This is a genomic window from Nostoc sp. CMAA1605, assembly GCF_021596505.1.
Taxonomy (GTDB): Bacteria; Cyanobacteriota; Cyanobacteriia; order Cyanobacteriales; family Nostocaceae; genus Trichormus.
Genome location: NZ_PJIZ01000034.1, coordinates 1 through 57,671, shown reverse-complemented (window position 1 = coordinate 57,671; position 57,671 = coordinate 1). Strand labels below are relative to the sequence as shown.

49 protein-coding genes, 2 pseudogenes and 1 CRISPR repeat array (1 of these 52 running past the window's edge) are annotated in these 57,671 nt (G+C 40.5%); of the genes and pseudogenes, 13 read left to right on the top strand and 38 right to left on the bottom strand.

Annotated features, from left to right (window positions below):
- Window positions 1-240, bottom strand: partial view of a hypothetical protein gene (locus CV014_RS13920; protein WP_236142578.1) — the 5' portion only. The gene continues 363 nt to the left of window position 1, outside the view; only the first 240 of its 603 coding nucleotides appear in the window; the start codon lies at window positions 238-240; the stop codon falls past the left edge of the window.
- A 482-nt stretch (window positions 241-722) separates the two neighbouring features.
- On the opposite strand from CV014_RS13920, the gene CV014_RS13915 reads away from it, so the two are divergent.
- Window positions 723-1,622, top strand: coding sequence for an alpha/beta fold hydrolase (locus tag CV014_RS13915; protein ID WP_236142577.1), 900 nt, complete (start codon window positions 723-725; stop codon window positions 1,620-1,622).
- A gap of 133 nt (window positions 1,623-1,755) precedes the next feature.
- Here the strand turns inward: CV014_RS13915 and CV014_RS13910 are convergent, their stop codons facing one another.
- Both CV014_RS13910 and CV014_RS13905 read right to left on the bottom strand, forming a co-directional pair.
- Window positions 1,756-2,793 carry an anthranilate phosphoribosyltransferase family protein gene (locus CV014_RS13910; protein ID WP_236142576.1) on the bottom strand — a complete coding sequence of 346 codons (1,038 nt, stop codon included), beginning with the start codon at window positions 2,791-2,793 and terminating at the stop codon, window positions 1,756-1,758.
- Between the two features lie 151 nt (window positions 2,794-2,944).
- A pseudogene (locus CV014_RS13905) lies at window positions 2,945-4,821 on the bottom strand (iron uptake porin).
- A 434-nt stretch (window positions 4,822-5,255) separates the two neighbouring features.
- Between CV014_RS13905 and CV014_RS13900 the strand changes: the two are divergent.
- A protein-coding gene (locus CV014_RS13900) for an IS630 family transposase (protein WP_236140973.1) occupies window positions 5,256-6,210 on the top strand; the annotation gives its coding sequence in 2 pieces (ribosomal slippage) (window positions 5,256-5,599 and window positions 5,598-6,210; 957 coding nt in all).
- A gap of 287 nt (window positions 6,211-6,497) precedes the next feature.
- Here the strand turns inward: CV014_RS13900 and CV014_RS13895 are convergent.
- Together CV014_RS13895 and CV014_RS13890 are read right to left on the bottom strand one after the other, a co-directional pair.
- A complete protein-coding gene (locus CV014_RS13895; RefSeq protein WP_236142575.1) occupies window positions 6,498-7,439 on the bottom strand; it encodes a LysR family transcriptional regulator in 942 nt (313 codons plus the stop codon).
- Between the two features lie 96 nt (window positions 7,440-7,535).
- On the bottom strand, window positions 7,536-7,745 hold the full coding sequence (locus tag CV014_RS13890) for a hypothetical protein (protein ID WP_236142574.1): 210 nt from the start codon (window positions 7,743-7,745) through the stop codon (window positions 7,536-7,538).
- Between the two features lie 279 nt (window positions 7,746-8,024).
- Between CV014_RS13890 and CV014_RS13885 the strand changes: the two genes are divergently transcribed.
- Complete coding sequence (locus CV014_RS13885; protein ID WP_236142573.1) at window positions 8,025-9,113, top strand: serine/threonine-protein kinase; 1,089 nt, start codon at window positions 8,025-8,027, stop codon at window positions 9,111-9,113.
- A gap of 370 nt (window positions 9,114-9,483) precedes the next feature.
- Complete coding sequence (locus CV014_RS13880) at window positions 9,484-11,535, top strand: serine/threonine-protein kinase (protein ID WP_236142572.1); 2,052 nt, start codon at window positions 9,484-9,486, stop codon at window positions 11,533-11,535.
- A 422-nt stretch (window positions 11,536-11,957) separates the two neighbouring features.
- Window positions 11,958-12,785: direct repeats of the CRISPR family, unit length 35 nt; unit sequence GTTTTCCATTTATTCCCCTTCACGGGGACGGAAAC.
- A gap of 160 nt (window positions 12,786-12,945) precedes the next feature.
- On the opposite strand, the gene CV014_RS13875 is transcribed toward CV014_RS13880, so the two are convergent.
- The 18 genes and pseudogenes from CV014_RS13875 to CV014_RS13790 all read right to left on the bottom strand — a co-directional run bounded on the left by CV014_RS13875 (window position 12,946) and on the right by CV014_RS13790 (window position 32,985).
- Window positions 12,946-14,829, bottom strand: coding sequence for a CHASE2 domain-containing protein (locus tag CV014_RS13875; protein ID WP_236142571.1), 1,884 nt, complete (start codon window positions 14,827-14,829; stop codon window positions 12,946-12,948).
- A gap of 130 nt (window positions 14,830-14,959) precedes the next feature.
- On the bottom strand, window positions 14,960-15,637 hold the full coding sequence (locus tag CV014_RS13870; protein ID WP_236142570.1) for a response regulator: 678 nt from the start codon (window positions 15,635-15,637) through the stop codon (window positions 14,960-14,962).
- Window positions 15,638-15,817: 180 nt separating this feature from the next.
- Window positions 15,818-16,477, bottom strand: a complete 660-nt coding sequence (locus tag CV014_RS13865) for a hypothetical protein (RefSeq protein WP_236142569.1) — start codon at window positions 16,475-16,477, stop codon at window positions 15,818-15,820.
- Window positions 16,478-16,559: 82 nt separating this feature from the next.
- Window positions 16,560-17,957 carry an HlyD family efflux transporter periplasmic adaptor subunit gene (locus CV014_RS13860; protein WP_236142568.1) on the bottom strand — a complete coding sequence of 466 codons (1,398 nt, stop codon included), beginning with the start codon at window positions 17,955-17,957 and terminating at the stop codon, window positions 16,560-16,562.
- A 104-nt stretch (window positions 17,958-18,061) separates the two neighbouring features.
- On the bottom strand, window positions 18,062-20,233 hold the full coding sequence (locus CV014_RS13855; RefSeq protein WP_236142567.1) for a peptidase domain-containing ABC transporter: 2,172 nt from the start codon (window positions 20,231-20,233) through the stop codon (window positions 18,062-18,064).
- Between the two features lie 11 nt (window positions 20,234-20,244).
- Complete coding sequence (locus tag CV014_RS13850) at window positions 20,245-20,523, bottom strand: hypothetical protein (RefSeq protein WP_236142566.1); 279 nt, start codon at window positions 20,521-20,523, stop codon at window positions 20,245-20,247.
- 127 nt (window positions 20,524-20,650) lie between these two features.
- The gene (locus tag CV014_RS13845) at window positions 20,651-20,926 is read right to left on the bottom strand and encodes a hypothetical protein (RefSeq protein WP_236142565.1); all 276 of its coding nucleotides are present in this window, start codon (window positions 20,924-20,926) and stop codon (window positions 20,651-20,653) included.
- Between the two features lie 181 nt (window positions 20,927-21,107).
- Window positions 21,108-21,323, bottom strand: coding sequence for a hypothetical protein (locus CV014_RS13840; protein ID WP_236142564.1), 216 nt, complete (start codon window positions 21,321-21,323; stop codon window positions 21,108-21,110).
- Window positions 21,324-21,445: 122 nt separating this feature from the next.
- A complete protein-coding gene (locus CV014_RS13835) occupies window positions 21,446-21,676 on the bottom strand; it encodes a hypothetical protein (protein ID WP_236142563.1) in 231 nt (76 codons plus the stop codon).
- Between the two features lie 248 nt (window positions 21,677-21,924).
- Window positions 21,925-22,347 carry a hypothetical protein gene (locus tag CV014_RS13830; RefSeq protein ID WP_236142562.1) on the bottom strand — a complete coding sequence of 141 codons (423 nt, stop codon included), beginning with the start codon at window positions 22,345-22,347 and terminating at the stop codon, window positions 21,925-21,927.
- Window positions 22,348-22,467: 120 nt separating this feature from the next.
- Window positions 22,468-23,025 (bottom strand): bifunctional adenosylcobinamide kinase/adenosylcobinamide-phosphate guanylyltransferase, encoded by a 558-nt coding sequence (gene cobU, locus CV014_RS13825; RefSeq protein WP_236142586.1) that lies wholly within the window; start codon window positions 23,023-23,025, stop codon window positions 22,468-22,470.
- A 127-nt stretch (window positions 23,026-23,152) separates the two neighbouring features.
- Window positions 23,153-24,592 carry a S8 family peptidase gene (locus CV014_RS13820; RefSeq protein ID WP_236142561.1) on the bottom strand — a complete coding sequence of 480 codons (1,440 nt, stop codon included), beginning with the start codon at window positions 24,590-24,592 and terminating at the stop codon, window positions 23,153-23,155.
- A 781-nt stretch (window positions 24,593-25,373) separates the two neighbouring features.
- Window positions 25,374-27,002, bottom strand: a complete 1,629-nt coding sequence (locus CV014_RS13815) for a tetratricopeptide repeat protein (protein WP_236142560.1) — start codon at window positions 27,000-27,002, stop codon at window positions 25,374-25,376.
- Window positions 26,992-27,171: pseudogene (locus tag CV014_RS13810) on the bottom strand (ATP-binding protein); the annotation flags it as partial. The pseudogene CV014_RS13810 and the gene CV014_RS13815, both read right to left, overlap by 11 nt.
- A 3-nt stretch (window positions 27,172-27,174) precedes the next feature.
- Window positions 27,175-28,253 (bottom strand): IS630 family transposase gene (locus tag CV014_RS13805; protein ID WP_236140190.1). Its coding sequence is split into 2 segments (ribosomal slippage): window positions 27,175-27,785 and window positions 27,785-28,253, totalling 1,080 coding nucleotides; the frame shifts between segments, so codons are not numbered across the junction.
- Window positions 28,254-28,302: 49 nt separating this feature from the next.
- Window positions 28,303-29,442, bottom strand: a complete 1,140-nt coding sequence (locus CV014_RS13800; protein WP_236142559.1) for an ATP-binding protein — start codon at window positions 29,440-29,442, stop codon at window positions 28,303-28,305.
- Between the two features lie 199 nt (window positions 29,443-29,641).
- A complete protein-coding gene (locus CV014_RS13795; protein WP_236142558.1) occupies window positions 29,642-32,278 on the bottom strand; it encodes a peptidase domain-containing ABC transporter in 2,637 nt (878 codons plus the stop codon).
- The gene (locus tag CV014_RS13790) at window positions 32,227-32,985 is read right to left on the bottom strand and encodes a peptidylprolyl isomerase (protein WP_236142557.1); all 759 of its coding nucleotides are present in this window, start codon (window positions 32,983-32,985) and stop codon (window positions 32,227-32,229) included. Before CV014_RS13790 ends, CV014_RS13795 begins: the two co-directional genes overlap by 52 nt.
- Window positions 32,986-33,042: 57 nt before the next feature.
- Between CV014_RS13790 and CV014_RS13785 the strand changes: the two genes are divergently transcribed.
- Window positions 33,043-33,219, top strand: coding sequence for a hypothetical protein (locus tag CV014_RS13785; protein WP_236142556.1), 177 nt, complete (start codon window positions 33,043-33,045; stop codon window positions 33,217-33,219).
- 250 nt (window positions 33,220-33,469) lie between these two features.
- On the opposite strand, the gene CV014_RS13780 is transcribed toward CV014_RS13785, so the two are convergent.
- A complete protein-coding gene (locus tag CV014_RS13780) occupies window positions 33,470-34,261 on the bottom strand; it encodes a TIGR00297 family protein (protein WP_236142585.1) in 792 nt (263 codons plus the stop codon).
- Window positions 34,262-34,536: 275 nt separating this feature from the next.
- Between CV014_RS13780 and CV014_RS13775 the strand changes: the two genes are divergently transcribed.
- Complete coding sequence (locus CV014_RS13775; protein WP_236142555.1) at window positions 34,537-34,968, top strand: VOC family protein; 432 nt, start codon at window positions 34,537-34,539, stop codon at window positions 34,966-34,968.
- Between the two features lie 114 nt (window positions 34,969-35,082).
- Here CV014_RS13775 and CV014_RS13770 read toward each other — a convergent pair whose 3' ends face one another.
- Entirely contained in the window at window positions 35,083-35,760 is a 678-nt protein-coding gene (locus CV014_RS13770; protein ID WP_236142554.1) for an esterase/lipase family protein, read from the bottom strand.
- 508 nt (window positions 35,761-36,268) lie between these two features.
- On the opposite strand from CV014_RS13770, the gene CV014_RS13765 reads away from it, so the two are divergent.
- Window positions 36,269-36,712: a hypothetical protein gene (locus CV014_RS13765; RefSeq protein ID WP_236142553.1), complete on the top strand. Its 444-nt coding sequence runs from the start codon at window positions 36,269-36,271 to the stop codon at window positions 36,710-36,712.
- A gap of 113 nt (window positions 36,713-36,825) precedes the next feature.
- Here the strand turns inward: CV014_RS13765 and CV014_RS13760 are convergent, their stop codons facing one another.
- From CV014_RS13760 to CV014_RS13740, 5 genes are all read right to left on the bottom strand, one after another.
- Window positions 36,826-37,947 carry a tetratricopeptide repeat protein gene (locus tag CV014_RS13760; protein WP_236142584.1) on the bottom strand — a complete coding sequence of 374 codons (1,122 nt, stop codon included), beginning with the start codon at window positions 37,945-37,947 and terminating at the stop codon, window positions 36,826-36,828.
- A 100-nt stretch (window positions 37,948-38,047) separates the two neighbouring features.
- Window positions 38,048-38,755, bottom strand: coding sequence for a 16S rRNA (uracil(1498)-N(3))-methyltransferase (locus tag CV014_RS13755; RefSeq protein WP_236142552.1), 708 nt, complete (start codon window positions 38,753-38,755; stop codon window positions 38,048-38,050).
- A gap of 84 nt (window positions 38,756-38,839) precedes the next feature.
- Window positions 38,840-40,789: a sulfite reductase, ferredoxin dependent gene (sir, locus tag CV014_RS13750; protein ID WP_236142551.1), complete on the bottom strand. Its 1,950-nt coding sequence runs from the start codon at window positions 40,787-40,789 to the stop codon at window positions 38,840-38,842.
- Between the two features lie 765 nt (window positions 40,790-41,554).
- The gene (locus tag CV014_RS13745) at window positions 41,555-41,812 is read right to left on the bottom strand and encodes a hypothetical protein (RefSeq protein WP_236142550.1); all 258 of its coding nucleotides are present in this window, start codon (window positions 41,810-41,812) and stop codon (window positions 41,555-41,557) included.
- A gap of 531 nt (window positions 41,813-42,343) precedes the next feature.
- The gene (locus CV014_RS13740; RefSeq protein ID WP_103140223.1) at window positions 42,344-42,880 is read right to left on the bottom strand and encodes a hypothetical protein; all 537 of its coding nucleotides are present in this window, start codon (window positions 42,878-42,880) and stop codon (window positions 42,344-42,346) included.
- A gap of 440 nt (window positions 42,881-43,320) precedes the next feature.
- On the opposite strand from CV014_RS13740, the gene CV014_RS13735 reads away from it, so the two are divergent.
- The 3 genes from CV014_RS13735 to CV014_RS13725 all read left to right on the top strand — a co-directional run bounded on the left by CV014_RS13735 (window position 43,321) and on the right by CV014_RS13725 (window position 45,852).
- Window positions 43,321-44,262 (top strand): ADP-ribosylglycohydrolase family protein, encoded by a 942-nt coding sequence (locus CV014_RS13735; protein ID WP_236142549.1) that lies wholly within the window; start codon window positions 43,321-43,323, stop codon window positions 44,260-44,262.
- A gap of 225 nt (window positions 44,263-44,487) precedes the next feature.
- The gene (locus CV014_RS13730; protein WP_236142548.1) at window positions 44,488-44,676 is read left to right on the top strand and encodes a hypothetical protein; all 189 of its coding nucleotides are present in this window, start codon (window positions 44,488-44,490) and stop codon (window positions 44,674-44,676) included.
- Between the two features lie 97 nt (window positions 44,677-44,773).
- Window positions 44,774-45,852 (top strand): IS630 family transposase gene (locus tag CV014_RS13725; protein ID WP_236140190.1). Its coding sequence is split into 2 segments (ribosomal slippage): window positions 44,774-45,242 and window positions 45,242-45,852, totalling 1,080 coding nucleotides; the frame shifts between segments, so codons are not numbered across the junction.
- A 93-nt stretch (window positions 45,853-45,945) separates the two neighbouring features.
- On the opposite strand, the gene CV014_RS13720 is transcribed toward CV014_RS13725, so the two are convergent.
- Window positions 45,946-46,098, bottom strand: a complete 153-nt coding sequence (locus CV014_RS13720; RefSeq protein WP_236142547.1) for a hypothetical protein — start codon at window positions 46,096-46,098, stop codon at window positions 45,946-45,948.
- Window positions 46,099-46,267: 169 nt separating this feature from the next.
- On the opposite strand from CV014_RS13720, the gene CV014_RS13715 reads away from it, so the two are divergent.
- Window positions 46,268-49,309 (top strand): tetratricopeptide repeat protein, encoded by a 3,042-nt coding sequence (locus tag CV014_RS13715; protein WP_236142546.1) that lies wholly within the window; start codon window positions 46,268-46,270, stop codon window positions 49,307-49,309.
- A gap of 368 nt (window positions 49,310-49,677) precedes the next feature.
- Here the strand turns inward: CV014_RS13715 and CV014_RS13710 are convergent, their stop codons facing one another.
- The 4 genes from CV014_RS13710 to CV014_RS13695 all read right to left on the bottom strand — a co-directional run bounded on the left by CV014_RS13710 (window position 49,678) and on the right by CV014_RS13695 (window position 51,061).
- A complete protein-coding gene (locus tag CV014_RS13710; protein WP_236142545.1) occupies window positions 49,678-50,040 on the bottom strand; it encodes a DUF5615 family PIN-like protein in 363 nt (120 codons plus the stop codon).
- A gap of 9 nt (window positions 50,041-50,049) precedes the next feature.
- Complete coding sequence (locus CV014_RS13705) at window positions 50,050-50,280, bottom strand: DUF433 domain-containing protein (RefSeq protein WP_236142544.1); 231 nt, start codon at window positions 50,278-50,280, stop codon at window positions 50,050-50,052.
- 159 nt (window positions 50,281-50,439) lie between these two features.
- Complete coding sequence (locus CV014_RS13700; protein ID WP_236142543.1) at window positions 50,440-50,829, bottom strand: PIN domain-containing protein; 390 nt, start codon at window positions 50,827-50,829, stop codon at window positions 50,440-50,442.
- Window positions 50,816-51,061, bottom strand: coding sequence for an AbrB/MazE/SpoVT family DNA-binding domain-containing protein (locus tag CV014_RS13695; RefSeq protein ID WP_236142542.1), 246 nt, complete (start codon window positions 51,059-51,061; stop codon window positions 50,816-50,818). The genes CV014_RS13700 and CV014_RS13695 overlap by 14 nt, the downstream gene beginning before the upstream one ends.
- Window positions 51,062-51,292: 231 nt before the next feature.
- On the opposite strand from CV014_RS13695, the gene CV014_RS13690 reads away from it, so the two are divergent.
- A complete protein-coding gene (locus CV014_RS13690) occupies window positions 51,293-51,544 on the top strand; it encodes a hypothetical protein (RefSeq protein WP_236142541.1) in 252 nt (83 codons plus the stop codon).
- An 88-nt stretch (window positions 51,545-51,632) separates the two neighbouring features.
- Here CV014_RS13690 and CV014_RS13685 read toward each other — a convergent pair whose 3' ends face one another.
- The 3 genes from CV014_RS13685 to CV014_RS13675 form a co-directional block, all read right to left on the bottom strand.
- The gene (locus tag CV014_RS13685) at window positions 51,633-52,301 is read right to left on the bottom strand and encodes a phosphoribosyltransferase (protein ID WP_236142540.1); all 669 of its coding nucleotides are present in this window, start codon (window positions 52,299-52,301) and stop codon (window positions 51,633-51,635) included.
- 259 nt (window positions 52,302-52,560) lie between these two features.
- A complete protein-coding gene (locus CV014_RS13680; protein ID WP_236142583.1) occupies window positions 52,561-54,744 on the bottom strand; it encodes a pentapeptide repeat-containing protein in 2,184 nt (727 codons plus the stop codon).
- Window positions 54,745-54,882: 138 nt separating this feature from the next.
- The gene (locus tag CV014_RS13675) at window positions 54,883-55,887 is read right to left on the bottom strand and encodes a zinc-dependent alcohol dehydrogenase family protein (protein ID WP_236142539.1); all 1,005 of its coding nucleotides are present in this window, start codon (window positions 55,885-55,887) and stop codon (window positions 54,883-54,885) included.
- 413 nt (window positions 55,888-56,300) lie between these two features.
- Here CV014_RS13675 and nadC point away from each other — a divergent pair, with 413 nt between their 5' ends.
- The gene (gene nadC, locus CV014_RS13670) at window positions 56,301-57,167 is read left to right on the top strand and encodes a carboxylating nicotinate-nucleotide diphosphorylase (protein ID WP_236142538.1); all 867 of its coding nucleotides are present in this window, start codon (window positions 56,301-56,303) and stop codon (window positions 57,165-57,167) included.
- Window positions 57,168-57,671: the final 504 nt, after the last annotated feature.

The following is a 57,671-nucleotide window of genomic DNA, read 5'->3' as shown; positions in this document are numbered from 1 at the left end:
TTGCTCGTATTGATGCTCAACCACTTCAAAGCATTTTAAATCTTCTAGGTTCAAACAGATACAAGTCGGTACGTCTACAGTAAAGTGTGCAGTCGCTTCTTCTAATTGACTGCGCTTGGCTGAAGCTATGATTTGATTCTGTACATCAGACTGTTCGATTCTACATATGTCGGGTTCAAGTTGTGACACTTGCGCTGATTGGAGAGTTACCTGCTTACCCACAATTTCCCACCTTACCATTAACCAGAGAAACACTATTCTGAGCTAGATACACCACAGCGATCGCCTTAACCCTTGGTGCTGATGATGTACAGCCGTCCTTAACGAACGCTTTCACTCTTTTAAGAATAACAAAACTATCCGTAAGTTTTCTGTAGACTATCACAAAAAACCCACTGCCAAGTATTGTCTAAGTAATACTATTTACCAAAATTAAAACTAAGGAAACCTTGCCATATGGTGTTTTTAGGCAAAATAAACTTTTAGACCGAAAAAATAAATACTGAATCTTTACAAGTAAACTGGTGATTTTACATCTACTTAATCTGACGCTAGCCAGAGGTTAGAAAATGATTGTTTAAAGATAATGGATGGGGATTGGGGACTGGGGACTGGGGACACTTCGACAAGCTCAGTGCATCGCTGGGGACTGGGAATTGGTGATTGGGAAAGTCAAAACCCATCCCTATTGACTGTTGACTATTGACTATTGACTAAAAACTATGATTCAACCACAGGGATTTGAACAACGTTCAATCATGACATCGCTGGGGAAAATGGCGTACTACACCGCCACTGGCGCACTTTGGCAAGAAAACACCTCTAAAAAGACTGGAAAAGAAACTTTAGTGTTTTTACATGGCTTTGGTGGCGGTTCTTCTGCTTATGAGTGGTCAAAGGTTTATCCAGCTTTTGCGGCGGAATATCGCATTCTCGCACCTGATTTAATTGGGTGGGGTCAATCTGAACATCCAGCGAGAAACTATACGATTGATGATTATTTGACGACGATTCGGGAATTTTTTGAGCAGACTTGTACAGAACCGGTGAGTGCGATCGCCTCTTCCCTGACAGCCGCATTTACAATCAGAGTGGCGATTACCCACCCCAATTTATTCAAATCGCTAATTCTGGTGACACCTGCGGGACTTTCGGATTTTGGTGAAGACTATTCCCGCAGCTTGTTTGCTCAAATTGTCAGTGTGCCGATTGTTGACCGCTTACTATACAGCACAGGGATTGCTACTAGCGGCGGTATTCGGAGTTTTCTAGAACAGCGACAATTTGCCCAATCTAGCAGGGTTTACGAAGAGATTGTGCAAGCCTATCTCACATCAGCCCAACAACATAATGCTGAGTATGCAGCCTTATCTTTTGTGAGGGGTGATTTGTGCTTTGATTTATCACTCTACATTCAACAATTGCTTACTCCCACCGCCATTATTTGGGGTCAAAAGTCCCAATTTACGGGGCCAGATATAGGCCGCCGCCTAGCAGAGAAAAATCCCCAAGCCATCCGCGCGTTTCAACCTCTAGAAGACGTAGGTTTAACACCACAATTAGAACTACCATCTGTCACCATCGGTCTAATTCGCCGATTTTTAGGATTGCTGAATGAATAGGGCATGGGGCATGGGGCATGGGGCATTGGGCATTGAAGTAATGTTTACCTTCTCTACCTTATCCACCTTGTCTATCCCTATTCCCTAGTCCCCAGTCCCCAGTCCCCAGTCCCCAGTCCCCAGTCCCCAGTCCCTAATGACTATTGACTAATTCCCGCAATTTCTCCGCAACTGCACCAGTAGTCAGTAATTCTTTGGCTTTAACTATACCAGCTTGCATATTGCTACAAATTCCACTGCGCCAGAGGTAAAATCCGCCATTCCATAGGGCTGTTTGCATGAGTTCGTTGGGTTTTCCCGCCAATACTTCCTGCATCTGGTCTAGTAGTTCTGTGGTGGTGTTTAGGGGTACATTTTTGGTGGTGAAGCCGTAATCATGGGGTGAAAGTAGTAATCTTTCTATGTCTTGGGGTGGTTGAGATAAGGCGATAATAGCGGTGCGATCGCGTGGTAAATCACAACTGCCTTCTAGTCCTTTAACTAAGGTAAACTTTGTTACTCCTCGTAGTCCCAAGGCTGTCTGAAACATCCCTTCTGTGGGTGGATGGACAAACCCTGTTACAAGATGAGTTTCACCAGCGTAGGGACACCAAATTAATTCCATTGTGGCAAAGGGTGGACGTTTACCTAACTGGTCACGGTATTCCCAAATACTGTTAGTTAAGGGAAAATGCTTTGGTGTATATACAAAACCAATGCCTGTTTTCTCTAGGATGGCTTGGGTGTTTGCTAGTGAGAGGCTAGTCCAATCGACTCCTAAACCTTGCCAAATTTCTACTAATGGTAAACCGTATTTGGTGGGGAGGCGATCGCCGCCGTGCATAATGACTGGTTGACCTGCTGTGGCTAGTATCAGGGCTATGATGGGGCTGATGGGTGCTGTTCTGGTTCTGCCATCATAGGGTTGACCAAGTACCATAACTGGGTGTGTAGAGGTAATTGCCGACAGTTTTGGCCCTAGTTCCTCATAAGCATCTAACATTCCCGCTAATTCTTCACCTGTGGGACGTTTGATGCGATGGGCAATCAAAAACGCACCAATTTGGGCTGGTGTAGCTTCACCCAATAACATCATTTTAGTGGCGGTGGCAGTTTCTGCACGAGTTAAACTCTCGCTGGTATGATTGCCACTGCCTACTTTTTTCAGCAGATCCCTGAATACAATGCTCATAAAACGTAGATGGTCAACAGTCAATGGTCAACAGTCAATAGTCAAGCTTGATACTGGGTACTATTGACAGTAGACATTTGACTAATCATAGCTTTAAGCAGGCGATCGCTGTTGCTGAAACTATAGATGAAATAGAATCTCATCTATGTTGTTAAAAGGTGAAAGTTGTACGTAATACGCCTACAGTTGTGGTGTCATTATTGCTATTACCTTCTGGGTTGAATAAAACAAACGCCCCTGGGGTAATACTGACATTATCGCTAACTTTCAGGCGATAATAGGCTTCTAGGTGGTAAGGAGTCGCCCGATTTTCACCTTCTGGGGTGAGTGAAGCTTCTCCACTAGCGTCAACACGGTGGAGTGGTTGACCAAAAAGAATCCCCGCCGCATTTCCCTGTTTAAATAAATCTCTAAAGTGAACCCCTACCATCCAGCTAGTAAAATTAGTGGAAGCGTCTACACTATTTGAGGAATCATCCACAAATAACGCTGCGCCATAACCAGATAAGGCTATTTGGGGAGAGAATCGCCAAGTTACCGTCCCCCAACAGAATTAAGTTGGACTGGTGTTCCCAAAGGTACGCCAGCTAAAGCACCGATATCATTTCTGATTAATCCTGTGCCTAAAATATTGATTTCGTGATAGCTATGGGAGTAATTTAAACCAATATCTAAATCACGACTAGGTTTGAAGGTTAATTGAGCAGCAATTACACTACTACCACTAAATAAGCCGCCACCTAATGGTGTATTAGAAACGTCTGGGGCGACTTCATTGGGAGATTTTTCTGGGAGATTGGCATTGACACTGCCATATAAAGCTCTAAAATCCAGACTTGGAGAAATGCTGTAAATAAATCCAGCCGCCGATGCTAAACCAGAACCAGAAGTTCCCCCAGAGACGCGTAATACAGGGTTTAATCCGCCAAAACGGGAAATGGATTCTTGTCCTTCACCATAAAAGGGTGTAATTGCTGGAAAAGCATCGGATGTTTCAGCCGCAGTCCCCGCAAACAAGGTTAATTTATTGCTAACGGGGAAGATATAGAGCAATTTATAAAGTTCAAGATTATTTGCCCCAACATTAGACAAATCTTTGACATTAAGTCCTGGAAATTGTGGCTCGAAACTAGTCCGCGCACTACTAGCACTGAGTAAATCAGAAGATAATCCTAAACTATTTTGTAAGCTACCTTGACCACTTACTCCGCCTAAAAAATTGTGAGCTTGTAAACCGGTAATTAATAAATCTTTCCCTGTGAAGCTAGTGGTCAGATTTAACCGCACTCGATTCACTAAGATGGGGTTGGGGTCACTTCTCCCAGACGCACCACCGGTAGCAGCAAGAGCAGCAATAATTACTTCTCCACTGAGTTTAGTAGTAGTAGAAAACTGATTGGCTTCTAGTTGTGCAGTTCGACCTTCTAAGGCATCTACTCGACCTCTCAATGTTGCCAATTCTGCCGCAAATTGTTCTTGCAGTTTTTGCAAGGTGGCTAAATCTTCTTTTTTAACTAAATCCGCAGTTGCAGTGGCTATCAATTCATTGATGCGCTCTAAACAAGCATTTAAACCGGCGGCGAATTCATAACGAGTCATGGCGCGATCGCCACGATAGGTCAAATTTGGATATCCTGCAATACAACCGTAACGCTCAACTAGAGATTGTAAGGCTTGAAACGCCCAGTCAGTGGGTTGTACATCAGATAATTGAGATACAGATGTGACTTGTGCAAATGCGTCTGATGTTTGCTGAGTTTGTGCAGAATTAGTCGGAGAGTCTAATTTTGTATCTGCATTGTTTTGTTGTGCTTTTGCTGAAGATAAGTCTTGCTGATTAGTATTATCTGTTAGTAGTAATTCATCAGCAAGAATTGTTTCTGAATTAGTTTTATTTATACCATCTTTAGTGTTAGCTAATTTTTGGTCGTTAAGCTCTGCGTTAGTGATGGCTTTAACGGGCAAAACGCCAGAAATTAGGCATAATAAAATTACTCCCCCAGAAGAAGCTAGTAGATGTTTGTTCATGATTGATTCCAAGATGTATGCAGTCAAAAAGCCTGATTTAATGTTACTGATAAGTAAATCTAAAGTCCGTTGATCAAGTTAATCTAGTTAAGTTTTTCCTTGATTATTTATACAGGATTTTTGCTAAATTCACTTATCAAAGCATTGGTTAATAATGCAAGTATTAACTAATAGTAAATACTATTTTGAGAGATAATTAACAAGCGAAACTATTGATAGTTTCTATAGTTTCCATTATTTAAATCATGGTTAAATGAATACATTTTTATGATATGTGCGGAAAATGTTGCTGTGGCTGGTTCAATTTCTGATTTCAAGTACAACGACTGGAAAAAAACAACTTATGTTAAGTAATGAAAAACTATTATAGCCTTTCCCAGTCTGCTGAAGTACAATTGAGCAAATAAAGCTGTACATACTAGTCTAGGGTAAAAATGAAAGCATATTCCCTCGATTTGCGTCAAAAGATACTGGATACATATTTAAAAGATGGAATATCACAACGAAAGTTAGCAGAAAGATTTGGTGTAACTTTAGGATTTATAGAGAAATTACTGAAACAGTATAGAGAAACAGGAAATATCGCACCGAAAGTCAGAACACAACAAACGCCACCAAAGCTAAACTCTCAGCAATTGAATGTGCTTCAGGAAATAGTAGAAGCCAAAAATGATGCCACTTTATCAGAAATTCGGGAGCTACTCAAACAAAAAACAGGAATAACCATTGGAATTTCGACAGTAGACAGAATGTTAAAGAGGATGGAAATTAGCTTAAAAAAAAACATTGCACGCCGCAGAAAAAGATACTCCAAGAGTTCAATCGTTAAGATTACAGTTTTGGCTACAAATACGAGGAATACCAGCCCAAAAGCTGATATTTCTAGATGAAGCCGGAGCGAATCTATCTTTGGACAGACAGTCTGCTCGTGCCAAAAAAGGTGAAAGAGCGCATGGTCAAAGACCGCAAAAACGTAGTAAAAATGTTTCGATAATTGGTGCAATTGGTTTGAGAGGAGTCGTTAGCCAATACAGTATTTTAGGAGCGACTGATGGTCTAACATTTGAGGCTTATATTTCGCAAAAACTAGTTCCGAAACTGAAGAAAGGTGATTATGTAATCATGGACAATTGCTCAATTCATAAAGGTGGGGATATTGAAAAACTCATCGAATCTGCTGGAGCTAAGTTGATTTATTTACCACCGTATTCTCCTGATTTTTCACCCATTGAAAATTGTTGGTCAAAGATTAAGAATGCACTCCGTTCTATCGGTGCTAGGAGTTATCCAGATTTAGTAATAGCAATTGAAACTGCTTTTAGCCAAGTCTCTTTAGATGATATTTTTAATTGGTTTACTCATTGTTGTTATTGTACTTCACTAGACTGAGAAAGGCTATAGGATTCAGTTCGTAGTAAGGACTTTAGTCCTTTCTTGTGAACTAGGCGTTGCTGATTAATGGGATGATTTATGTTTCGCGCATACCGCTAAAGCGGAACCCGTTCGCGTTAGCGTCTCCGTTCGCGTAGCGTCCCGCAGGGAAGGAGAAGGGTAGGCGCAAAGGCGCAAAAAATCAGTAATTTACTTTGCTAGAAAAGCTTAATTCATCCCGCATTTATGCAACGCCGTGAACTAAAGTTCACACTACAAACCTTGAATTACTTACCCTGTGACTCTTAAGATGCTTCTTGCTGTTGTTCAAACTGTTGGCGGATATTGTCGCGCACAAGTTGCCAAAAATGTTGTATTGGGGGAATTTGCAAGCGGTCTTGTGTTGTAACCATGACGACACGCCGAGAGAGGGTAGAATTATCAGACAATGCGCCACCGGTAGCTAAAGGACGAACCGCTAAGGTGGAGTCAAGGCGGGCTTCGACTAATGCAGATGTGGGAAGTAAGGCGATCAATTCACCTTGACGGACGACACCGCGAAATGCGTCTAGGGTGTTGACTTCTAAAGCGGCTTGCAGATTAGCTTCTAGGCGTTCAAATTTTTCTTGGATAAGACGCTGCATCCCGTAGCCATCTTTAAATACTACTTGGGGATAACGTACTACTTCTGACCAAGGGACAAATTCATATTGAGCGAGGGGATGATTAGCGGCGGTTAACAGTTCTATGGGTTCATCATAAAGGACTTCTACTACCATTTCTCGCCCGGTAGTGAGAAAGCGATTATTCATAACGATCGCTAAATCTACTAAACCATCTTTGAGGACTTTTAAGGCGCGATCGCTCCCCAAAGATGTCACCCGCAACTGTACATCGGGATAATCACGACAAAATTTCTGTAATATCGGCGGTAAATAAGAACCACACAGCGAATGAATCGCCGCAATACACAATTCCGGCTGCTTTCCGGCGATTAAATCTGTCAACTCTTGAGTCGCCGTTTCCCACTCTTGGCAAATTTTCCGGGCGCGAGGTAACAAGCGTTCACCACCTAAAGTTAACTTGGCTTGATTTGTCCGGTGAAACAACTCCAAACCCAAATCAGCCTCCAAAGACTGAATTTGGCGGCTAATAGTAGATTGAGTTACACCACATTTTTGGGCTGCTTTTTGAAAGCTACCAGTTTGGGCGATCGCTAAAAACGCTTGCAACTGCTCTAGTCGCATGGGATATGTAGCCTGAATTACATTTATGGCTCTATTTAAGTTAACGGATTTTGACTTTGAATTTGGTAGAGCTTGTTACAGCTTTTGGTTTCTTTATTAGGATTGGGGCATTGGGCATGGGGCATTGGGCATTGTGAAGGAGAGTAAAAATCTACCTTGTTCAGCTTTTCCACCTTCCAGCCCCCAGCATTTCAATATTTGGATTTTGACTTGACGATAGCGTAGCGTTAGCGACGCAGAAGCATCTTTATGGATTGGATTCAATCTAAAATCCAAAATCCAAAATCTAAAATTCCCAGTCCCCAATCCCTAATCCCCAATCCCCAGTCCCCAGTTACCCGTAATAATACTGAAACATTTACAACTCAAATTTTTTGCGTAATTTATCCAATAAATTCACGATTTTTCAAGGGATTCGGTATGGCTTCAGAAGAAATTCATAAACATCACATCAAGCTTTACTTAAAAAGTTGGTGTTTATTGTGTCCCTAAAATCAGGATTTTGCAAAGAAGCCGTAATGATACTACCATTATCGAAAAAATATAGTTATATTGGTAACACCAAAAGACACCCACATTCGAGCAATGAACCGTTTTCCTGATAACAACACAAACATACGTGATTACGGACTAGAGAGAAATAAACTAGCTCAAATGTGTGGTTCTGATAAATTATTTCGCGATCGCTACCAAATATTACGGATTTTAGGTAGGGGTGGTTTTGGTATAACTTTTGTTGCCCAAGATGCAGTATTACCAGGAAACCCCCAGTGTGTAATTAAACAACTCTGCCCGAAGGTTACTAGTAAAAAAGCCTGGCAGAATGCTTGTAAGCGGTTTGCCAAGGAAGCAAAAACTTTGGCCCAACTGGGTAGTCATTCTCAAATTCCCATGTTGCTAGATTACTTTGAAGGTAACGGGGAATTATATTTAGTCCAGGAATACGTCCAGGGTTGGAATTTAGCGCAAGAAATCAGAAAAAATGGTGTCAAGACGGAAACTGAAGTCAAACAGTTTTTACAGGACGTATTGCCAGTTTTACAATATTTAGAACAACATCAAGTCATTCACCGCGATATTAAACCCTTAAATATCCTGCGCTGTGCAGATGATCAGCGCATAGTATTGATAGATTTTGGTGCAGTCAAGGAAAACTTGCTGGATGTAGTTAATGATTCGCATAATCCCAGCTTAAACACTAATTTTGTTGGGACAATGGGCTTTGCACCCCCAGAACAATTATCTCTACATCCGGTATACGCCAGCGATATTTATGCTGTGGGTATGACTTGCGTTTATTTATTAACAGGCAAAAATCCCTTAGATATGGAACATGAAACCCAGACTGGGGAAGTGTGCTGGTATAAATATGTGCAGGTGAGTGATAGCTTTACTCGCATCTTAAATAAGATGTTGAAGTTTTCCCTCAGAGAGAGATTTCAGAAAGCCAGTGATGTAACTAGGGCGTTGAGGGCGGAAAAAGATATCCCACACCTAGCTAACTGCTTGACTACCCAACCAATCAGAAATCAACGTCCACAGCCAAAACCCACTACTCAAGAATATATACCGCCCATAGCCAGAACTGCGATCGCGATTCGGGAATGGAAAGCTAGACAGGAAGCTAAACAACAAGCCAAACAACAAGCTAGACAGTCTCAAAGAATATATTAGGGCATGGGGCATAGGGCATAGGGCATTGAGTTCAAATCTACCTTGTCCCCTTGTCCTCCTTGTACCCAATTCCCAGCCTTTCAATTTTGGATTGGATTCAATCTAAAATCCAAAATCTAAAATCTAAAATTCCTAATCCCCAGTCCCCAATCCCTTTTATTACGGAATCTTCTATAATTGGGGGAATAACTAATCAGGTAGAGATAAATTTAGTCAGGAAAGTGCTTTTATCTCCTGTCTCTTACCTGTTTGTCACAGCATTTACCAGATTTACCATATCAATCGCGCAAATTAGATCCCTGAATTCTTGAGGAAATCGGGGGGATATTTTAGTCAAGTCCATTTTTCACGCAGCCGCACTTATCAGAACATGATCTGCTGCTTAAATCCAGACTGTCCAAACCCTCAGAACTCTGATGGTAAAAAGTCATGCCAAAGTTGTGGTACTCCCTTAGTACCATTGTTAAGAAATCGCTTTCGTGTGATCCGAATGTTGTCGGATGAAGGCGGTTTTGGTAGAACTTATCTATCAGAAGATACTGATAAATTGAATGAACATTGTGTCATCAAACAATTAGCACCAAAGTTTCAAGGAACTTGGTCACAAAAAAAAGCGGTAGAATTATTTGCCCAAGAAGCCAAACGTTTACAAGAATTAGGGGAACATCCCCAAATTCCGACGCTGTTGGCTTATTTTGAACAAGATAACTGTTTGTATTTAGTGCAGCAGTTTATCAATGGACAGAATTTGTTAAAGGAATTAAAGCAACGCAAAAGCTATAGACCAGGTGAAATTCAAGCGATTTTACTTGATATCATACCTGTGCTGAAATTCATTCACGATCGCGGTGTAATTCACCGTGATATTAAACCAGAAAATATTATCCGTTGTCGCAGTGACGGACGATTAAATCTGATTGATTTTGGTTCTTCCAAACAGTTAACGGCGAAGGTGCAGAATTTCGGTACATCAATCGGTTCACATGGTTACTCACCCCTCGAACAAATTCGGGATGGGAAGGCTTATGCTGCTAGTGATTTGTTTGCTTTAGGGGCGACTTGTTTTCATTTATTAACAGGAGTTTCGCCGTTTCAATTGTGGATGGAACATGGCTATGGTTGGGTAACACATTGGCGGCAATATTTGCACCGTCCCCTCAGTCCAGATTTAGATTTTGTGTTGGACAAGCTGTTGCAAAAAGACCTCAAAGACCGTTACCAAACAGCCGATGAAGTCCTCAAAGATATTACACCGAAAGAACCACTTGCCCTGCCAGCCGCCGGACAGTCTTCAGGCAAAGTTCCCAGCACTCAAGTACATAAAACACCAACACCGCGTTTATCAATTTTGTCTGGGTTAGTTCGCATTGGGGTTTTAGTATCGGCTTTTATTTTGCTATTTGGGTTTAGTGAGTCTTGGTATTACCAATATCGCCGCATTTATAGCAGTTTATCTGCAAAACTCATGCCCCACCAGCAAAATTCTCCATCGGGGGAAGCGTTTTTAGTGCAGCCACAAAAGCCGATTTTGCAACAAGTGGTGTTAGCTAATACCCTCCCAGCACATGAAAATTCGGTGTCTTCAGTCGCGGTGAGTCCCGATGGTAAAATCATTGCTAGTAGTGGAGGCGATCGCACGATTAAGCTGTGGAATCTGACAACAGGTGCAGAAATCGCCACTCTGAAAGGACATTCAGCTACAGTGAATGCAGTTGTGATCAGTCCTGATGGTAAAACTTTAGTCAGTGGTAGTGACGACAACACTATCAGAGTTTGGAATCTGAAAACCCATCAGATGAGCAAAGCCATAGCAGCCCATAGCGATGCTATTCACGCCTTAGCTATCAGTCCCGATGGTAGAACTTTGGTAAGCGGGAGTGACGACAAAACGATCAAAGTTTGGAATTTAAACAGTGGTAGATTAATCACTACACTCAGAGGTCATAGATTTTGGGTGAGATCAGTAGCGATTAGTGCCGATGGTGAGACTATTGCTAGTGGTAGTTTTGATAAAACCATTAAAATTTGGAATTTAGCTGAGGAATCACTGATTCGCACCTTTGGCGGCAAAGGCGAAACAGTCACAGCGATCGCTTTTAGTCCTGATGGTAAAATTCTTGCTAGTGCTAGCCGCGATCGCACAATTAAATTGTGGAATTTACAAGCTGGGACAAGACTCCGCACCCTCAAAGGCAGTACAGAAACAGTCACAGCAGTTGCCTTTAGTCCTGATGGTAAAATTCTCGCTAGTGCTGGCCGTGATCAAACTATCAAACTCTGGAATTTAGAAACCGGCGATGAAGTTAGTACGCTGGAAGGACATGAAAACACGGTGACATCGGTAGCTTTTACGCCAGATGGTCAAAGTTTAGTCAGTGGTAGTGAAGATAATACTATTAGGATTTGGCGTGTTAATCAGTAGGGATTGGGGACTGGGGCATTGGGCATGGGGCATTGGGCATGGGGTAAGATTTTTTGGCTAATTTGGGTTGGTTAGTAAAGATTTATCTCAGGTTGATGGTTGGTGTGATTAACTGCTTTAGGTCATCTGTTATACTCTCTTGCAAGAGTGCAGAACCATGACAATTTCATAAAAATGTTTCCAAATAGCAGCGATGAGTGTTTGTTTTAACAATTCATACGCAAATTTTTAGCGGGGGTAGGGCGATCGTCAAAACCCTGATTCTTGCGTTGACCCCCGCGAATCGCTTGCTAGGCAAAGGTTTGAGTAGGGTATATAGATGCTTTATTGTCAATAATTTACACTTATTGACAGGTAAATTAGACCCCCCGCTAAAATGACTATCTCAAACCCTTTCACAGTCACGGTTCTAAAAGGGTAGGGTTTTCCATTTATTCCCCTTCACGGGGACGGACACGTACTGCTGAACTTCTTCAAGGGTTTTTCCCAAAAATGTTTTCCATTTATTCCCCTTCACGGGGACGGACACTGTAACACTGGACAATGCCAGTGGTTGCTGTGAAACTAGTTTTCCATTTATTCCCCTTCACGGGGACGGAAACTATTTCCTAATAGGTTTTCCATTTCTGCAATCAGGTTTTCCATTTATTCCCCTTCACGGGGACGGAAACGATTGAAAATTCCAGCCTCTTCTAAAGCTTTTTTTCATGTTTTCCATTTATTCCCCTTCACGGGGACGGAAACACGATGAAAAATCTTTTTAAGCAACGCTAATGTTTGGTTTTCCATTTATTCCCCTTCACGGGGACGGAAACTGATTGTTGCATGCGGAGCGAAATTGCTGTTCCAAGTTTTCCATTTATTCCCCTTCACGGGGACGGAAACAGCAATTGTTTTGCATAAGCTGTAGCTGCCGCTTCAGAAGTTTTCCATTTATTCCCCTTCACGGGGACGGAAACATATGGCCGTATTTCCGCAATCAACAACTGTAACTGGTTTTCCATTTATTCCCCTTCACGGGGACGGAAACACCAATAACTTCGTCCGCTTTTTCGTTGCCTTTGATTGCGGTTTTCCATTTATTCCCCTTCACGGGGACGGAAACAATCATCCGCCAAGCGACTTCTTCGCCGCGCAAAGGTTTTCCATTTATTCCCCTTCACGGGGACGGAAACTTGACAATAAATCAATCACGATGCGAGCCAGTCACTTGAAGTTTTCCATTTATTCCCCTTCACGGGGACGAAAACTCATTTAATGACTTGGTAAGCTGTTAAAGATTGAAATTGTATAAATAGGGCGGGCAAGATGCCCACCCCACAAGACTTACAAGCAATTTTAAGTTAGTAAACTAAATTTTTTTCAGCAAGCCCCCATTCCCAATGCCCCATTCCCTATTCCCAATGCCCATCATCTATTCATCGGCCAAGATAATTGACAAATAGTACCATGCGGACAAAGGGGCGATCGCTCGAATTTTCCTTGTAGTTGTTTGGCTAGATTTATAAACTGTTGCGTTCCTCTTCCGGTTTTACTAGCGGTACATCCTAAACCATTATCAATGACGCTCAAGGTGTAGTAACCTTCAGATATCATGCAAGTAACTTGTAGACGGGTTGCACCTGTGGCGTGTTTACCAACGTTACATAAGGCTTCTTCTAAAAATCTGCAAATTCCTCGCTTTTGTTCAATAGTTAAAAATCTTTCGTCTATCGGTTCAAAAGTCCGAATTTTGATTCTAATATTCTTAAAACCAGGAAAATCCCTTTCTAAAGTATAGGCATACACTTGATAGAGTAGGTCATGCAGGGGTTCTTGTAAGTTTAATACTAGGTCGTTGCCTAAATAAAGACTCGTATCTTGGTCTAAAGATTCTTGCTGTAAATATTCATAGATTCCCCTTAATTCATAATTTAATTTCTCTAGTTCTTCTGCTATGACTGGAATAATTTCTTGGTTAGATTCATTTTGACCACGTAGCAGTTGTAGAACTTTTGCTAAACTTTGCAAGGGGCCATTATGAATCGTTTCAAAAGTGCTTTCTATAATCGCTTGACGGATTTTAATCCCAGAACGTAAAGCTTGGTCATATTGGTATAAAGCGGTGAGTTCCATACCATTCACAATCAAGACTAAAATGGCGGGAATGAACGGAATCCACCAACCAAAAATCAAACTGAAATAACAAATTAATCCTAAACTAATACTGGCTAAAACAACAATAATTAAGTTGTTTAAGGGTGATTTAGTTAGCCTAGCAATGGCAATTCCACACACACCCCAAGCGAAAATCCAGAAATATTCACCTTGGTCATTCCAGGTATTTAATAAAGGTCTTTCATTGAGGACAGCACTAATAATTTGACTAGTAGCGTGGGCTTGAATTTCTACACCATAAATTCGCCCTTTACCGGTTTGAGTGGATGGAATAGCAGTAGTAGTAAAAAAATCTTTGCGGCTAGGTGCAGTGATACCAATGATAATGATGCGATCGCGTAACCATGTTGGGTTTACTTTACCACGTTTGATATCACTGCTAGAAACAGTCCGAAATCGGGCGTGGCCACTGCGAAAATTGAGTAAAACCTGGACTCCGCCTGCATCGGTGTGGATATATCCCCCAGAGTCGGGAAGAAAGCGGGGTAGTTCAGTTTTGCCAAATCGCATAGCAGCGCGATCGCGTCTACCATTTTCTAAGACAATATGGTTACGGGCTAGATAAGCGGCTGATAATCTAATTGATAAAGATAACTTGTAACCTTGGGGTGTAGGTGTCCCTAATAAAATTCTTCTTAATTTACCATCAATATCTGTAATTTGGTCGGCAAATCCCACTTGTTGAGGCGGAATTTTTGGTGGTGGTGGAATTGGTTCGGGTAAGACTTTTTCTATAGCGATAATGTTGGGTGATTTTTGTAAAATTGCGGCTAGTTTATCGTGATTTGCGTTAACTGGTAAATTTTGATAAATATCTAAACCAATAACTCTAGGTTTATATGTCTGTAATTTTAATAACAGAGTAGCTAAATCATGATTGGAAATTATGGAATCTGATTGATAGTAATTATGATGACGAACATCTTCTTCATCAATACCCACAATCACAATTCTCTCATCAATAGATTCTTCTGGACGCAACCGCAAAAAATTATCAAACGCTAGCCACTCGACAGATTGCATTAAACCCATGTAGCGCGCTAATATTACTAGTCCAATGACTGCACATCCTGGTAATATACCCACACGCCACATAGCAATTTCTGCTTTAATCACATTCCAAAATCCAGGCGGCATAAATTAATTCTCCAACCTTTAATAAAATAGGGAATTGGGGATTGGGAATTGGGAATTGGGAATAGGAGACAAGGTAGACAAGGGAGATTTTAATTTAATATCCCATGCCCTATGCCCCATTCCCCATTCCCTAATCAATTAACCCTTCATCCCTCGCCCTCATTTCTGTCTGAATGCGGATGTTTTTACCCTGATCTGGATACAGTTCTAAAGCGTCTTGTAATTTACTCCAGTAATGTCTAACCATCCTTTCGGATATAGACATTTTTTGAGCGATCGCTTTATCTTGTAAGCCTTCATCAAATGCTAAACTAAGTACCTGTAACCACTCTGGTTTAATCTCTAATCCTGTATGAATTCCTTTGATGTCTTTTGTATGAGTTAATCCTTGTAATGCCCAGTCAACTCTAGTTAACATTTCTTGAGTAGTTAGGCTTTTATCAGCAACTGTAAAACCTCCTTTATGACTATCAATTTCAGGCTTAATTCTCACTAATGTTCTGATATGCGCGCTTTGTACAACAATATTTAATTCAGGGTAATTTTTCATCAAAGTTCTGAGTAGTTGTACACCGATTTCAGGTTTTGCTGTCGTTCCTACATTTTTAGGAAGTGACAAGTCCATAATCACAACATCTGGTTGTAAAATACTGATTTGCTCTAGAGCTAAAAAAGCATTGACAACAGTGATAATTTCCGCATCAACATAATGTTTTTGTAAGACTGCTACTGTTCCACTTAAAACTGATTCGTGGTCATCAATGACTAAAATTTTGAGGAGTGTTTTCTGAGTTAATAGTTGTTGCATAATTAACACTCTCTTGAAGAATATTGATATTTACTTTGGGGATAAACTTCCTTGAAAGCAAAGCTGGTACTCACTTATGTTTGACTGCTTTTATCTACAATCTAGTGAAATTATTCTATCGATAAAACCTTTAATTCAATAACCTAAAGATGGACAACACAAAAGTTTTTAGGACAATAATTACCAAGATAAATGCCAAATTACTTGACAATTACTAGCACGATAAAAACATCTACCGGAGGTTAAAACTTGAAATGTATCACAAAGATATTTTAATTCTGTTGAGTTAGTGTGACACATAAAACTAGTAATATCATGATAGTTAATCTGTATTTTTAATTGACCCTGATTTTTTTGCTGTTTCAAGCTAATATAAATTGTAATACCTGTAATAATATTTGACAGATTTATTGTCAATAGTTCATCTAAGATTGATAAAACTGTCAAACTATGAAATGCTTGTTCTTGTCGCCAGTAAACAGGCAAGTCTAAATGGAAATATAAATGAGGATTAATAGCTAGCCACGGTTCTATTAAGCACTCAATAGCTAATGGAAAACTATCTGGAAGTGATTCGGGAAATAAACGGTTGCTTAATTGTACTAAAGAATGATGGAAGTTATCAATTTGTCTCAAATAATCCTGAGTTTGGTGGTTGGATAAATTGAGATTATTTGCTGTTAGTACATCTAAATGGCGGCGGATTGTAAAAGTTTCTTGCAATAAATCATCCCGAATTTTCTCGGCTTCCACAAAAAGTTTTGTTGACTGTCTGGAAGACCACCATTGCAATGCTTGTTGAATTCTCTGATAAGATGGCAGAAATTTCACAAGGGTCATAGTTTATAGGGAACGGGGAATAGGGAATGGGGAATAGTTAACTGTTAACAGTCAATAGTCAACAGTCAACAGTTTCTCCTAATTACAAGTCAGTAATTAACCTAGCTTTTCTGAGGATGAATTGTAATGCTGTTTCTTGTTGGGAAATAATATTAGCATCAGCGTTCATCCCTGATTGAATTTGACATTGTTGCTGTCCATGACCGAATTTCTGGCTTTCTGGTTGAATTGTCGCCTCAAAATAGCTCTCGCTGGGGGTGACAGTGTTATTATCGTTGCGTTGTGGTGTGATGCTATCAGGGGAAATCGCCTTCACTTGACCTTGAAGAGTGCCATAATCTGGGTAGGGACAAGCATTCACTCGCAGTTGTACTTTTTGTCCTACAGCAACTTTTTTAATGTCTGCGGTGGGAATCATGGCTTTGACAATTAACGGTGTATTTTGGGGTACAATCTCTGCGATCGCTTCACTAGCGCGTACTACTTGGCCTGGGTTACGTAAATTGAGTTTGAGAACTATACCATCACTGGTGGCGCGAATGATGCTGCTTTGTAATTGTCTGGCGATTTGTTGCAGTTCTTTGTCATATTGAGTTATTTGGGCTTGAATTTCTACCTGACGCTGTTGCAAAGATTGTCGTTCTTTCTTTAGCGTCGCAATACTCGCCTCACCTCTAGCACGTTCTTGGGCGATACGTTCAGATGCGATCGCTACTGTGGCCATGCTAGGATTAGTTGCGGCTTTGGCTGATTGTAATTGGGTTTGAGCAATTTCCACAGCTTGTTTTTCGCCTGCGAGGACAAATTTACTCTGTTCCACGACGAGTTTTTTCTGTTCGTATTCCCGTCTACCGATAGCACCGATTTCTGTTAATTGTTGATAGCGATCGCGATCTACTTCGGCAAAGTTTAAATCGGCTTGAGCTTTTTGTAAATTGGCTTTTGCTTTTTGTAAGTTGGCTGTTGCTGCTAAATATTCACTTTCGGTAGTAATTTGCTTTTCTTGAAAATCTCTTTGATTTTTACTAAAATCAGCCTGTGCAGCCGCAATTGTGCGCTCAATTAATCTAGTTTCAGCAATAATTTGCGTTTCTAAAGTGCTGATTTGAGCATCAATTTGAATAAGTTGTAATTTACCCTGTTGGATATTACTTTGCAGGAGACTTTGTTTAATTTGTAATTCCTGAGTATCCAAACGCGCGATTGCATCCCCCCGCTTCACAATTTGATTTTCTGTCACCAATACACTCTCTATTGTCCCCTCTATTTCCGGCTGTACTAAGCGCACATCACCTACAGGACGAATAGTAGCAGCAGTTCTGACGACGACATCATATTTAATCCAAGCCGAAAGTGCGATCGCACTTCCTACATTCATCATTAACAATAATCCTAATAAAGAAGTCCACGTACTAACAGCAGGTAAAAATTCTTCATTGGGATCTGCTGTTAGGATTTTTTGATTTTGAATATACAGCATATTTCACCATAAAATAAATAGAACATGGTAAATAATGAGGATTTTTAGTACAAGAAAGGACTAAAGTCCTTACTACGAACTAAATTCTGGTATTTTTAAATTAATCAATCATGAAACCAATGAATTAAATCTTTTTCCCAGTCCCCAGTACCTGATCCCCAATCCCTAATCCCCTCTAAAGAACCCTGTAACTTTAACCTTCCCTGTTCTAATAAAACAATCCAATCAGCACGGTTAATTACTCGCGGACGATGACTAATTAAAATTGTGGTTTTCCCTTGACGATGAGTTAATAATTGCTCTAAAACTTGCGCCTCACTTACAGGATCAAGTCCACCAGTTGATTCATCTAAAATTAAAATTGGTGGGTCTGTAACTATAGCCCTAGCTATTGCTAAACGTTGACGTTGTCCACCGGAAATATTCGCCCCAAATTCACCTAAGATTGTTTGATATTTATCAGGTAATTTACTAATAAATTCGTCAGCACCAGCAATTTGACAAGCATTGACAATTTGTTCAAAACTCACAAATGGAGTACCTAACCGAAAGTTATCTACAATAGAACGACTCCAAAAATGAGCGTCTTGAGGAACTAAAACTACCTGTTGACGTAAACAATCTAAAGCTAGGTCTTCTAAGTTATATAAACCAATACGAATGTTTCCCGATTGCAGAGAATATAAACCAGCAATTAATTTCGCTAGAGTGCTTTTACCACAGCCAGATTTGCCAATTAAAGCAGTAACCTTACCACCAGGAATTGTTAAAGTAAAATCTTCTAATAAATCAACTCTCCCAGCATAGTGAAAGTTGACATTTGTACAAATAATGTCGGCATTCCCTGGTAATTTAGCAAAAGGTTTTTTACCGTCGTCTACATTTTCTGGTGTAGTATCAATAACTTCTGTTAAACGTTGGACTGCTGTTTTAGCAGTAGTAAATTCATCAACAAAACTAATGACAGTAGAAATTAATCCCAGAAAGTTACCATTCATGGAATTGAAAGCTAGTAGCTGTCCAATACTCAACTTTTCTGCTGGGTTAATTACTAAGTTACCGCCATACCAAAGTAAGATAATACTACCTATACTAGAAACAAAATTAGAAAATGTGCCATTGATAATGCCGATTTGAATTGTGCGTAAAGTTAAGTTAGTCAGATGGCTAAAGCGATTTTGTAACTCATCTAAAAATTGTGAACCAGATGTAGTAGTTTTAAGCGTCAGCGCACCTTTAAAAGTTTCTACTAAAACACCTTGTGCTTCTGCATCTTTTACTAAAAGCTCACGAGTTTTCTGTTGTAATGTCGGCTGGAAGATAATTGTCGATATGCTCATAATTCCTGACATCAACATTGCTAAACCAGTCAACTTCCAGCTATAGAAAATCATGAAACATAAAGAAATAGCTGCTATAAAAACGCGACTAGGTAAACTAATCACAATTTGAGCAACTAATTGATTGATTTGGTTAATATCTCGTAAACGGCTGACAATTTCGCCACTGCGTCGCGATTCGTAGTAACTTAGAGGTAATCGGAGAATTTGACGACAAAAATCTAATACCAAACCTAGTTGTAATCTTTGGGCAAAATGAGCAATTAAATTAGATTGTACCCACGATAAACTACTAGAAATAATATTCATCACTATAACTGCGATCGCCATCGTAGTGAGCAGCTTAGTATCACCACGTACTAAAATATCATCGGTGAGAATTTGTAATAAAAAAGGCGACGCTAAAGATAAAATTCCTAATAGTAAATTTAGGGGTAAAGCTTGCGCTAAAATCCCCCGAAAATGCCAAACACGCCGCAAGAAACGTCCGAAACCAGCAATTTTATCATCTTTGCCTTGAAAAAATAATTCTGGATTCGGCTCTAATAACAACATTAACCAATCTGTCCACCCTTCACTTAAATCCTTTGATGACAGGTAACGAATACCCACAGCCGGATCAGCAATGATATATTTTTTGCCTTTCTTTCCATATAAAACAACCCAATGATTACCTTGCCAATGAATAATTGCAGGTAAAGGTGCTTTGTCAATATGCTTTAATAACTCTGGAGAAGTTTTAACTGGACGAGCCTTAAGCCCTAGTGTTTCTGCTCCTCGTTTTAGTCCTAATAAAGTTGTACCAAATTGCCCTGTTCCTACAGCTTCACGAATGCGGCTGAGAGTAAAGTTACGTCCGTAATGTTTGGTTATTGCAGCTAGACAAGCAGCACCACAATCTTCTTGACTATGTTGTAAAACTTGAGCATATTTCATAAGACAAAATGCTAATACAGATTAAACACTGAACGTCTTCTTCTTGAGTTTCTTCTGCTACTGCTATTTGTATTTGTTTGGAAATCACTTGCTGGATTATCGTCAAAAACAAACGCGCTCATCCAAGCAAAATGAATCTCTTCTGAAGTAAGTCCAGGGTTGCCAAATAAGACAGCCGCACCCAAAATATACATATAAGTATCTAAGTCAAAACTAACTCCTATTCCCCCACTGATATCAGCAGATTCTTCAGCAGATAGTTCTGTAAATAGTGCGCTTTGTTCTTCCATAGTTTTCCTCTTGAAATCGCGATCACGATCAGAAAACCTGACAAACCTGGAACTTGAATTAAATGCTGATCATCAAGAGTAATTAGCCATTGTATTTAATCACTAATCATCTTGTTTACAAAGCTCATCAGAGACTAGTAATGTCAATCTGACTGGGTATAGCTAAATCTGCAAGTTTAACAGTACCGTTGCTAACGCTAGAATTTTTAGCTCCACCAGACAAAGGAACAGATACATCCTTACCTCGACCATCCGCGTTCTTAATTACGCCTTCTTGGGTGGGATTTTCAGGAGAAAAAGCAAACATTGGATCACTATTGGAGGTGTTAATATTGAATCCACCGCTAACAATAGCAGCCTCTTCAGAATTGAGTAAATTAAACAAATTACTGCTTTCATTCATGAGCGTTTTCCCTTAGAATATTTTTCTCTATTTTCATCCTTGCTCAAGTCATTAATTCAAATACTGGAACATATTTAAAAGTTCCAGTATCTAATAAAGACATAGCTGCAAGCAAGATTTTGCTGACTTAATTAAGCTAATAATATTTACTCAGCTTAATTAAGCATGACTTTCAAAAAAACTATGCGGCTGCGGTAGCTTCAGTAGATGAAAATGCTGTTTCCCAAGCATATTGAACTTCATCTGTGGTTAAACCACTATTACCTAGAAGTACACCATAACCGACGATATAAGCATAGTTATCGAGGTTAAAACTAAGGGTAACTTCGCCACCGCTAACAGTAGCAGATTCTTCAACTGTAATTGCAGTAAACAGGTTATTTTCGATAGCTAGCATGAAATTTGTCTCCATTGATAGGATAGATTGAGAATAATCAACTGCTGAATTTATTGCTAGATTAGGCAATATTGATGAGAAGGAATTATCTACACTTTTGAAATTTAGTTTTGTGCAGAAAGCTATATAGCCAATCCAGCAGTTCCTGTGGCAGCGTCAGTAGATGAAAATGCTGTTTCCCAAGCATATTGAACTTCGGCTGTAGTTAAACCACTATTACCGAAAAGTACACCATAACCTACGATATAAGCATAGTTATCGAGGTTAAAAGCCAGGGTAACTTCGCCACCGCTAACAGTAGCGGATTCTTCAACAGTGATTTCGGTGAACAGGTTATTTTTGATAGCTAGCATGAAACTTGACTCCATTAACAGGATTGTTTTGAACTAGATAAGCTACTAGTTGATTGCCTCTTCTTGGCTGTTCAACTCTTTGCTTGCTTCTTACAATACCTGCGAATTAATAGCTGAGTCATTTACACTTACCGCAAACTTTATTACTCAATTAAGTTTGTGAGATGTCCGAAAAAAACAAACAAAAAAATACTGTGCATTCTTCAAGAAAATGCACAGTTAAATCAAGCAGATTGATCAATTAGTATCTAGCTGGAGAAAGATTTTTCTAAAAGCCGATCGCAAATTGTTGTAAGTTGTTCTTTATCTGTAACCGGACACCGAGGATTAGGTAATTCTGTATTAGGCCAATTTGGTAAATTGCTGCATGGACACAATAAAGCTGGCATACCGACGTTACGCATAGCTATCGGCATCAAACAGCGACTACAGGGTAACATTTCCCATGCAGGTGTGAGTAATTCGGCAATGGTTTCGTTAGTTCCCTCCAAATAACAATCACTTGCCGATGATGAAATTTTTTGCCAACATTCTTCAAACTCTTTACTGTAGCGATCGCCTTGGAATATAGGTTGAGGTAGCAAATATATTCCCTGATTACCAATCACTACTTTCTTACCTAACTGAAACCAGTGGGCAAGATATTTTTTCACTTCTGTTTGGTTTGCCATACCACAATTTTACAGTCGGTATGAGAACAATTTTGATACTAACTGTTTAATTTTCTATTAAGAATGTCCCCCAAATCACTGAAATGAATTAATATTAAATGTCTCTTAAAATTTCTTAAATTATTCTTCATCATTCATCATGGTTGGTAGCGGTGTACCAAGTATGCTGAGATTTAATACATGACCCGCCGTAACTAAATAAACAGTTTCGCAAACTTTACTTAACTGACGTACCAAACTCCCCAGGCGATCGCGGAATGCCCTCCCTAAAGGATATGCTGGTACAACTCCCCAACCTGTTTCTTCCGCCACAAATACCATATCCGCCGCAACTAACTGCACCGTCTCTAAAAACTCCTCCACAGTATCCGCCCAAGTCTCATCATCCACCTCTAGAAGATTAGCCACCCAAGTTCCCAAGGAATCAACTAAAACACAAGTGTGAGGCTTCATATCAGCCAGACTCACAGATAACATCACAGGAACTTCCAAAGTTACCCAATCTTGAGGGCGGCGATATCGGTGTACTTGGATACGCTGTTCCCATTCCGCATCATCCACACTGACGGTAGCCGTTGCGATATAAACGACCTCTTTTCCCGACTCCTTCGCCAAATATTCTGCCCATTCACTCTTTCCAGACCGAGACGGGCCTGTGATTAATATGACTTTACCCAAAGCTGTTTCCTTTGTAGATAGGGGTGTAAGGGTGTGAGGGTGTAAGGGTATAGAGGAACAGAGGATATTACCAATGCCCAATGCCCCATGCCCCATTCCCCATGCCCAATGCCCCATTCCCCATTCCCTACCCTAACAGTTTTCGGTAATTATCTAGTTGTCTAGTAATCTCCTTAATTAATTGCCCAAAATCAATATCCATACCGTCATTAATATCGGTTGGACTGTTAGCCAAACTATTCATTGAACCATCCCCGTAATACTGAAATCTAGATTCAGTCTTGGGAGAGGCGGTTGTTTGGTTGTTGCTCATGACGGAAACGGTGTTGACTTCCGATAGAGATGGGAAACTAAAATCAGGAGTTTGATTGAATGGGCTATTGCTGGGAAAGCTCTTGAAAAATTCATCCAACATCGGACTTAAGTCAAAGCCAGAGTTGGGTGTTGAAGAATTGTTATTGTTACTGTTATTGCTATTGCCTGCGGTACCGGTAATGATTTGACGGACTTGGCTTTCGGTCAAATTCGGGTTAGCACTCAGCATCAAAGCGACTACACCAGCAACATAGGGTGAAGCCATTGATGTCCCGCTATAACTGGCGTATTCATTCCCTGGAAGAGTAGAGTAAACGCTTTGTCCTGGGGCTGTGACATAAGCCAGTTCATTGCTACCCGCACGGTTAGAGAAGTCTGTTAAATCACCTGCTTGATTCACAGCCCCAACCGCAATTCCTGAGTTATTTGCATAGCGCGCCGGGTAGCCGGGTACTGAACCGCCATCATTACCTGCGGCCATGACGACAATTACCCCTTTACTGCTGGCGTATTCAATGGCTGATTTGAGTGTCTGACTAGAAAAATCACCACCCAAGCTGAGGTTAATGACATCTGCACCATTATCTACAGCGTAGTAGATGCCGTTAGCGATCGCACTATAGGAACCAGAGCCAGAACTATTTAACACCTTGATTGGCATAATTTTGGCATTGTAAGCAACGCCAGTCACGCCATAACCATTATTCTCACCTGCAATAATCCCAGAAACATGAGTTCCATGTCCGTTATCATCATAGGTTTCGTTATTGTTCCCGTTAAAATTCCACCCCCGCACATCATCTACATAACCGTTACCATCATCATCAATGCCGTTACCGGCAATTTCTTTAGTATTAGTCCAAATATTATTTTTTAAATCTTCGTGGTTGTAGTCCACACCAGTATCTATGACTGCCACTACAGTTCCACTACCTGTGTGTCCATTTTGCCAAACTTCTGGGGCTTTAATCATATCTAAACCCCAATTATTCCCACCCGTATCAGCCACTTCACTGTAGGGATTTTGTCCAGCCGCTTGCGAAACTGATTTAGAGGCATCAATTAAGCCATAACCATTACGAGAACTATAGTTACTAGTAGCACTAGCTTCTGTTGTGGAAACAGAACTACTGCGAGTATTAAATTGTGAACTAGAGTAATTTTCAGTCTTAAGAGTATTAGAAGAGGAGATGTAAGTGGAATCTTGCCCGTCAAAACAATTTGATTTAATACTGATATCATTATTGGGCATTGGTAGTGTCTCCTCAAATAATCTAACTGTTTTTTGGCAGCATTAAAACAATTCGCAATTCGCAATTCGCAATGGACTAACGTCCCGCTACGCTAACGCAGTTACGTGTTGTAACGGGGATTTAAACCCTGCCACAAAACTTGCGGCTTGATAGAAGCAGGGGACTTAAACCACCTAATTTTTCGTAATTGTTAAAACTGACAGTGCAGTTTTTCAGGGACAAATTCGCCCTCTAGCCCATAATTACTATGAAATAAGTAAGTAAAATGACGTTGGTTTTACCAAATCTTGTACAATTATTTTTAATAATTTATTTAGGTTGGTGTTTAGCAATCTCATCAGTCAGATGACAACTATATTTATCGCTAAAATTTGATAGTTCTTGATTGATAAAATTCATCAGTAAAAGTCAAAGTTTCCCCACAAAATAATTTCTCAATTTTGATTTGTGTAGGGAATTACAAAGATGATAGGGTGTGAGCGATCGCTGAAAAATAGATATGATTAAATTGAGAGCGATATCTAGCCAATCGCTTGAAAACAAACATGATTTCACCTCACAACAAGAACATCCTCCTTTGAAACACAAAACTTCGAGATCAGAACCCGAAATTTTGAGTTCAAAGCATAAAACTCGGAGTTCAGAGCATAAAACTTCGAGTTCAGAACACAAAACTTGGTGTTCCGAGCATGACACTTCAAGTTCAGAGCATGAAACTTCGAGTTCGGAACACGAAACTTGGAGATAAACACTTGACTGATGAGGTTAGGAACTTGAATTTTATTGTTCTGAGGTGAGAGAGTCGCGCAAATATGCTAAATTTTTACGCACTATAACAGTATTAGGATGATTTACTCCTAAACAATGCTCTAAAATATCCAAAGCTTGGATATACAAGGGTTCGGCTTCGCTGTATTTTCCTTGAGAGTAGTAGAATCCCGCTAGGTTGTTGAGGCTAGTGGCGACAGATGGATGTTCTTCACCCAGGAGTTTGCGCGACAGTGCCAAAGCTTGGATGTACAAGGGTTCGGCTTCGCTGTATTTCCCTTGGGATTTGTAGAGTGCTGCTAAATTGTTAAGACTAGTGGCGACATCTGGATGTTCTTCACCTAAGAGTTTGCGCCATAGTGTCAAAGCTTGGATGTACAAGGGTTCGGCTTCGCTGTATTTCCCTTGATAGTAGTAGAGTGTCGCTAAGTTGTTGAGGCTAGTGGCCACAGATGGATGTTCTTCACTTAGGAGTTTGCGCCTGAGAGCCAAAGCTTGAATGTACAAGGGTTCAGCTTCGCTGTATTTCCCTTGGGAGTCGTAGAGATAAGCTAGGTTGTTAAGGCGAAAGGCGACATCTGGATGTTCTTCACCCAGGAGTTTGCGCGACAGTGCCAAAGCTTGGATGTGCAAAGGTTCGGCTTTGCTGTATTTCCCTTGGAAGGAGTAGAGTAGAGCTAGGTTATTGAGGTTAAGTGCGACATCTGGATGTTCTTCACCCAGAAGTTTGCGCGACAGAGCCAAAGCTTGGATGAACAAGGGTTCGGCTTCGCTGTATTTCCCTTGGGAACGGTAGAGTGCTGCTAAGTTGTTGAGGCTAAGAGCTAAGTCTTTTTCTAAACCTAACTCTTTTTGCAGTTCTACAGCTTTGCTTAAATACTTAATTGCTAATTCTTGCTCTTTTTGGTAATCTTGAAATTCACCTCTTTCCAGTCTTTTTTTATAAATATTGCCTAAATTAAAATACAAAGTCGCTAAAGTTGCATCTTTTTCACCCCGTTGTTCCGCATCCTGAATGAATCTTTGCAAATCTTCTATTGGTAGTAAGTAAGGATTGTCATCATCAAAGTTTGAGATTTCATGACCAATAAAAGCAGAACGAATTGGCTCTAATTCTCTACTAGAAACAGTGTTTTTCTTCCTAGATATAAAGTGAAAAACACCGTTGCGCCAACTCCAAAAATCAGGAGCTTTTTTAATCAAACTAACTAAAAGCTGATTAGTCACCCACAAGACAATAGCAAAAGGAAATTCCCTTAAAGCTTCTCTAGTCCACTGCAAATAACCGAAAAATATTTCTTGCTCAGAACGCGCCTCTCCCAGTTTGAGAAAATAAAGCTGTTCTGCACCAGTCACCGTAATTACTGCTGGTTGATGTTGCTGCAAATATGCTTCATTCTCCACTAAGTGAGCAATAGCAGCTCTCAAACTTGGCTCACCTCTGGGTAATGTCACACGATAAGGACGGATTTCTGGTTGTAATTCTGTTTCATACTGCTCGATAATTTGCTCTCGAAAATTCAAATCATCGCAGACAGCTATCAGCAAACTCAAACCCTGTTCTTTGGCTTGAATGCTGACAATTAAATCATCATAAGCATCTAGATTGTCATCATCATCAAATAGTTCATTAATTGTCATTGATGAAACCCTGCTCTCTCAAGAGTTCTACAACGATGGGGTGAACATCATACCAGTTCTTACGATTGCGATATTCCAAAACATAAAGCCCGTGAAGTAAGTCTAAAAACTCAGGTTCTTTGGGATCATCAGGCATAAAGTTCTGATATGTAGTTTGCAAGATGGTATAGGACTAGGATTTGATTTCTGAAAAAACTCCGTACATCTGAAGGGACATAAAATCAAACATAGTATTTCGGAGAAACCACTCAAACATCCACTTTAAATGGCGAAATGTTGGAATTAAAGCACAAAAGCGTCGAATCCAGGTTTTCGCTTGTAACCAAATATCCTCTATAGGATTTTGCGATGGACAATTAGGAGCAAAACGAATGCAATGAATTTTCCATTTTTCTGGCGGTAAACCTTGATTTATCTCGCCTAAAAAGTCTTGAACTAAATGTGAACGATGATAAGAAGCACCATCCCAAATAAGAAGCAATCTTTGGTCGGGAGACTGGTCTAATAAATAACGTAAATAATCAATCGTATTCTTTGAATTACCAGCATTATATGCTTTCAAGAGTAGCTTTCCGTCGAGATAATCAACTGCACCATAATATGTCTGCTTATCTCGTTCATTAACGACTTCAATTGCTATCTCTTGGTCAGTTCTTCCCCAAACATAACCAGTTACGTCTCCCCATAATAAATGACACTCATCTATTAGTAATACTCTCAGCTTTCGTGCTTCTATCTCCTCTCTGTTGCTTGCCAGCAATGTTTCAATTTGTTTTTTTTTGCCGCCACCACCTCTTGATCAGCCTTTGGATTCAAGCCTGTAGTCTTTTTCCAACTAATTCCTGCTGCTTCAAATAAATCATAGTAACTTCGTTTCGATTCGTAGATGACATCATATTCAAATGCTAATTTATATTCCAGTTCACCCAGCTCCCAAATTTCTTTAGTTTGCAACCAACTTAATACTTGGAGGAACTGTTCATCACTCAAATAACTTTTTCTGCCTTTATAGTTTAAGCGCAAACCCAAAATTCCATTTTCCTGGTAAGCTTGCTTCCAGCTTGTTATTGAACCAACTGACACATCTAAAATTGTTTGAATTTCTTCATACTTGTAACCTTGATAAACTAGTTTTACTGCCAAAGCTTTTCTTACTTCACGAGCATCTGGATGACTATCTATAAATTCTTGTAGTTCTGCGATCACTACGTCCGCCGCAGGTATCGCCATTTCTAGATGCTGGTTTATCATTGTTCTTTATTAGACAGGTCTCTCTGACCGTATTATCTCGCAGTTTTTTTCAGAAATCAAATATGATTCCTATATAGTCAATTTTCCCCAAAGGTACAGCAAAATCATTGCGAATATTATTAATTGCTTCGTCTAAAATTTGCTGATTAATGACTACCGCCTGTCCTGGTTTACGCCGAATTAACCGCAAACAAATACGACAGCATTCATTAGCAATTCTCACCAACTCTCGCAACACACCACCACTATTAACAACAATATCTTCTACTGCTTGTAATTCTATAAGTGCAGCAGGAATCCGCTTTTGTAAGATTTCACATAAAATATTTTTCGCTTGTGGGCGAGGCTGGGCATGAGGTTGACGATTTTGCCCTTGTTCAAATAATTTTAATACAGGCATGACCACAACTTGGTCATTAGTTTCTGTCTCAATTAGTGGTCTGAGAAACTTGTCTCTTAAAACAGCAATGGGTATTGTATAAATAATTCTAAAATTTGGTTGACATAGAGCCTTAATATTATCTCGATAAATATCATTGACTCTTTCTAATTCTAGTTTATCTAAATCATCAATAATCACTAAAACATCTTTTTTTGTAGCGACATGAATAATAGCTGCAATTTCATTAATTCGCGCAATTAAATCAGAAATTTTTCTCTCAAATTCCTGCTTAATTTCATAGCGGACAGCCGCATCAGCTTTTAACTTATTACTAATTAATTTAAGTAAATCGAAACCCAGGGAATTTTCCGCCTCAAGATTAAATTCTTCTGTCTTAGTCCGAGTTGCAAACCATTTATACAAAGCATCTTTTGTAGACTTAGGAATCTCCACTTTCAGAGCTTCCGCTTCGTACATTAAATTTACAGCAATAGAAAATAAAATATTGATATGATTGACATCAGATATTTCAATTGTGTCTGAAATAGAGAACAAAACCACGAAATAACGGTCTTGCGATCGCCTGCTAAACTCCGCTAACAAAGTAGACTTGCCACAACCACGATGTCCTGTAAAAATAATCTTGCCATCACCATTAGGGCTATCTTCAACCAACTGCTCTAATTCAGCAATCACATCATCACCATAATCCACCCTAAATCTCTCTAAATCTCTTGTCTGAATAAGTGGCAATAACTCTAAATTTCTGTATGCTTGTTGAAAGGACTTTAACAAATCGTCAGACATATACAATCACTGTATAACCTCGCTATCCATATCATCACCCATCTTTGCTAAAGTCAAGCCGAAATCTTTATCTTAAAGGTTTGTAGAGAACTTGAGTAGTAGGGTGTGTTAGGCGTAAGCCGTAACGCACCCAAAACATTAGGCTAGGTGCGTTACGCTATCGCTAACACACCCTACCATTATTCCCCATACCCCTTAATTACACATTCGCTTGCTGACGCTGATACAAAGACCAATACAAACCCTTTTGCTGTAATAATTCTGTATGAGTTCCGCGTTCAGCAATTACACCTTTTTCTAACACGAAAATCTGATCAGCGCGTTTCAAAGGTGCAAAACGGTGAGCAATCAAAAACACAGTCCGGTTAGTGGAAATTGCTTGCAAATTTTGCAATACTTGCTGCTCAGTTTCACTATCTAAAGCACTAGTCGCTTCATCTAAGACTAAAATCGGCGCATCGGAAAGAAACAATCTTGCTAAAGCAATACGTTGTCTTTGTCCTCCCGATAAAGCTGTACCCCTTTCTCCCACATTAGTCTCATAGCCATAGGGTAATTGACTAATGAAATCGTGGGCTACCGCCATTCTGGCTGCTTGTACAACTTGTTCGGCGGTAATATCAGGATTACCAAGGGTGATATTTTCCAAGATAGAACCATTAAATAAAAAGTCTTCTTGGAGAACTACACCAATTTGTTGTCGCAATGAGGATAAATCAGCACTCTTGATATCAAATCCATCAATCAGAATCCTTCCAGATTCTATTTGATAGAGTCGCTGCAAAAGTTTTGATAGGGTGCTTTTCCCCGAACCACTGCGCCCGACAATCCCGACAAATTGTCCTGGTTCAACATTAAAAGAAATCCCTCGCACCACAGGTTCAGTATTAGCCTTATACCGGAAAAATACCTGTTCAAAAGTTATTTGTCCTTTCAATGGTGGTAATACTAAACCCGTCCCCATTTCGGCTTCTGGGGCGACGTTGAGAATATCACCGATTCTATCTACTGAGAGTAAGACTTGTTGCAGATTTTGCCATAACTGCACTAACCTTAACAGTGGCCCTGTCACCCTTCCAGATAACATTTGAAAAGCTACAAGTTGCCCGACTGTCATCTGTCTATCAATGACTAATTTCGCACCGAACCAGAGAATTAACAGGGAAGAAAAATTAGTGAGGAAGTCGCCAATATTACTGCTAATGTTAGAAGTAGTGGAAGCTTTAAAGCCGGTACGCACGAAACGAGCAAATAAACCTTCCCAGCGATCGCGCGCTACAGATTCGGCAGCATGGGCTTTGACAGAATGGATACCCGTGACTGTTTCTACTAAAAATGACTGACTATCAGCACTGCGGTTAAAGGTTTCGTTTAACCAGTTCCGTAAAATCGGTGTCGCTACTAAGGTTAAAGCCGCAAACAACGGTAACACCGCCAACGCCACAAAGGTAAGGGGAATATTGTAGTAAAACATCAATACCAAGTAGACGACGGCAAAGATGCTATCTAAAATCACCGTTAGGGCTGTACCCGTGAGAAATTGGCGGATTTGTTCCAATTCTTGCACTCTGGCGACGGTATCACCGACGCGCCTCGACTCAAAATAAGCCAAGGGCAAGCGCATGAGATGACGGAATAACTGTGCTGATAAACTTAAGTCTAAGCGTCTGGCTGTGTGGGTAAAGATAAATAGCCTAAGAATACCGAGTATAGACTCAAATAACGCAATAAATAACAGCGCGATCGCCATGACATCGAGAGTGGGTAAACTCTCTTGCACCATGACTTTATCAATCACCACTTGGGTAATTAGTGGTGTCCCCAAACCCAATAATTGCAAGGTAAAGGAAGCTAGTAAAACTTCCCCTAATAGTCCTTTGTATTTCCAAACGGCTGGCGTAAACCAACTGAGATTAAATTTTTCTTGTTGGGAGATGAGTTCGACTTGCCATAACTGCCCATCCCAGGACTCTTCTACCACGGATTGGGGCAGATTCTCACAAATACTATCAGGATGCTGGGGATTAGCGACAATCAAGCGATCGCCTTTCATCCCATAAACTACTACCCATGACTGTGATTCCCAGTGTAATAAAGCCGGGAATGATAACTGGCGTAACTCACTCCAACTCACGTTTAAGCGGCGCAAAACCAAGCCCAGTTTCTCACCTGCTTCCATCACCTGTTTAGGATTTTGTCCCCGCAGTTGGCGTTGTACCCATTCTAATTTCACAGGATTATTTAACTGTTGGGCTGCCATCGTTAAACAAGCCGCAGCCGTATTCCAACTAGCCACAAAGGGGTAACTTTGGGCTGTTGGGGTTGGGGTAGGTTCTGGTGTCGCAGGCTGAAATACCTGTGTCTCGGTGACAACTGTGGGGATTTCTGGCTGCACAACACCTAACCAAAAATCTTCCACATCCGAGTTAGATATTTCCGCCCAGAGTTTGGTATCCCAACAAGCCACAACTACTTCTTTCGTCGCTGCTACAGCTTTATAATCCCCTGGGATTTTTTGCAAATCGCCAAACCAATCTCCCACCTCCAAAGCCGCCAGAGGAGTACCCGTGTCTTCCTCCCGCAGACGGACTTTACCAGCAATAATTAAAAACTGATATCCGCCTGCTTCACTCGACCAAATTTTTTCACCCAGTCGATAGCGACGGGTTTCTAGGCGTTGTTCTAATTGGGATTTTTGTTCAGGATTGAGCAAACCCAGAGGTGGTTGATTCCAAGGTATAGCAGCTAGCACGTATTGTCTTAGAGATTCATTATCCTGAAGTTTTAACTCACCTGTAATTTGACTGTCAGCTTTTGAATTTTCTCCGCTAGCCATTTTTCAAATAGTTCGTTTTGTAGTGCTTGTGTTAATTGCGTATCTTCCAAAGACGCTGGTAAAAATTGTTCGACGCGAAACAATCCGTAACGTCCATCCAGTTCAATGGGGCCGATGACTTGTCCTGGGTTAGCCATATCTATCGCCGCCCTTAAGACATCCGGCATTGTGCCTCGGCTAATTGGCCCCATCATGCCGTTGACAATGCGATCGTCAGCTTGAGAATATTCCTTAGCTAATTGCTCAAAACTACCTCCTTCAGCAATTTGCAGTTGTAACTCCTCCGCCAGTTCTCGACTATCAACCACAATTCGTGAGATTACCACCCGATCTAGAAAAATCTTGCGTTCAATAAAATATTCAGAGATTTTTGCTTCTGTCACTACAGCTTTTAATTTTTCTAGTTTGAAATTCGATGTAATTGCCGTGTGGAATGTGTTGTAGTCTGTGCCATTTCTCTTCAACCACTCCTGAAAAGCCTGCGGATCAGCTAGTTGATTTTTCAGCCGGAAATCAATAATCGTTTGTTCGGTGAGGGCTGGGTTAATTTCCATATCCTCACGGTTATTGAATTCCTGCTCAATTACATACTGACGCAGCACATCACTAATAAATTGACCTAATTTCCCTGAAACTTGCAGATATTTTACTGTTTGCTCTAGAGAAATTGCTTGGTCGTCAACGCTTAAAAAAGTTAGATTTTCCATGAGTTCACCTGGTAATGGGGATTAATTTACTTCACAACTCAAAATTCAACACTGGGAATGGGGAATTGGGCATGGGGTATGGGAGAGACAAAGAAGGTAAGTAAGGTAAAGAAGGTAAATAAAGATATAGAAAAGGGAATTAACTTCCGACTTAATTTATATGGCTTTTTCTGGAAATTTTGTAACTCATTTACCAGTAATGCAATGTTAAAGAAAAAATTAAAAGTGAAATAAATTTTCTATTCTGAAAATCAGGTTTTTTAGCATACACAAAATAGTCAAATTTAGCTATGTAGCCAAAAGTGACTTTCACTGAAATTTATTCAGCTTCAAAATAACGAATTTTTAGAAATTGCGTTAGCGTAGCGGGACATTAGTCCATTGCGAATTGCGAATTGCGAATTGCGTATCGGGCATTGATGGAATAAATTATTTGTTACTTTCTATTCCTATTCCCCAGTCCCCAGTCCCCAGTCCCCAATCCCTAAATTAAACTCGCCCAAATAAAGGCGAACGCAATAGCAGCGATCGCACCAATTAAAGTGTTAAAAATATTAACGACTTCATTTGTTAACCAAGTGTATTTAGCTTGCAAGGTTGCGCCAATTACACTTTCTAGGTTTGTGGCAATAAATGCTGCTAGGACACACCACAGTATACCCATCGGTGTAACTAAACTCACACCCCAGCCTAAAATAGCGATCGCAACTGAAGCTACTACACCCGCTAAAGTCCCCTCTAAACTGACTGCGCCTTCTGTTCCTCTGGCTACTGGTTGTAGTGTTGTAATTAAAAAAGTCCGTTTACCGTAGGCTTTACCAACTTCACTAGCACAGGTGTCAGACAATTTGGTGCTAAAACTCGCCACATAACCCAACATCAAAAGTGATTGGGGACTGGGGATTAGGGATTGGGGACTGGGTACAATTCCGGTATTAATTAGCCCCAAGCCTACAGCGCATAAAGCCGCAGTCAAAGCCGAACCCCAAACGTTTTCCGGGCCTCTTGCACCTGAACGCTTTTCCGCTATCCCTTCGGCTTCTTTTTGTGCCAAACCAATGCGTGTCACACCAGAACCTACTAAAAAATAAAACGCTACCACTAAATATCCCTGCCAGCCGAGAGTCCCCCAAACCAATACACCCAAGATCCCAGCGTGGAGTATTCCTGCTGGAGTCAGCAGCTTTTTAGGAGCAAACCAAACGAAACTCAATAAAATGGCGTTCAGTGCTATTCCTACTAACCAAGGATTGGCAGAGCTAATTAATGAGATCATCAGCAATAAACTATGGTAGTGTTGCCCAGATATCAACCAGAATAGCGAATTTTGGAGCTAACAGCAGAATTTAGCCCACAGTCAGCAATTGACAGGATTCAGGCATTTTCTTCACTTTACCTCTCCATCCCAAAGAGCATAGTTTATATTTTCTTTACAGGTTAGAGCAGAACCAACAGGCAAAATTGCTAAAAATTATGTGTAGGGCAAAAGAAGAGAATAAGAGATTACCTTAATACTCCCATGCCCAATGCCCAATTCCCCATACCCAATTTATGAACCAAACTATATTTCATCTCGCTTTCCCCGTGACTGATATTCCTCAAGCCAAAGCATATTATGTTGATGGCTTAGGCTGCACAGCCGGGCGAGAAAACCCCCAAGCCCTCATTCTCAATCTTTATGGACATCAACTCGTAGCCCATCTCACGAAAGAACCATTAACCCGTCAACGCACTATTTACCCCAGACACTTTGGCTTAATTTTCGCTGAAGAAACCGACTGGGAAGAACTACTAGAAAGGGCGCAACAAAGACAACTGACATTTCGTGAAGAACCCAAAAATCGCTTTGTGGGAACTACCCTAGAACATCGCACTTTTTTCTTAGAAGATCCGTTTAATAATTTAATGGAGTTTAAATATTATCGTCATGTAGAAGCAATTTTTGGTAGCCAAGAATATGCTCAAATTGGCGATAGAAAGTAATACAATTTTCCAGATTTATTCGCTTGTAGTAAGGGCTTCAGCCCTGTCTTTATGCAACTTAAATACTGGTTATCTTATCAGCTTATGGAGTCGCAAATCATCATTGTATAGACTTCAACCAGCCTCTATTCCCCATTCTCTACTTTCTAATTCCAACCCCTGCAAATTAGTTGAATTCTCTACATTCAGCTTGACTGGTTCTGCTAAGGCTTTGGCTACTTCTGCTATACAACGAGAATCTGTCAGCATCCATGAATGTAAGGCTACTGGAATGATTACTTCTTTACCCAAAGGCATTTTAGAACTATGTGCCGGAATAATCATTAAATCGTAATTTGTCCAAATAGAAGTGAAATTTAGTTGCTGTAACATCATCACATCAGCATTTAAATCACTCAGCAATTCGCTATTAGGACGCATTTGCATACAACCAGGAAGTTGAGACGCATAGGCGACAACAGTGCCATTATGAGGGGAAGAAATTGTGATAAACCGTTGTACTCGCTTAATGCCTTCTAAACGCTGTATATAGTAACGGCTGACAATTCCACCCATACTAAAGCCCACTATATCTAAGGTTTGTTCAGGGGCAAAATTTTTGTTAATATAACCTGCTAGTTGCTGTGCTAAGACATCTAGACCAGCTGCACCATTATTTGGTACTAAATCCAGTGAATATACAGGCCAGCCTTGTTTGCCTAGCAAAACAGCCATTTCATCAAAGACGGCTTCTGTATCAGTAATGCCATGCACCAACACAACAGGGTTACGTTGTTGGTTTTGTGTATTCATAATTTGATTTGTTCTGTATCCATACAAGTTGTAGAAAATCTAACTCAGTCAGATTTGTCCTGAAAGCCAAATTATGACACTCTCCTGACTGGATGAGGAATTGGTTAGTAGTCAATAGTCAGTAGGGGCGGGTTCAGTGAGAGATTCACGTTGACAAACAGATATTTTGGTTAAACCCGCCCGTACATTAGTCAACAGTCAACGGTGAACCGATTCATTGCTGATGGTTTTTGATAACCATCAGAGAAAATAATGTTAATTTTTATTAAGCAAGCTTTCAGAATCTTGCTTTAGATTGGGATAAAATTTAATAATTAGTCTTCAGTATTGACAAGTTGCACAGTGCTGGGCAGCAAGATTTGAGACTATTCCCCGTCTAATAGGCTTGATGAAGACCAAACCGTTGTGGTTTGATAAAAAGTAGAGAATCATCATAAAACGTAGTATTGTGACGTAATTTTTAACATTACGGTCGTTTTTACAGATAAGGAATTCAGGAGTAATTATCATGTTCGGGTTTATCAAAAAACTAATCGCTGGCATCATCAGCTTTATCACTGGATTTTTGCCTGGTAAAAAGAATGGTGGCTACTATCTACAACTAGAAGAAACTGGTACTGGTTCAGCACCTGTAGCCGCACCTAAACCTGCTGTTGAAGCATCCAATGTTAATGGTAAGACAACAAAAGCAGCAGAAGCTCCTAAGTCTGAGGCTGCTTCTACTCCTGTGAAAGCAGCAAAGAAAGAAGCTTCTCAGAATGGTAAAACTGCTCCATCTGCACCCGCACCTGCACCCGCACCAGTTGCTACCAAACCCGCTACACCTACTGAAACTACATTTGCACCCAAGTATCTAATTCCTAGTGCTAGCGGTTCAAATGGTCGTCGTCGTCCTGGTGCTAATATGAATAGCTATTTAGATATGGCGCGTCAAGTAAAAACCCCTGGCTAGGGAATTTTGGATACTTCGACAAGCTCAGTACAAGTTTTGGATTTTGGATTTAAAGTTTGGTTCAAATAAGACTAGTAATCCAAAGTTGGTATTATCAGGACGCTAGACAAGAATTAATGGTTTTGTGCCATGTCTTTGTTAAATATCAGTCCACTATATAAATGAAATGCTGGGTCCCAATAGGTCTTTTCTCTGCGAAACAGGTGAATGTGAGACTGAATGTTACCCAGCATTTCCATTTGTTCTAGAACTGTTTCGGCAAAAGGTGTAAAGTCTGACCAAATGGTGGCTTGTGGTAAATAGTTAGTCAGCCAGGTGACTAAGTTGTTCCAATTGATTCTGATGGTATTTTGACTGACTGAGGGAGTCCAGTTACTTCTGGTGAGATTTTGATTAGCTGCGGGAGTGATTTCTAAACTTTGGTGAAAATCATAACTGCGATCGCACATTCGCAAAATACAGTGTCTTTGTGGTAAGTGTAAATCACAGAATTGGGCATAGTCTTGGGTTTTGGTTTTGCGTTCAAATTGACGATTTGCATTTACGTCAACCACTTCTTCAAAAATTGGTAGTAGTCCTAATACCTGCGCTGAAACTTCCGCCCAATCAAAGGTAAGAGAACCTACTATATTTCTTTCGTCAGAGCAAATTACAGTAGGTTTTGGCTGGGATTCGGAGAAATACTGGACTTGATAGACTTGAATTTGAGCGATCGCTTTGATTGTAATCCAAAAGCAAGGTATACCTGCTTGCTGTAACTGCATTCCATAAAACTTAAGTTCACCGATGCGTCCAGCGCGGTAATATTTCCAAGAGCGGGTAGGAAGCAACAACCTAGCAGTATAAGCATCTAGTTGCATAATCTGGGCAAAATTAGCCGCTACAAGGTTTTTCTGCTCATTGTCGAGAGGTTCTAAAATTAACACCCCTAATTCAGTATTACTGGCTTCGGCCGTAGCTTGAGCAATAGCCCGTTGTTTTTCTTCTTTCCTAATATCTTCTAGCCTTTGTAAACCCTGGCGTGTTTGCGTGACAATCTTGTTATTAGTTGTGATTAACAATAATCGCCGATAAACCTTTTCCGCTTCTGCATATTTTCCCGAAACTTCATGCAGCCTAGCTAGATAAAACACTACCCAAGGATTATCAGGCGAATCTTGTAGTAGTGGTTTGAGTAATTTCGCTGCTGTTTTATAGTCTTTATTTTCAAAAGCGATCGCAATTTGTTCAATCATTTTAGTCATTAGTCATTAGTCATTAGTTTTTCTTCCCCTACCTCCCCTGCCTCCCCTGCTCCCCCTGCCTCCCCAGCCCCCTTGTCTACCTCATTTACATTTATACTTCACAGGCTGCGGAAATTAGGGATAATGCTACGATAGGGGCTGTGACGGCTCTGAGGATGCGACGACCTAAAGATACTGGTTGAAATCCTGATGCGATCGCTTCTGCAATTTCTTTGTCTGTCCAGCCGCCTTCAGGGCCAGTAGCAATCACGACATCACCAGTAATTGGCTTAATTAAGTTTTGGAGATGACTATATTCACCGCGTGCTTCACAAATATAGCGGTGGGGTGCTGTGCTATTAGTTACGGCTTCTTTAAATGTTACAGGCTCTAAAATTGTTGGGACAAAAGCGCGTTCTGATTGTTCGGCGGCTTCTGCGGCGATGCGTCGCCAACGTTCTAGCTTTTGGGGACTAGGATTTAAGAGAGTGCGATCGCTCAATACTGGTGCAATACAAGCTACACCCAACTCAGTACAACTCCGCACTACTTCCTCGAAACCACTACCTTTGGGTAAAGCCATCATTAAAGTCACCGCTACAGGTAACTCAGTGGCGACAACTAGGGGTTTTAATACTTGTGCTTGTTCGGCGTTAATCTGCGCTAACCACCACTTACCCAAGCCATCCATAGCAATAAATTGCTCACCTTCTCGCAAACGTAACACCCGCTTTAAGTAATGTTCTTGTTGTGGTGTGAGTAAAATTTGGCTTTCTTGGAGTTGTGAGGGTGTGATGGTAATTCGTTGTAGTTGAGCCATGAGATGTTAAACCGCAGATAAACGCCGATACTTTAATAAGTATTATCTGCGTTCATCTGCGGTTAAATTTCCTCATCCTAATGCTTATGGGAGAGTCTGGAAGTAAGCTTCTAAGGCTTCTTTGACTAAATCAGTCATTGATCTTCCTTGACTGGTGGCTGTAGTTTTCAGCTTGGTGTACAAATCATCGTGGAGACTGACACGATATCTAGCTTTGCGAGATTTTGATGTAGCTTTAGGTGCTTCTGGTTCTACGGTGACTGCTGCTTCTGGTTCGTACTGGCTAGCAAATTCACGAATCGCATCAAAGCCGACGCGATCGCAAAAATCACCAAAGCTTTCTTGTGATGTGCGAGACTGCTTAAAGTAGACGAAAATTGGCTCTAAGAAGCTTTCTATATCGTTATGGTGCAGTTTCTCTACATAAGGCTGTGCTAGGCGTGTTTGATTTGGTGAACCACCCAACCACACTTGATAACTTTCCGGCGCACTACCTACGAAACCTAATTCTGCCATGTAAGGACGAGCGCAACCATTGGGACAGCCAGTCATCCTTACCACAAAATGTTCATTTTGTAAACCGACTTTATCTAAAACTGCGCGAATTCTCTCTAAAATTCCAGGGATGGCTCTTTCTGACTCGGTGATGGCTAAACCGCAAGTTGGTAAAGCCGGACAAGCCATTGCATAGCGGACTAGAGGGTCAATGGTGTTGGGGTCAGAAACTACGCCGCAACGGTCGAGAATAGCTTGAATTGCAGCTTTATTTTCCGGTGCGATTTCGTAGAAAATCAGGTTTTGGTTGGCTGTGAGGCGGATGGGTAAGTTAAATTGCTCGACAATTTCTCGTAAGGCTGTCTTTAATTTAAATGAACCTTCGTCTTTGACGCGACCATTATCAATGGAAATACCCAAGAATAAATTACCATCGCCTTGTTCGTGCCAACCCAAGAAGTCATGATATTTAAATTCTGGTAATTCTTGGAAAGGTGCGAGGGGTTTGCCAAAATATTCTTCGACTTTGGCGCGGAATTTATCGACACCCCAATCGTTGATTAAGTATTTTAACCTAGCGTGTCTGCGGTCAGTGCGATCGCCATAATCTCTTTGTGTAGCGACGATGGCTTTCACTGCATCATACACATCAGCTTTATTTACATAGCCGATGGGGTCTGCAATTCTGGCGAAGGTTTCTTCTTTGTTGTGGGTTCTACCCAAGCCACCACCAGCAAAAATATTAAAGCCTTGCAGGTCGCCTTGGGAATCAGTAATTACGACTAAAGTCAGGTCTTGGGAATATAAATCAATGGAATTATCCCCAGTAACTGTCACACTCACCTTGAACTTACGCGGCATATAATATGTGCCGTAGATGGGTTCTTCCGTGTCGTGGATAATTGTGCCATTACCGTTACGAACTCTAGCCGCTTTCACTTCTGGACTTTCTTCCGCGCTGATGGCTTTTTCGCCATCTAACCAGATTTCGTAATAAGCACCGGTTTGGGGTGAGAGTAAATCAGCAATATTTTGGGCATATTCCCAAGCATACTGATACTCAGGCTGATTTTTAAAGGGAGCTGGGGGAGCCATGACGTTGCGGTTGATGTCACCACAAGCACCCAAAGTTGAACCGAGATTTTTAATTATTGTAGCGATCGCGGCTTTGAGATTCTTCTTTAAAATCCCGTGGAGTTGGAAACCTTGACGAGTCGTTGCTCGTAGAGTATGGTTGCCATATTCATCAGCTAGCTTGTCTAAAGCCAAATATAACTGCGGCGGTACTAAACCACCAGGGTTTTTTGTCCGCAGCATGAATTGATAATCTTTCTCTTGTCCCTTAACACGGTTATCACGGTTATCCTGTTGATAAGAACCGTGAAACTTGAGAATTTGGATAGCATCTTCACTAAAGTGAGTAGTATCCTCAAGTATCTGCGTTGCTACGGGTTCGCGTAAAAAATTACTGTTTTCTTTAATTCCTTCAACTTTAGAAGGTTTGCGGCTGGTGAGAGGGGGAGGAGCGGATTTAACCATCAGAGTTCTATAGTATTCTCAATAAGGCATCGGTGATTGCCGAATTAGCAAGTGAGCAGCATAGCTGCGTTTGGTTATTACCCGTAATCCGGTCGGATAAGTGAAGAATATTTCAATACTAACACGACAAAAAGCTGGTTCTATAAGTGATTTCACACTTCATCAAACCAGCCTTCGACGTTTCTGAGTTTTTAGTGCTGAGTTAAATATATACTACACCAAGAAGCCCGAAGATCATCACTCATTTAGTAAACTCAGTGGGGAATGCTGAGTAATGAGTGCTGAGTAATGAGTAATAAGTGGTGGGTGCTATTAGCGGTAGCACGATGTTTAGTCAGTGCTGGGGTGAGAAATAAATTCTACCTTGTCTACCTTGTCCACCTTCCAGTCCCCAATGCCCAATCCCCAATCTCCAATCCCCAGTCTCCAATCTCCAATCCCCAATCCCCCAATACTGTTCGGATAAGCTCTTGAGGCTCTTGAGGCTCTTGAAGCTGCGGGAGAAAAAATTATTAAACAGTAATTTTTCTCCTCCACCTTCCCCCGCCTGACAGGTGTAGGTATTTTACAAACGTGGCTGAAATGGGGTTTTTCCGTTAGTTGAAAACTCAAATTTTAGTCTTTGATTTTTTACCTAAGAACGAAATTTCGTTATTTGAACCACGTTTAGAACTCTGTCTGAGAGTGTCCACTCATACCCACATCAAAAACCTACACCTGTCAGCCTTCCCCCGCTCCCCCTGCTCACCTCAACAGATAATTTTGTTAACCTAATTTGTCTAGTTTTCTGTCTAATATTATTTGTTGTTTTGTATCTCCCATTGGGTACAACGTGATAGGAAATGTCTGTCCGTCCAAAGTCCAATAATATCCGCTATTGGTATTGTAGATACCGTATCCGTAATTCCAGCCACCTTTAGTAGTGCTAAGTTCAGCATCAGTTAAATTCTCTAAATAACTTTGAGAATCCATGAATAAGTCAACATCAGTAGTGGATAGATTAGAAATAGCAATTTTAGCCATTACGCAAAACTCCTTCAATTAAGTTATTTGTGTTTAGAACTGATTCGTAAAGAAAATCGAGAAGACTTCTGGGCAAGTGGGAGTGGATTTTAAATTAGAACCAGTTAGATAGTTATACTAAAAAGCTTATTAATCCATTGATAGTTAGATTCAGACCACATCATTCAAATCTCAACTGAATAACTTATGGATGTTACTTATACAAAACATTAGAACAGCATTTAAACATAAATTAGCACACTCAGCAGATTTACGGTATTAGATAACCTAAAAAAATAGAAATTTTTTCTAGAAACAATACCATTGACGTTAGGCTTTCCAATCACCTATTCCATTCCAAGCATAATTGATTCCTGGTATGTGACTAAGTTTACCTAACCAAAGACTAAAACCCCAGTGTTGTTGCAATACGGTTCGGATAAGCAATTTTCATCTCCCTTTTGGTTTGGGAAAAGGTTAAGGGGTAAGGGGGAAAGGTTTGAATTGAGCCTTTTCCCTTTTCCCCTTAACCGAACCGTATTGCCCAATCCCCTACTTAAACCGATAACCAATACCACCATTGATGCTGACAGCAGAAGCAGGGCTATTTTCGTAGGCGCGTAGCCCGACTTTGGCATTGGTGTACACTAGGAAATTGTTTGCAACTTCTGATTCCACGCCAGCACCTACGACTACAGCATCTCTGTTACCCAAGGGACTAGGTGAGCCATTTTTTTCTACGAAGGAATAACCACCTGTGACAAAGGCGTTGGTGCGATTAGCAATTGGCACATCTACAGAAACTTCGGGAATAATGGCTGTTGTGTCGTCATTCCACAAAACGTTACCCCGTGCAGAAAATGGGGTGTTACCTAACTTGACGCGTCCTGTGAGATTACCGCCAAAGTTAGCAGCGTCGTTATTTTGTCCCCCGTTGGTAACACCGGCGGCGATACCAGCACCCACATAACTAGCATCAGTACCTTTTTTAGTTTCAGCCGTTGCTTGACCAACATTAACTACAAAAGCAGTCATGATTACTGAGGACAATGCAGAGATTGTCACCAAAGACTTGAGGATATTTTTCATAATCGTGTGAAAGTTTTCTAGTTTTTCTCTTTACCTTTATAGTCGTGGAAACTGTTAAAAATGTTCCAGATATTTTGAGTGATTTATGTATGAAAAAAGGGTATAGGGGTGTAAGGGTATAAGGGTGTAGGGTTAAGAAATAACCTATTTTTAGGCTAATAAAATGGATACTATTTTTTACTAAGAGTATACAGTTTTAAAACTGGCACAATTTCTTGGAAATAAATCATTGATTATATAAGTTCTATCTTCACAGATTAACAGTCAATACGATTCGGTTAAAATATCTTTTCCCCTACACCCATATACCCCCATACCCTTACACCCCCATTTCATCAAGCTACATCTAGAAATAACAATGAAGCTGTAACAGTTACTTCAATTATGTTTACAGAGAATCTATAAAGTTAATTTTGAGTAGTTTGCATGGAGATTTAATAATGCTAACCGCTACAAAAACGTTATCTGGCTTGATGGGTTTGTGTGTCGGTGATGCGTTGGGTGTGCCGGTTGAGTTTACTAGCCGTGAAAAATTAGCTCAATCTCCAGTTACAAAGATGCTGGGTAATGGGACATGGAATCAACCGCCTGGTACTTGGTCTGATGATAGTTCACTGACATTTTGTTTAGCAGAGAGTTTATGTCGGGGTTATTCTATAGATGCGATCGCTCATGCTTTTTGGCGTTGGTATAAGTCGGCTTACTGGACTCCCCGTGGTGAGGTGTTTGGGATTGGTGAAAACACCTATGCTGTGATGATGCGTCTCAACCAGGGAGTTCCGCCACTGGAGGCTGGGGGAATTAGTGAAATGAGTAATGGTAATGGTTCTTTGATGAGAATCTTACCGATGGCTTATTGTTATCAAATGTTGGCTTTTGAGGAATTAATTACTAGGGTACATCAAGTTTCTTGTATTACCCATGCTCATGTGCGATCGCAGATGGCGTGCGGTATTTATATTAGTATTGCGGTGGAACTACTCAAGGGAGCTAAACCCCAAGAGGGATATTTACGAGGGTTAGAAAAAATTCACAAGGTTTATCACAAGGATGAATATCTTGTAGAAATGCCTCATTTTAGTCGGGTTTTTAGTGGTGAAATTGCCAAACTCCCGATAGCAGAAATTAATTCCGGTGGTTATGTCATTGATACTTTAGAAGCATCTTTATGGTGTTTATTGAATAGTTCCACTTATGCTGAAGCAGTTTTAAAAGCTGTAAATTTGGGTGGACATACAGATACAACGGCGGCGGTAACAGGTGGTTTAGCTGGGATATATTATGGCGTGGAAGGGATTCCCCAACAATGGTTTAAGCAGGTTGCACGCAAACAAGACATTATGAATTTAGCACATCGCTTGGCGGCGGCTGTTGGCTATTAATGATTGGCGATCGCTGGCAACATCGCCAGCAATTACAATAAATTTATCGGGAATAAATATATCAATTGATAGAGATTTACTAGGGATATTTTCATTTATCTCTCATAATTATAAAACTGAAGAAAGTCTTAAAGAATTCATTTATTTGTGTCAATGGTATGTAAATGATATAGAGGATTTGTGAAATCTTGAGAATTAGCAGTAAATCCCCACAGAGGTATTGCAATGAATAACATACGTCTTTACTCTAGAGTGGTGAAATCTCTAGTTACCGATAGTCAACAACATCAATTAGATGCTTTATTAGAATGGTGTAAGATAGTTTACAATTGCCTGGAAGGTGGACAGATAGATGATGCCAAAGTTTTCTTAGAACAGGCAATTATGGAAGCAGAAAAGCCGAGTAAAGATTAAGATTCCATCATCATAAATATCTATATAGGAATCATATTTGATTTCTGAAAAAAACTGCGAGATAATACGGTCAGAGAGACCTGTCTAATAAAGAACAATGATAAACCAGCATCTAGAAATGGCGATACCTGCGGCGGACGTAGTGATCGCAGAACTACAAGAATTTATAGATAGTCATCCAGATGCTCGTGAAGTAAGAAAAGCTTTGGCAGTAAAACTAGTTTATCAAGGTTACAAGTATGAAGAAATTCAAACAATTTTAGATGTGTCAGTTGGTTCAATAACAAGCTGGAAGCAAGCTTACCAGGAAAATGGAATTTTGGGTTTGCGCTTAAACTATAAAGGCAGAAAAAGTTATTTGAGTGATGAACAGTTCCTCCAAGTATTAAGTTGGTTGCAAACTAAAGAAATTTGGGAGCTGGGTGAACTGGAATATAAATTAGCATTTGAATATGATGTCATCTACGAATCGAAACGAAGTTACTATGATTTATTTGAAGCAGCAGGAATTAGTTGGAAAAAGACTACAGGCTTGAATCCAAAGGCTGATCAAGAGGTGGTGGCGGCAAAAAAAAACAAATTGAAACATTGCTGGCAAGCAACAGAGAGGAGATAGAAGCACGAAAGCTGAGAGTATTACTAATAGATGAGTGTCATTTATTATGGGGAGACGTAACTGGTTATGTTTGGGGAAGAACTGACCAAGAGATAGCAATTGAAGTCGTTAATGAACGAGATAAGCAGACATATTATGGTGCAGTTGATTATCTCGACGGAAAGCTACTCTTGAAAGCATATAATGCTGGTAATTCAAAGAATACGATTGATTATTTACGTTATTTATTAGACCAGTCTCCCGACCAAAGATTGCTTCTTATTTGGGATGGTGCTTCTTATCATCGTTCACATTTAGTTCAAGACTTTTTAGGCGAGATAAATCAAGGTTTACCGCCAGAAAAATGGAAAATTCATTGCATTCGTTTTGCTCCTAATTGTCCATCGCAAAATCCTATAGAGGATATTTGGTTACAAGCGAAAACCTGGATTCGACGCTTTTGTGCTTTAATTCCAACATTTCGCCATTTAAAGTGGATGTTTGAGTGGTTTCTCCGAAATACTATGTTTGATTTTATGTCCCTTCAGATGTACGGAGTTTTTTCAGAAATCAAATCCTAGTCCTATAGGAATACTCAACAAGTTGTGAACATTCGCGATTTTCAGATCCCCAACTTCTCAAAAAAGTCGGGGATCTAGATTTTTGTGCATGATTTATTTCATATCATCCCCCTTTGTTGCTTCTAGCTCCAGCAATTCCCAAATCAGGATGGCTAACTCAATCACAATTCCTGAACCGGGAAACAACCAGTCAGCAATGAGGGGAATCACAAAGAACAAAACCGCTATCAGCTTCTTAGTTTTCATTCACTTCACTTGAACACTGAAGTAACGGTAAATTTGGGGTAGTACCCCAAACCAAAGGCGGTTGTTTCTTGGTGGTAATGCGTGAATATGCGGGAGTTTGAGTTTGGGGATGCTAGATTAAGTTTAGGGATTCCCCAAACTTTGTCGCAAATTTGGGCAAAAGTCACACATGAATGGTGAGCAAGATAAAAAAAAGCATATTAGCTATGGTGCTGTTGTCCAAAAGCGAGTAAAGCAATTGTTAGAAAGATTCTTGGCATATGCCAATGGGGAGTTAGAAAATAGTCAACGTTTCAAAATAGTTCTCAAATGGGAAACAAAAAACATAGTCATAGTGAGGACACATCTAAGAGGTCTGTCAGAACTTAGTGACTTAACCACAGAACAAGTCCGAGAAGCATTAAAACGACTTGAAGATTTTTTAGAAATTCTGAAGGATGAGCGCAAATATGAGAAAGGTTTAGAAGATTGGCACTTTCGGCTGAAGTTTTGGCATGATACAAGCGACAAAGACAGGAATTTACAGAAATTTGATGCAGAATGGCAACGGCTGAGAGAAAAATTACCAGGTGTGCAGCGTCCGAAAGGTAGAAAAACTCAACCCCAGCCTACCCGTTACGAAAATATTCCTTTTAGTGGAGTAGTGGAGTTTGTCGGACGAGAAACGGAGTTGCAAAATCTGCATGAACTATTGCAAAAAAATCAACAGGTAGCAATTGCAGCTATTGCGGGGATGGGTGGAGTCGGGAAAACAGAACTTGCTGTGCAGTACGCTAATTCTCACCGCGTCACTTATCAAGGCGGGATTTGTTGGTTATCCGCAGTGCAGGATGTGGGGGTGCAATTGGTGCAGTTTGCTGTAAATAAGCTGCAATTAAAACCCCCAGAAGAGTTAGATTTATTTGGAAGAGTGCAGTATTGTCTTTCAAATTGGCGTGAGGGTGAGGTTTTACTGATAATTGATAACGTCACTAACTATCAAAAGGAAGTTAGGCGTTATTTAGAGTCTGTTCCTTCGCGGTTTAAGCAGTTAATTACCACACGGGAAAAATTACAGCCGCCAATAGTGCGTTTAGATTTAGATGTGCTGACACCACTAGCGGCGATGCAGTTATTAAAATCTATAGTTGGTAGGGAACGACTGCGACGAGAGGCGTTAGTTGCGAGAAGACTTTGTAAATGGCTGGGATATTTGCCACTGGGTTTAGAATTAGTCGGGCGTTATTTGTTAGGTGATGAGGAATTATCTTTAGCGGAAATGCTGCAAGACTTGGAAAAGGAGCGTTTAAAAAATCCGGCTTTAGATGAAGCTCAAACAGAAATGACGGCTAAATTGGGTGTTGCTGCTGCTTTTGAATTGAGTTGGCGACGGTTGCGAGAAAATGCCCAACGTTTAGGCTGTGTTTTGAGTTTATTTGCTTTAGCTCCCATTCCTTGGGAATTGGTGGAGGGAATAACAATAAATAATGAGGTTCAAAATTGGAAACAAGCCAGACGTGAGTTGTTACAGTTACATCTACTTCAGCATAAAGATGAGGGAGTTTATCAATTGCATCCCCTGTTGCGGGATTTTTTTCAAGATAAGCTTACAGGTTTAGAGCAGAAAGAGGAATTTAAGCGATCGTTTTGCGGGGTGATGGTGGGGGTTGCTAAAGGTATTCCTTACACCCCCACACTTGAGAAAATTAAGAATGTCGCCCCAGCAATACCTCACTTAGCCCATTTAGCAAACAATCTCCTTCAATATATTAGTGATGAAGATTTAATTTGGGCATTTCTTGGCAACGCTTTTTTTTATCATGGTCAAGGGCTATATGATAAAGCAGCACCTTGGTATGAAAAGTGTTTAAAAATCACTAAACAACGCTTCGGTGAAGAACATCCAAATGTTGCCCAAAGCCTCAACAATCTAGCTCTACTCTACCACTCCCAAGGGAAATACAGCGAAGCCGAACCCTTGTTCATCCAAGCTTTGGCACTGTCTCGCAAACTCCTGGGTGAAGAACATCCAAATGTTGCCCAAAGCCTCAACAACCTAGCAGAACTCTACCGTTCCCAAGGGAAATACAGCGAAGCCGAATCCTTGTTCATCCAAGCTTTGGCACTGTCTCGCAAACTCCTGGGTGAAGAACATCCAAATGTTGCCCAAAGCCTCAACAATCTAGCTCTACTCTACCACTCCCAAGGGAAATACAGCGAAGCCGAACCCTTGTTAATCCAAGCTTTGGCACTGTCTCGCAAACTCCTGGGTGAAGAACATCCAAATGTTGCAAATAGCCTCAACAACCTAGCAGAACTCTACCGTTCCCAAGGGAAATACAGCGAAGCCGAATCCTTGTTCATCCAAGCTTTGGCACTGTCTCGCAAACTCCTGGGTGAAGAACATCCAAATGTTGCCCAAAGCCTCAACAATCTAGCTCTACTCTACCACTCCCAAGGGAAATACAGCGAAGCCGAACCCTTGTTCATCCAAGCTTTGGCACTCTACAGCCAACTCCTGGGTGAAGAACATCCAGATGTTGCAAATAGCCTCAACAACCTAGCTCTACTCTACGACTCCCAAGGGAAATACAGCGAAGCCGAACCCTTGTTCATCCAAGCTTTAGCTCTGCGCCGCCAACTCCTGGGTGAAGAACATCCAGATGTTGCACTTAGCCTCAACAACCTAGCTTATCTCTACGACTCCCAAGGGAAATACAGCCAAGCCGAACCCCTGTACATCCAAGCTTTGGCTCTGCGCCGCCAACTCCTGGGTGAAGAACATCCAGATGTCGCCCAAAGCCTCAACAACCTAGCTTATCTCTACGACTCCCAAGGGAAATACAGCCAAGCCGAACCCCTGTACATCCAAGCTTTGGCTCTGCGCCGCCAACTCCTGGGTGAAGAACATCCAGATGTCGCCCAAAGCCTCAACAACCTAGCTTATCTCTACAACTCCCAAGGGAAATACAGCGAAGCCGAATCCTTGTTCATCCAAGCTTTAGCACTCTACCGCCAACTCCTGGGTGAAGAACATCCAGATGTCGCCACTAGCCTCAACAACCTAGCAGCACTCTACTGTTTCCAAGGGAAATATAGCCAAGTCGAACCCTTGTACATCCAAGCTTTAGATATTTTAGAGCAACGGTTAGGGGAAAATCATCCTAATACTGTAACTGTGCGTAACAATTTAGCATCTTTGCGTCAGCGTTTAAACTCACAGCCAGAATAATCAAGTTCATTCTTCAATACGCGATGCTGGCGGCGATGCTTTTCTACATTCAAACGCAAACTTTGATGTTCTCATCTCCAACTTTCCTGTTCTGAACTCGAAGTTTCCTGTTGCAAGTGAGAATGTTCGTGTTCTGAACTTGAAGTTTTATGCTCTGAACTCAAAGTTTCGTGTTTTGAACTCGAAGTTTCATGTTTTAAACTCAAAGTTTCGTGTTCCAAACGAGAACGTTCTTGTTTTGAGGTGAAATGATGGTTTTGTAAAGGCGAAGGTTTAGCCTATCAGATACATCGCTGCTGTTGGGAATGTAAAATTAAGTGCGTAGACGCTTGCGCCTTGTCCTCAAAAATCGCAACATCAGTTTTTTGTTAAATTGGCAATCCCCTCACTCGGAAAGTTTCATTACTAACCGAAATAATTGACCCTAATGCTAAATCTTCCTGACACTCACTCAAAACTTGTGTCAAACGTTCATTAATTACATCGTAGTTTTCATTACCTAACCTAAACAAAATTACGCTAGGTAAACTATCCCCGCTCACTGCTAAAAGTTGAGCGAAATCTAAATCGATAGTTAATAAAATTCTTTCTTCTGTACGGGCTTTAATTAAAATTTGGTTATCTGGTAGCTTTTGTAAGCCTTCATCACGCAAATGCACCACATCATACCCAAAATTACGCAACCAAGATACAGTTCGTAGCGAAATTCCCATATCTGCCAAAAACTTCATAATTTATCATTAAGCCGTTTTGAAGGGATAAACTCGCTCTTGTGTCAACCATGCAGCGTAAAGTAAAGATTGACGTATATCTTCTGGTTCTAAATCTGGATATTCTTCTAAAATTTCCTCTACAGGTTTGCTATTAGCTACCAAATTTACTACTAAAGAAACTGGGATTCGCATCCCACGAATACAAGCTTGTCCACCCATAATGCTGGGGTCAAATGTAATTCTGTCCAAACCTAACATAAAAATATTTCTGATATTAATTACTTGACTAAATATAACGTTTATTGGCAAATTAAAACAGTTGGTAGGGTGCGCCAGTTTGAGAAAATCTATTGCGGCTTGTCCTCATAAATCGCTGTATAAGTTTTTCGTTAGATACCGCCTATGCTCTAATCAAGATCATTCCAATAAATCAAATCCCCTCTCTCCTTTCAACTTTCTATCAAAACTTGCTGTAGAACGACAACCCAAATGTTGAGAAACTGCGCCAATTAAATAATCAGAAAAATCTGCTTTTCCTTTTTTAAATCGCTGTAATGCTTGATAAATTATAGAGCGATTTTCTAACTCGAAAGTAGCACATTGCAAAATCAAATCAATAGTCTTGCTAATTTCTTCTCTACTAAATTGATAAGGCTTTCCTCGTAAAACCCAAACCAATTCACAAAGAACTATATTTGCTATAAAACATTGCTCTCCGCTTTCGATAATTTCAGTAGCTTGTTGCCATTGCTTTTCATCATCTTTGGTCAAATAGCGCACCAAGATATTAGTATCAACTCCAATCACTTGAACCCTCTTGAATCGCTGTTTCCATGTCTGTTAAAGTTGCACTCTTCATTCCCGGACGATGTAAAATACCCGATAAACTTTGGACAGGGACATTAAGCGGAATCAATTTAACTGTCCCATTTTCATCAATCACAAAATCAACTTTACTACCTGCATCAAGATTCAGATACTCTCTAATTTCTTGAGGAATAGTTACTTGTCCTGTAGTAGTGATAGTAGTGCTAACCATAACACACATTTCTCATATATAAGCTTTATTTTTAAATGATAACAAAAATCAGCGATCGCCTGACTTAAAATGCTGTTTTCATCCACAAATTTTCTACATATTTTTACTTAAAAATAGTTGACAACTGTATAAAATTACACTTTAATATTAACTGTAAACGAAAGGCGATCGCCCTCCCGCTAAGAGTATGCGATCGCCCTTCACTCACCTCCACTAAGGGAGATAATACTAATGATTACACAACTACAAAAATTTGCAGACAATCCAGATTCATCTACCAGCAATCAACTGCTAGAAAAAACATCACCAAAAAGAGAACCGGTGAAACATCTATTGATTGGTTCTCCTCATGCTGTCACAACTACAATGCAACGGTTACACGCCATCGGTTACGCCAGCATCGGTGATTGGAGTCCATTGCTTCCCACTGCGAACCCTGGCGAAGTGATGACTATTTTAATTCGTCAGATTTTCATCCCATAACCAAACAGCGATCGCTCTTTAACTCATTATCAACCGAGAGCGATCGCTTAAGTAACCACGCAAAATTAATTACAGTCATTGAGCAAAGTTAATTGTAAATAACATTGCGGTGGTGTTGTATGGATTTTGCCAATAATTCCCGCACTTGTGTATCAGTGGTTTGAGCAAAATCTTCGTACCAGATACCAATCGCATATAAATTCTCTACCATCAGCACACAGATAACTTGATCTACTTCTCGTGCTAATTCTTCACAGGTGGAGATTCCAGCGACAGGAACAGCCACAATTAACTCCCGTGGTTGTTGCTGTTTAATAGTCGCGATCGCAGCTTTGATGGTTGCACCTGTCGCAATACCATCATCCACTAAAATAATAGTCTGATTTTGGATATTTGGTAACGGGCGATCGCCTTGATACAGTTGATAGCGGCGATTGAGTTCTAGTTGTTCTGTAGCTGCAACACTATCAATAGTTGCTGGGGAAATTCCCAACAAATCCACCACACTTTGGTTAATTACCCGCACTTTTCCCAGAGAAATTGCACCCATCGCCAATTCCCTATGTTCCGGTACACCAAGTTTTCGGACTAAACAAATATCTAAAGGTGCGTTCAATTGTTTAGCTACTTCATACCCCACAGGTACACCACCGCGAGGTAATGCTAAGACGAGAACATCATCATGGTGAGTGTATGCTGTTAATTTAGCAGCTAATAGTTTTCCTGCTTCAGTGCGATCGCGAAATTTCTGACGCATATTGTTATACCTTGTTGCTTAAAAAGGTAGAAGTCAGAAGCATTTTAAGTTTTGGATTTTAGCTTGAACAATTTTCCATCAAAAATATTTCTTATATTTGTTTTTTGAAAGAGGATACTAACACCAAATTAAAAAACAACTCCTGAATTCTGTTTTATTTTTCAACTCTTACACAGCATTGGCTACTAATGGCTAATCTGAGACAAATTTTAACTGCTAAAAAATTCAATAATGCCCCTTTTTCTGTTCCCTCTCATAATTACTTAAGATAAATCAACAAGTTCAAGCCAGGAATTGTACGGGAGAGTGTCCATAAAACTAGGGTGATATACAGTACGCCCAAACTCCACTGATACCAAGCTAAAGTGGAAATAATTCCTGGTAGGTGTTGGTCTCTGAGGCGAATATCGTTAAATCCTAACCTAACTAAATTATTCAGGCTAAAGTCATAATAGTTTAACCAATTCCAACGCCTATCCCATAATAAAGACATATATCTTTCCCGAAAGACTTGATTTCTAGGAATCACTGGTAAACGACCGATTAATAGACGCAATTGGCGAAATGTTCCGTCTTCCGTTAAATAAGAAACATTCATTAAATCGTGATAGCGGCCTTGTTGATAGAGGCGAATCAGTAAAATCATTGGGATAGGGATGATAATAATTCCTAGACATCCCAGAGTTAGCCAAGGTTGGTCTGTGTTGCGGAAGATGGCTAATAAACTAAAGAAAGTAATGCAACTAAAACTGATGGAAATAGCGATGGTTTCGTAATAGGTGGGAATAATCGGGACGGGATGTAAACGACGATAGCGATCAACTAGCCAAAACAGTACACCAAAATAAGCGATCGCCATTCCTCCCACACCAAAAACTAACCAAAAATTTGTCCCATAGCCGCTTAAAAGTAACAATACAGTCAAGGATAAACAACCCCAAGCCGAGAGTAACCAATTACCAACAGCTAAAGGTTCAGCCACAACTAGGCGATCGCTTAGTTGATTATAGGTGGTTAAATTAATTTCCGCTAAGGTTAATAGTTCGTTACGATTGCGGAATGGTTGAGTAATTCGACGTTGGGCGATCGCTTCTGCTTGTGTTTGGGAAAAACCCAATTTCATCAAACTACTTACAGGCGCATTATTAATATTAATTCCCCATAATTCATGGGTTAATTCTTGTAATTTTAATCTTTGTCTAGTGTACTCTATTTGATTAGCATCAATCACTTGTTGTTGCTGACGAAAATTCTGCACTAAATTTCGCAAAACACTTTGGTTTCCCTGTAATGTGGGGACATTGAACATTTTGCCAATCTTTCCAGGATTCCCTAGAATTTTGGCTTGATTCGAGTTAAACGTCAGTCCCGCCACATTTAAAAATGCCGAATTAGCAAATATTGCATCACTAAAATCAGCTTGATTGAGGATGCTAGAAGTTCGTAAATCTACAGGCTGATTAAAAAACACTTCTCGAAAAATCACGGCTTGGTCAAAAGCAGCCTCTTTAAGAGATAAAGACTGATTAAAATTAGCCTTAGCAAACTGCACTTGATTACTAAACTTCACACCAGCAAAGTTTACATTACCTTGCCATTCGATATGATTAAATTTAGCTAATTGCTTAAAAATAGCTTGATTGAAGTTAGCAGTTTTTACAAATAAGCTACCATAAAAGCTAGTAACATCTTGGAATTGTGTTTGTTTAAAATTCGCCTTATCGAAAAAAACACTACCGCGAAAATTACTAACTTGGCGAAAACTAGCATTATCAAAACTCACAGGACGGCTGAACCTGGCTTCACTCCAATTTATTGGTTGCAGAAAGACAGCATTTTTTGCATCCACAGATTGCAGAAAAAACGTATTATTAAATCTCACTTCGCCATTAAAACGAGTTTGTTCTAGTATTAAATTACCGCGAAAAACCGTCACCTCACTAGATGCAGTTGATTCAGTATCGAGTAATGAGCGACAATCTTTAGAATTAATCAAAGTTACCGTTAAAGATTGCAAACAAGCTAAACGCAATTGTTCAAGTTGTGATTTTTCTGTAGCATTGAAAATCGGCGCGATCGCCTGAGCATACAAAGGCGTTCTTAAACCCAAATCACTACCAATAAAGTCACCTTGAATCAAAGAATAACTTAAATCTAATCCTAAAGGTTTTGCCCCAGTTTTTTGTAATTCCTTTCGCAGTAATTGATAAAAAGCATCCCGAAAACTAGCATTTTCTGGACGCAAATCAATTACCATCTCCCGCAAATCAACAGTTAGATTACCCTCTCTGAGCGTAGGATTATGTAATCGTTCTTGCAACAATTCTAAAGTTAGACTTGTGCGTTCAGGTTGTATAGTTGCTGCCTCGACTGGTAAGGGAGTAAATAGCAACAAGAAAACATAAAAAATAATTAGTAAAGTATTCCATAAAGCATTGAACATGGAGCAATTTTGTATAGTGCTGAGTGCTGAGTGCTGAGTGCTGAGTGCTGAGTAATAAGTAATGAGTAATAAGTAATGAGTTAGGAAATCAGTTCCCCCTTCCAATCCCCAATCCCCAATCCCCAATCCCCAGTCCCCTCACTCATTACCAATCAACAGCACGATTTTACCCGTAATTCCACCACTCTCGATTAACTGATGGGCTTGATGTGCAGCTTCTAAAGGGAACTTATGACTGACGTGAATTTTCAATTTACCTTGAGCAATCCAGTCGGCGCATTCTGTTAAAATTTCCGCTTGGTGCTGTTGTGCTTCTACTAAGCCTTGTAACATCGGTGTCAGCATTAATTCAAAACTGACGCGGAGGTTGCGATTTCTGGCAATTCTCCACACAGTATCAGCCTTGGGTTCAAGAATCGTGACAAGATCACCATAAACGCGCACAGCCGGGAAACTTTGGGAAAATACTTCACCTCCCAGAGTATCAAAAGCTAAGTCTACACCCTCGCCATTTGTCCAATCTAAAACAGCTTGAGCCACATCTGTTTGACGATAAAAAATCACATGATCAGCACCAAGTTGTCTGACAAAGTGCGCCTTTTCTTCGGAACTAACGGTAGTGGCGACAGTCGCGCCTTTGAGTTTCGCCAGTTGAATCGCCACATGGCCAACCCCACCAGCACCCGCATGAATTAAAACTTTCTCCCCTGGTTCTAGCCTTCCCCGTTCATACAATGCTTCCCAAGCAGTGATTAAAACTAGAGGCGCGGCGGCGGCTTCGGCAAAGCTTAAAGACTTTGGCTTATGGGCGGCGAAGCGTTCATCGATAGTAGTGTACTCAGCATAATTACCCTGATGTCCGCCCAAGCCACCGTTACAAAAATAGACTGCATCACCAGGACGAAACCTTTTTACGTCCTTACCTACAGTTTCTACTACACCCGCACCATCACACCCTAAAATGGCGGGCATTTGCTCAGGGTAAAACGTGCCTCGTTGACGTACCTTAGTATCAATGGGGTTAATTCCAGCCGCTACGAGGCGGACTAACAAGTCTGTATTACCTAATGTTGTCGGTTTTGGTACTTCTTGTAATTGCAAAACTTCTGGACTACCTGCGGCTGTCATCAAGACTGCTTTCACGATGTTTCCTCCGATTTGAAGCTAGATGCACAATTATTATTGGTGAATTAGCGTTTTTAGGATAGTACGGTTCGGTGGCAGAAAAGGGAATAGGAAGATAACAGGCGATCGCAACGCCTGACAGAAATATTTTCCCCTATACCCTCAAAAAAAAACCGCGAAACTATAACTACACATAGTTTCACGATTTTTAGTGTGGTGTGAGGAGCTTAACTAAATATCATGATAGAGTACCTACCCAAGTACGGCGTACTCGTAACAGTTTTGGTAACAGAATTTTTTTGGTCAAGATATGATGAATTTCTTGTAAGGTAAATTTTACTACCAAGCAGTTACAACCCCGATATATTCAAAAATCTGGGTATCTACAAAGAGAAAACTTGACCTTTTGCCTTTTTCCTTAATTCACCCCTATGAGTAATTTAAATGCTGTGCTACCTCCATTGATTGTGTTAAATCAGCTATTGCAAAGCTGGTTGTTAGAAGATATCGGAAGAGGCGATCGCACTACCAATAGTCTACTAACTACAGATGTCACTCCAGGTAAAGCGAAATGGATAGCTAAAGCACCAGGAGTCATCGCCGGTTTACCCATAGCGGCTAGAGTATTTCAGCTATTGGATAGCAAAGTGAACTTTGTCATGACAGTTGATGAAGGAACATTTTGTGAACCAGGACAGTTAATCGCAGAAATTCACGGTTCATTAGATGCTTTACTCATGGGGGAGAGAGTCGCATTAAACTTGGGAATGCGTTTAAGCGGAATCGCCACCCTCACCCATCAATATGTTGAAAAAATAGCTGATTTCTCTGCTCAATTAGTAGATACGCGCAAAACCACCCCAGGACTGAGACTGTTGGAAAAATACGCCACATCTGTAGGCGGCGCGATTAATCACCGCATGGGGTTAGACGATGCAGTCATGATTAAAGATAACCATATTGCGGCGGCTGGGGGAATTGCAGAAGCCATTACGAAAATTCGCGCCAAAATTCCCTACCCCTTGACTATAGAAGTAGAAACTGAAAATTTAGACCAAGTGAAAACCGCTTTGGAGTATCAAGCCGACATCATCATGTTGGATAATATGCCCTTAGAAATGATGCACGCAGCCGTAACATTGATCCGCCAACACGATAAACGAGTCAAAATCGAAGCTTCTGGAAACGTAACTTTAGAAACTATCCACGCTGTAGCCAAAACAGGTGTTGACTATATTTCCAGCAGCGCACCAATTACACAATCGAAATGGTTGGACTTGAGCATGAAAATGTCTTAATCACAGTTCATTACACAGATTGTTTCTCTTCCCGGTGCTGAATACACCAAAATTTAAAGTCCGATATTATACTTGAGTGAAACTTTACCTGAAAACAGAGGTCTAGGGATTTAAAAACTCCTACACCCCCATAACCTTACGAGTCGTGAAGCGTAAAGCCCCCAAGTAAGAGGCACAAAACTTATTGGTTTTGTGCCTCATACGTCTTTTAAGTGGGGGATATAAGTTTCGACTACGCTCAACTGCCGCGAATGACCGAACGCCACTTGCTACAAGTCGGCAGAGCCGCCCAACGCAGTGGCTCATTTATTCGGTCGTGGTGCTTTGTTGAATCTCCACAAGTATGTTATGCTGATGTTGTAGCGTAAGAGGTTATCAATTGCTAGTATACGAGTTCAAGTTAAAAGGTAAACAGCAGCAGTTTAATCTGATTGATGAAGCAATCAGGACTGCTTTGTTTGTCCGTAATTCTTGTGTTCGTTACTGGATGGATAACCCAAAAGT

Excerpts from the sequence above, each read along its gene's own strand:
- CV014_RS13740 (WP_103140223.1), bottom strand. The coding sequence starts at position 42,880 with ATGAAAAATATCCTCAAGTCTTTGGTGACAATCTCTGCATTGTCCTCA.
- CV014_RS13815 (WP_236142560.1), bottom strand. The coding sequence starts at position 27,002 with ATGACAATTAATGAACTATTTGATGATGATGACAATCTAGATGCTTAT.
- CV014_RS13845 (WP_236142565.1), bottom strand. The coding sequence starts at position 20,926 with ATGAATGAAAGCAGTAATTTGTTTAATTTACTCAATTCTGAAGAGGCT.
- CV014_RS13785 (WP_236142556.1), top strand. The coding sequence starts at position 33,043 with ATGGGGAATTGGGCATGGGGTATGGGAGAGACAAAGAAGGTAAGTAAG.
- CV014_RS13865 (WP_236142569.1), bottom strand. The coding sequence starts at position 16,477 with ATGACCCTTGTGAAATTTCTGCCATCTTATCAGAGAATTCAACAAGCA.
- CV014_RS13895 (WP_236142575.1), bottom strand. The coding sequence starts at position 7,439 with ATGCGACTAGAGCAGTTGCAAGCGTTTTTAGCGATCGCCCAAACTGGT.
- CV014_RS13790 (WP_236142557.1), bottom strand. The coding sequence starts at position 32,985 with ATGGAAAATCTAACTTTTTTAAGCGTTGACGACCAAGCAATTTCTCTA.
- CV014_RS13680 (WP_236142583.1), bottom strand. The coding sequence starts at position 54,744 with ATGTTCAATGCTTTATGGAATACTTTACTAATTATTTTTTATGTTTTC.
- CV014_RS13835 (WP_236142563.1), bottom strand. The coding sequence starts at position 21,676 with ATGCTAGCTATCAAAAATAACCTGTTCACCGAAATCACTGTTGAAGAA.
- CV014_RS13760 (WP_236142584.1), bottom strand. The coding sequence starts at position 37,947 with ATGATTGAACAAATTGCGATCGCTTTTGAAAATAAAGACTATAAAACA.
- CV014_RS13795 (WP_236142558.1), bottom strand. The coding sequence starts at position 32,278 with ATGGCTAGCGGAGAAAATTCAAAAGCTGACAGTCAAATTACAGGTGAG.
- CV014_RS13720 (WP_236142547.1), bottom strand. The coding sequence starts at position 46,098 with ATGAAAACTAAGAAGCTGATAGCGGTTTTGTTCTTTGTGATTCCCCTC.
- CV014_RS13770 (WP_236142554.1), bottom strand. The coding sequence starts at position 35,760 with ATGAATACACAAAACCAACAACGTAACCCTGTTGTGTTGGTGCATGGC.
- CV014_RS13915 (WP_236142577.1), top strand. The coding sequence starts at position 723 with ATGATTCAACCACAGGGATTTGAACAACGTTCAATCATGACATCGCTG.
- CV014_RS13705 (WP_236142544.1), bottom strand. The coding sequence starts at position 50,280 with ATGTTAGGTTTGGACAGAATTACATTTGACCCCAGCATTATGGGTGGA.
- CV014_RS13715 (WP_236142546.1), top strand. The coding sequence starts at position 46,268 with ATGAATGGTGAGCAAGATAAAAAAAAGCATATTAGCTATGGTGCTGTT.
- CV014_RS13695 (WP_236142542.1), bottom strand. The coding sequence starts at position 51,061 with ATGGTTAGCACTACTATCACTACTACAGGACAAGTAACTATTCCTCAA.
- CV014_RS13910 (WP_236142576.1), bottom strand. The coding sequence starts at position 2,793 with ATGAGCATTGTATTCAGGGATCTGCTGAAAAAAGTAGGCAGTGGCAAT.
- CV014_RS13755 (WP_236142552.1), bottom strand. The coding sequence starts at position 38,755 with ATGGCTCAACTACAACGAATTACCATCACACCCTCACAACTCCAAGAA.
- CV014_RS13820 (WP_236142561.1), bottom strand. The coding sequence starts at position 24,592 with ATGCCCAATAATGATATCAGTATTAAATCAAATTGTTTTGACGGGCAA.
- CV014_RS13840 (WP_236142564.1), bottom strand. The coding sequence starts at position 21,323 with ATGCTAGCTATCGAAAATAACCTGTTTACTGCAATTACAGTTGAAGAA.
- CV014_RS13730 (WP_236142548.1), top strand. The coding sequence starts at position 44,488 with ATGAATAACATACGTCTTTACTCTAGAGTGGTGAAATCTCTAGTTACC.
- CV014_RS13885 (WP_236142573.1), top strand. The coding sequence starts at position 8,025 with ATGAACCGTTTTCCTGATAACAACACAAACATACGTGATTACGGACTA.
- CV014_RS13850 (WP_236142566.1), bottom strand. The coding sequence starts at position 20,523 with ATGGAAGAACAAAGCGCACTATTTACAGAACTATCTGCTGAAGAATCT.
- CV014_RS13775 (WP_236142555.1), top strand. The coding sequence starts at position 34,537 with ATGAACCAAACTATATTTCATCTCGCTTTCCCCGTGACTGATATTCCT.
- CV014_RS13780 (WP_236142585.1), bottom strand. The coding sequence starts at position 34,261 with ATGATCTCATTAATTAGCTCTGCCAATCCTTGGTTAGTAGGAATAGCA.
- CV014_RS13855 (WP_236142567.1), bottom strand. The coding sequence starts at position 20,233 with ATGAAATATGCTCAAGTTTTACAACATAGTCAAGAAGATTGTGGTGCT.
- CV014_RS13860 (WP_236142568.1), bottom strand. The coding sequence starts at position 17,957 with ATGCTGTATATTCAAAATCAAAAAATCCTAACAGCAGATCCCAATGAA.
- CV014_RS13880 (WP_236142572.1), top strand. The coding sequence starts at position 9,484 with ATGATCTGCTGCTTAAATCCAGACTGTCCAAACCCTCAGAACTCTGAT.
- CV014_RS13800 (WP_236142559.1), bottom strand. The coding sequence starts at position 29,442 with ATGTCTGACGATTTGTTAAAGTCCTTTCAACAAGCATACAGAAATTTA.
- CV014_RS13870 (WP_236142570.1), bottom strand. The coding sequence starts at position 15,637 with ATGCAACAACTATTAACTCAGAAAACACTCCTCAAAATTTTAGTCATT.
- CV014_RS13710 (WP_236142545.1), bottom strand. The coding sequence starts at position 50,040 with ATGAAGTTTTTGGCAGATATGGGAATTTCGCTACGAACTGTATCTTGG.
- CV014_RS13875 (WP_236142571.1), bottom strand. The coding sequence starts at position 14,829 with ATGCCGCCTGGATTTTGGAATGTGATTAAAGCAGAAATTGCTATGTGG.
- CV014_RS13765 (WP_236142553.1), top strand. The coding sequence starts at position 36,269 with ATGTTCGGGTTTATCAAAAAACTAATCGCTGGCATCATCAGCTTTATC.
- nadC (WP_236142538.1), top strand. The coding sequence starts at position 56,301 with ATGAGTAATTTAAATGCTGTGCTACCTCCATTGATTGTGTTAAATCAG.
- CV014_RS13830 (WP_236142562.1), bottom strand. The coding sequence starts at position 22,347 with ATGGCAAACCAAACAGAAGTGAAAAAATATCTTGCCCACTGGTTTCAG.
- CV014_RS13735 (WP_236142549.1), top strand. The coding sequence starts at position 43,321 with ATGCTAACCGCTACAAAAACGTTATCTGGCTTGATGGGTTTGTGTGTC.
- CV014_RS13745 (WP_236142550.1), bottom strand. The coding sequence starts at position 41,812 with ATGGCTAAAATTGCTATTTCTAATCTATCCACTACTGATGTTGACTTA.
- CV014_RS13685 (WP_236142540.1), bottom strand. The coding sequence starts at position 52,301 with ATGCGTCAGAAATTTCGCGATCGCACTGAAGCAGGAAAACTATTAGCT.
- sir (WP_236142551.1), bottom strand. The coding sequence starts at position 40,789 with ATGGTTAAATCCGCTCCTCCCCCTCTCACCAGCCGCAAACCTTCTAAA.
- CV014_RS13690 (WP_236142541.1), top strand. The coding sequence starts at position 51,293 with ATGATTACACAACTACAAAAATTTGCAGACAATCCAGATTCATCTACC.